General features: G+C 59.0%; 54 protein-coding genes and 2 riboswitches (1 of these 56 running past the window's edge). Of the genes, 30 read left to right on the top strand and 24 right to left on the bottom strand.

What is annotated here, in order from left to right; genetic code table 11:
* Together ID864_RS01330 and ID864_RS01335 are read left to right on the top strand one after the other, a co-directional pair.
* On the top strand, positions 1 to 902 hold the 3' portion of the coding sequence (locus tag ID864_RS01330; protein WP_048916376.1) for an NAD(P)/FAD-dependent oxidoreductase. Its footprint begins 403 nt before the window's first position; 902 of the gene's 1,305 nt are visible here — the last part of the coding sequence; its start codon lies off the left edge, out of view; the stop codon is at positions 900 to 902.
* A gap of 280 nt (positions 903 to 1,182) precedes the next feature.
* Entirely contained in the window at positions 1,183 to 1,722 is a 540-nt protein-coding gene (locus ID864_RS01335) for a glycine zipper 2TM domain-containing protein (protein WP_048916375.1), read from the top strand.
* 165 nt (positions 1,723 to 1,887) lie between these two features.
* On the opposite strand, the gene mfd is transcribed toward ID864_RS01335, so the two are convergent.
* The 4 genes from mfd to ID864_RS01355 form a co-directional block, all read right to left on the bottom strand.
* Positions 1,888 to 5,334, bottom strand: a complete 3,447-nt coding sequence (gene mfd / locus ID864_RS01340; RefSeq protein WP_048916374.1) for a transcription-repair coupling factor — start codon at positions 5,332 to 5,334, stop codon at positions 1,888 to 1,890.
* A 117-nt stretch (positions 5,335 to 5,451) separates the two neighbouring features.
* Positions 5,452 to 5,661, bottom strand: a complete 210-nt coding sequence (locus tag ID864_RS01345) for a hypothetical protein (RefSeq protein WP_048916373.1) — start codon at positions 5,659 to 5,661, stop codon at positions 5,452 to 5,454.
* Positions 5,662 to 5,771: 110 nt separating this feature from the next.
* Positions 5,772 to 6,992, bottom strand: coding sequence for a glycosyltransferase family protein (locus ID864_RS01350; protein WP_048916372.1), 1,221 nt, complete (start codon positions 6,990 to 6,992; stop codon positions 5,772 to 5,774).
* Positions 6,993 to 7,170: 178 nt separating this feature from the next.
* The gene (locus tag ID864_RS01355) at positions 7,171 to 7,971 is read right to left on the bottom strand and encodes a mannosyl-3-phosphoglycerate phosphatase-related protein (RefSeq protein WP_191149472.1); all 801 of its coding nucleotides are present in this window, start codon (positions 7,969 to 7,971) and stop codon (positions 7,171 to 7,173) included.
* 668 nt (positions 7,972 to 8,639) lie between these two features.
* Between ID864_RS01355 and ID864_RS01360 the strand changes: the two genes are divergently transcribed.
* From ID864_RS01360 to ID864_RS01385, 6 genes are all read left to right on the top strand, one after another.
* The gene (locus ID864_RS01360) at positions 8,640 to 8,798 is read left to right on the top strand and encodes a YqaE/Pmp3 family membrane protein (protein ID WP_048916370.1); all 159 of its coding nucleotides are present in this window, start codon (positions 8,640 to 8,642) and stop codon (positions 8,796 to 8,798) included.
* Positions 8,799 to 8,864: 66 nt separating this feature from the next.
* Complete coding sequence (gene dsrB / locus ID864_RS01365; RefSeq protein ID WP_048916369.1) at positions 8,865 to 9,053, top strand: protein DsrB; 189 nt, start codon at positions 8,865 to 8,867, stop codon at positions 9,051 to 9,053.
* A 204-nt stretch (positions 9,054 to 9,257) separates the two neighbouring features.
* Complete coding sequence (locus ID864_RS01370; protein WP_099753407.1) at positions 9,258 to 9,728, top strand: GNAT family N-acetyltransferase; 471 nt, start codon at positions 9,258 to 9,260, stop codon at positions 9,726 to 9,728.
* Positions 9,725 to 11,785 (top strand): hydantoinase/oxoprolinase family protein, encoded by a 2,061-nt coding sequence (locus ID864_RS01375; protein ID WP_191149289.1) that lies wholly within the window; start codon positions 9,725 to 9,727, stop codon positions 11,783 to 11,785. Before ID864_RS01370 ends, ID864_RS01375 begins: the two co-directional genes overlap by 4 nt.
* A complete protein-coding gene (locus ID864_RS01380) occupies positions 11,775 to 13,763 on the top strand; it encodes a hydantoinase B/oxoprolinase family protein (RefSeq protein ID WP_191149290.1) in 1,989 nt (662 codons plus the stop codon). The genes ID864_RS01375 and ID864_RS01380 overlap by 11 nt, the downstream gene beginning before the upstream one ends.
* A 353-nt stretch (positions 13,764 to 14,116) precedes the next feature.
* Positions 14,117 to 14,449: a hypothetical protein gene (locus ID864_RS01385; protein ID WP_191149291.1), complete on the top strand. Its 333-nt coding sequence runs from the start codon at positions 14,117 to 14,119 to the stop codon at positions 14,447 to 14,449.
* A gap of 29 nt (positions 14,450 to 14,478) precedes the next feature.
* Here the strand turns inward: ID864_RS01385 and ID864_RS01390 are convergent, their stop codons facing one another.
* Positions 14,479 to 15,138, bottom strand: a complete 660-nt coding sequence (locus ID864_RS01390) for an O-methyltransferase (RefSeq protein ID WP_048918507.1) — start codon at positions 15,136 to 15,138, stop codon at positions 14,479 to 14,481.
* 222 nt (positions 15,139 to 15,360) lie between these two features.
* Positions 15,361 to 16,536 carry an MFS transporter gene (locus ID864_RS01395; RefSeq protein WP_191149292.1) on the bottom strand — a complete coding sequence of 392 codons (1,176 nt, stop codon included), beginning with the start codon at positions 16,534 to 16,536 and terminating at the stop codon, positions 15,361 to 15,363.
* Positions 16,537 to 16,758: 222 nt separating this feature from the next.
* Here ID864_RS01395 and phnF point away from each other — a divergent pair, with 222 nt between their 5' ends.
* The 9 genes from phnF (at position 16,759) to phnN (ending at position 23,678) form a co-directional block, all read left to right on the top strand.
* Entirely contained in the window at positions 16,759 to 17,478 is a 720-nt protein-coding gene (phnF, locus tag ID864_RS01400) for a phosphonate metabolism transcriptional regulator PhnF (RefSeq protein WP_048918505.1), read from the top strand.
* Positions 17,479 to 17,919: a phosphonate C-P lyase system protein PhnG gene (gene phnG / locus ID864_RS01405; protein ID WP_191149293.1), complete on the top strand. Its 441-nt coding sequence runs from the start codon at positions 17,479 to 17,481 to the stop codon at positions 17,917 to 17,919.
* Entirely contained in the window at positions 17,919 to 18,494 is a 576-nt protein-coding gene (gene phnH, locus ID864_RS01410) for a phosphonate C-P lyase system protein PhnH (protein ID WP_048918503.1), read from the top strand. The genes phnG and phnH overlap by 1 nt, the downstream gene beginning before the upstream one ends.
* Positions 18,494 to 19,570: a carbon-phosphorus lyase complex subunit PhnI gene (locus ID864_RS01415; RefSeq protein ID WP_191149294.1), complete on the top strand. Its 1,077-nt coding sequence runs from the start codon at positions 18,494 to 18,496 to the stop codon at positions 19,568 to 19,570. Before phnH ends, ID864_RS01415 begins: the two co-directional genes overlap by 1 nt.
* Positions 19,563 to 20,405: an alpha-D-ribose 1-methylphosphonate 5-phosphate C-P-lyase PhnJ gene (locus ID864_RS01420; protein ID WP_048918501.1), complete on the top strand. Its 843-nt coding sequence runs from the start codon at positions 19,563 to 19,565 to the stop codon at positions 20,403 to 20,405. Before ID864_RS01415 ends, ID864_RS01420 begins: the two co-directional genes overlap by 8 nt.
* Positions 20,402 to 21,160 carry a phosphonate C-P lyase system protein PhnK gene (gene phnK, locus ID864_RS01425; protein ID WP_048918500.1) on the top strand — a complete coding sequence of 253 codons (759 nt, stop codon included), beginning with the start codon at positions 20,402 to 20,404 and terminating at the stop codon, positions 21,158 to 21,160. The genes ID864_RS01420 and phnK overlap by 4 nt, the downstream gene beginning before the upstream one ends.
* A gap of 111 nt (positions 21,161 to 21,271) precedes the next feature.
* Positions 21,272 to 21,976, top strand: coding sequence for a phosphonate C-P lyase system protein PhnL (gene phnL, locus ID864_RS01430; protein ID WP_048918499.1), 705 nt, complete (start codon positions 21,272 to 21,274; stop codon positions 21,974 to 21,976).
* Positions 21,973 to 23,109 carry an alpha-D-ribose 1-methylphosphonate 5-triphosphate diphosphatase gene (phnM, locus tag ID864_RS01435; RefSeq protein WP_048918498.1) on the top strand — a complete coding sequence of 379 codons (1,137 nt, stop codon included), beginning with the start codon at positions 21,973 to 21,975 and terminating at the stop codon, positions 23,107 to 23,109. The genes phnL and phnM overlap by 4 nt, the downstream gene beginning before the upstream one ends.
* On the top strand, positions 23,109 to 23,678 hold the full coding sequence (phnN, locus tag ID864_RS01440; RefSeq protein ID WP_048918497.1) for a ribose 1,5-bisphosphokinase: 570 nt from the start codon (positions 23,109 to 23,111) through the stop codon (positions 23,676 to 23,678). The genes phnM and phnN overlap by 1 nt, the downstream gene beginning before the upstream one ends.
* Here the strand turns inward: phnN and ID864_RS01445 are convergent.
* From ID864_RS01445 to ID864_RS01455, 3 genes are read right to left on the bottom strand one after another with little or no spacing between them, the layout of a single operon-like run.
* Positions 23,651 to 25,138, bottom strand: coding sequence for an FAD-binding oxidoreductase (locus ID864_RS01445; protein WP_191149295.1), 1,488 nt, complete (start codon positions 25,136 to 25,138; stop codon positions 23,651 to 23,653). The two genes, phnN and ID864_RS01445, sit on opposite strands and share 28 nt — an antisense overlap.
* Positions 25,139 to 25,157: 19 nt before the next feature.
* Entirely contained in the window at positions 25,158 to 25,517 is a 360-nt protein-coding gene (locus ID864_RS01450) for a c-type cytochrome (RefSeq protein ID WP_053110492.1), read from the bottom strand.
* Between the two features lie 29 nt (positions 25,518 to 25,546).
* A complete protein-coding gene (locus ID864_RS01455) occupies positions 25,547 to 26,863 on the bottom strand; it encodes a cytochrome c (RefSeq protein ID WP_191149296.1) in 1,317 nt (438 codons plus the stop codon).
* Positions 26,864 to 27,100: 237 nt separating this feature from the next.
* Positions 27,101 to 27,215: riboswitch (TPP riboswitch) on the top strand.
* Positions 27,216 to 27,249: 34 nt separating this feature from the next.
* Between ID864_RS01455 and ID864_RS01460 the strand changes: the two genes are divergently transcribed.
* Positions 27,250 to 27,888, top strand: coding sequence for a TenA family protein (locus ID864_RS01460; protein ID WP_099755055.1), 639 nt, complete (start codon positions 27,250 to 27,252; stop codon positions 27,886 to 27,888).
* Here ID864_RS01460 and ID864_RS01465 read toward each other — a convergent pair.
* On the bottom strand, positions 27,885 to 29,207 hold the full coding sequence (locus tag ID864_RS01465) for a methyl-accepting chemotaxis protein (protein ID WP_048918494.1): 1,323 nt from the start codon (positions 29,205 to 29,207) through the stop codon (positions 27,885 to 27,887). The two genes, ID864_RS01460 and ID864_RS01465, sit on opposite strands and share 4 nt — an antisense overlap.
* A gap of 194 nt (positions 29,208 to 29,401) precedes the next feature.
* Between ID864_RS01465 and phnC the strand changes: the two genes are divergently transcribed.
* The 4 genes from phnC to phnE (ID864_RS01485) are packed head-to-tail and all read left to right on the top strand — an operon-like array spanning position 29,402 to position 32,995.
* A complete protein-coding gene (phnC, locus tag ID864_RS01470; RefSeq protein ID WP_048918493.1) occupies positions 29,402 to 30,235 on the top strand; it encodes a phosphonate ABC transporter ATP-binding protein in 834 nt (277 codons plus the stop codon).
* 28 nt (positions 30,236 to 30,263) lie between these two features.
* The gene (gene phnD, locus ID864_RS01475; protein ID WP_062818139.1) at positions 30,264 to 31,187 is read left to right on the top strand and encodes a phosphonate ABC transporter substrate-binding protein; all 924 of its coding nucleotides are present in this window, start codon (positions 30,264 to 30,266) and stop codon (positions 31,185 to 31,187) included.
* 60 nt (positions 31,188 to 31,247) lie between these two features.
* Positions 31,248 to 32,117, top strand: coding sequence for a phosphonate ABC transporter, permease protein PhnE (gene phnE / locus ID864_RS01480; protein WP_187498095.1), 870 nt, complete (start codon positions 31,248 to 31,250; stop codon positions 32,115 to 32,117).
* Positions 32,114 to 32,995, top strand: a complete 882-nt coding sequence (phnE, locus tag ID864_RS01485; RefSeq protein WP_191149297.1) for a phosphonate ABC transporter, permease protein PhnE — start codon at positions 32,114 to 32,116, stop codon at positions 32,993 to 32,995. The genes phnE (ID864_RS01480) and phnE (ID864_RS01485) overlap by 4 nt, the downstream gene beginning before the upstream one ends.
* Positions 32,996 to 33,152: 157 nt before the next feature.
* Here phnE (ID864_RS01485) and ID864_RS01490 read toward each other — a convergent pair whose 3' ends face one another.
* The 5 genes from ID864_RS01490 to ID864_RS01510 form a co-directional block, all read right to left on the bottom strand.
* A complete protein-coding gene (locus ID864_RS01490) occupies positions 33,153 to 33,974 on the bottom strand; it encodes a glycosyltransferase family 8 protein (RefSeq protein ID WP_191149298.1) in 822 nt (273 codons plus the stop codon).
* Positions 33,971 to 35,368, bottom strand: a complete 1,398-nt coding sequence (locus ID864_RS01495; RefSeq protein ID WP_048915667.1) for a D-arabinono-1,4-lactone oxidase — start codon at positions 35,366 to 35,368, stop codon at positions 33,971 to 33,973. The genes ID864_RS01490 and ID864_RS01495 overlap by 4 nt, the downstream gene beginning before the upstream one ends.
* A gap of 142 nt (positions 35,369 to 35,510) precedes the next feature.
* Entirely contained in the window at positions 35,511 to 36,149 is a 639-nt protein-coding gene (locus ID864_RS01500; protein ID WP_048915668.1) for a TetR family transcriptional regulator, read from the bottom strand.
* Positions 36,150 to 36,230: 81 nt separating this feature from the next.
* Entirely contained in the window at positions 36,231 to 36,995 is a 765-nt protein-coding gene (locus ID864_RS01505) for a hypothetical protein (RefSeq protein WP_048915669.1), read from the bottom strand.
* 76 nt (positions 36,996 to 37,071) lie between these two features.
* Positions 37,072 to 37,899 (bottom strand): AraC family transcriptional regulator, encoded by an 828-nt coding sequence (locus ID864_RS01510; protein ID WP_099754754.1) that lies wholly within the window; start codon positions 37,897 to 37,899, stop codon positions 37,072 to 37,074.
* A 244-nt stretch (positions 37,900 to 38,143) separates the two neighbouring features.
* Here ID864_RS01510 and melA point away from each other — a divergent pair, with 244 nt between their 5' ends.
* From melA to ID864_RS01540, 6 genes are all read left to right on the top strand, one after another.
* Positions 38,144 to 39,448 (top strand): alpha-glucosidase/alpha-galactosidase, encoded by a 1,305-nt coding sequence (gene melA / locus ID864_RS01515; RefSeq protein ID WP_191149299.1) that lies wholly within the window; start codon positions 38,144 to 38,146, stop codon positions 39,446 to 39,448.
* A gap of 62 nt (positions 39,449 to 39,510) precedes the next feature.
* The gene (melB, locus tag ID864_RS01520; protein ID WP_099754756.1) at positions 39,511 to 40,962 is read left to right on the top strand and encodes a melibiose:sodium transporter MelB; all 1,452 of its coding nucleotides are present in this window, start codon (positions 39,511 to 39,513) and stop codon (positions 40,960 to 40,962) included.
* Between the two features lie 134 nt (positions 40,963 to 41,096).
* Positions 41,097 to 42,611 (top strand): ABC transporter substrate-binding protein, encoded by a 1,515-nt coding sequence (locus ID864_RS01525; RefSeq protein WP_191149300.1) that lies wholly within the window; start codon positions 41,097 to 41,099, stop codon positions 42,609 to 42,611.
* The gene (locus ID864_RS01530) at positions 42,608 to 43,543 is read left to right on the top strand and encodes an ABC transporter permease (protein ID WP_048915674.1); all 936 of its coding nucleotides are present in this window, start codon (positions 42,608 to 42,610) and stop codon (positions 43,541 to 43,543) included. Before ID864_RS01525 ends, ID864_RS01530 begins: the two co-directional genes overlap by 4 nt.
* On the top strand, positions 43,540 to 44,340 hold the full coding sequence (locus ID864_RS01535; protein WP_048915675.1) for an ABC transporter permease: 801 nt from the start codon (positions 43,540 to 43,542) through the stop codon (positions 44,338 to 44,340). The genes ID864_RS01530 and ID864_RS01535 overlap by 4 nt, the downstream gene beginning before the upstream one ends.
* On the top strand, positions 44,337 to 45,722 hold the full coding sequence (locus ID864_RS01540; protein WP_191149301.1) for an ABC transporter ATP-binding protein: 1,386 nt from the start codon (positions 44,337 to 44,339) through the stop codon (positions 45,720 to 45,722). Before ID864_RS01535 ends, ID864_RS01540 begins: the two co-directional genes overlap by 4 nt.
* A 48-nt stretch (positions 45,723 to 45,770) precedes the next feature.
* Here the strand turns inward: ID864_RS01540 and ID864_RS01545 are convergent, their stop codons facing one another.
* On the bottom strand, positions 45,771 to 46,907 hold the full coding sequence (locus ID864_RS01545; RefSeq protein ID WP_191149302.1) for an ABC transporter substrate-binding protein: 1,137 nt from the start codon (positions 46,905 to 46,907) through the stop codon (positions 45,771 to 45,773).
* 463 nt (positions 46,908 to 47,370) lie between these two features.
* Between ID864_RS01545 and ID864_RS01550 the strand changes: the two genes are divergently transcribed.
* Entirely contained in the window at positions 47,371 to 47,841 is a 471-nt protein-coding gene (locus ID864_RS01550; RefSeq protein WP_143355026.1) for a helix-turn-helix domain-containing protein, read from the top strand.
* Here ID864_RS01550 and ID864_RS01555 read toward each other — a convergent pair.
* The 5 genes from ID864_RS01555 to tenA all read right to left on the bottom strand — a co-directional run bounded on the left by ID864_RS01555 (position 47,825) and on the right by tenA (position 52,233).
* Positions 47,825 to 49,039 (bottom strand): FAD-dependent oxidoreductase, encoded by a 1,215-nt coding sequence (locus tag ID864_RS01555; RefSeq protein WP_191149303.1) that lies wholly within the window; start codon positions 49,037 to 49,039, stop codon positions 47,825 to 47,827. The two genes, ID864_RS01550 and ID864_RS01555, sit on opposite strands and share 17 nt — an antisense overlap.
* Before the next feature lie 72 nt (positions 49,040 to 49,111).
* Positions 49,112 to 50,041: an ABC transporter substrate-binding protein gene (locus ID864_RS01560; protein ID WP_191149304.1), complete on the bottom strand. Its 930-nt coding sequence runs from the start codon at positions 50,039 to 50,041 to the stop codon at positions 49,112 to 49,114.
* 22 nt (positions 50,042 to 50,063) lie between these two features.
* On the bottom strand, positions 50,064 to 50,831 hold the full coding sequence (locus ID864_RS01565; RefSeq protein WP_191149305.1) for an ABC transporter permease: 768 nt from the start codon (positions 50,829 to 50,831) through the stop codon (positions 50,064 to 50,066).
* Complete coding sequence (locus ID864_RS01570) at positions 50,828 to 51,556, bottom strand: ABC transporter ATP-binding protein (RefSeq protein WP_191149306.1); 729 nt, start codon at positions 51,554 to 51,556, stop codon at positions 50,828 to 50,830. The genes ID864_RS01565 and ID864_RS01570 overlap by 4 nt, the downstream gene beginning before the upstream one ends.
* On the bottom strand, positions 51,553 to 52,233 hold the full coding sequence (tenA, locus tag ID864_RS01575; protein ID WP_048915688.1) for a thiaminase II: 681 nt from the start codon (positions 52,231 to 52,233) through the stop codon (positions 51,553 to 51,555). Before tenA ends, ID864_RS01570 begins: the two co-directional genes overlap by 4 nt.
* 76 nt (positions 52,234 to 52,309) lie before the next feature.
* A riboswitch (TPP riboswitch) is annotated at positions 52,310 to 52,412 on the bottom strand.
* Between the two features lie 101 nt (positions 52,413 to 52,513).
* On the opposite strand from tenA, the gene ID864_RS01580 reads away from it, so the two are divergent.
* Complete coding sequence (locus tag ID864_RS01580) at positions 52,514 to 53,539, top strand: LLM class flavin-dependent oxidoreductase (RefSeq protein WP_191149307.1); 1,026 nt, start codon at positions 52,514 to 52,516, stop codon at positions 53,537 to 53,539.
* 101 nt (positions 53,540 to 53,640) lie between these two features.
* Here the strand turns inward: ID864_RS01580 and ID864_RS01585 are convergent, their stop codons facing one another.
* The 3 genes from ID864_RS01585 to yajD all read right to left on the bottom strand — a co-directional run bounded on the left by ID864_RS01585 (position 53,641) and on the right by yajD (position 56,305).
* Positions 53,641 to 54,672, bottom strand: a complete 1,032-nt coding sequence (locus ID864_RS01585; RefSeq protein WP_048915684.1) for a methionine synthase — start codon at positions 54,670 to 54,672, stop codon at positions 53,641 to 53,643.
* Between the two features lie 25 nt (positions 54,673 to 54,697).
* Positions 54,698 to 55,675, bottom strand: coding sequence for a DUF1852 domain-containing protein (locus ID864_RS01590; protein WP_099754764.1), 978 nt, complete (start codon positions 55,673 to 55,675; stop codon positions 54,698 to 54,700).
* Between the two features lie 282 nt (positions 55,676 to 55,957).
* Positions 55,958 to 56,305 (bottom strand): HNH nuclease YajD, encoded by a 348-nt coding sequence (gene yajD / locus ID864_RS01595; RefSeq protein ID WP_048915689.1) that lies wholly within the window; start codon positions 56,303 to 56,305, stop codon positions 55,958 to 55,960.
* Positions 56,306 to 56,420 lie beyond the last annotated feature (115 nt).

The following is a 56,420-nucleotide window of genomic DNA, read 5'->3' on the forward strand; positions in this document are numbered from 1 at the left end:
AGGATAACTGTATCTTCCTCGATAACCCGCACCAGGCGCGCCGTTTCCACAACGAAATGCTGAACCTGTTCCTGAAGTTTTCTGCCAGCGAAGGCACGCAGGAGAAGGTCAATATCGCTATCGTTGGCGGCGGTGCCACCGGCGTAGAGCTGTCAGCCGAGCTGCACAACGCGGTTAAGCAGCTACACAGCTATGGTTATAAAGGTCTGGATAACCAGGCGCTGAACGTCACGCTGGTGGAAGCCGGTGAGCGCATTCTGCCTGCGCTGCCGCCGCGTATCTCCAGCGCCGCCCACCAGGAACTGAGCAAAATCGGCGTGCGCGTTCTGACGCAAACCATGGTGACCAGCGCAGACAAGAAAGGCCTGAACACCAAGTCCGGCGAATTTATCGAAGCTGACCTGATGGTCTGGGCAGCGGGCATCAAAGCACCGGACTTTATGAAAGATCTGGGCGGTCTGGAAACCAACCGCATCAACCAGCTGGTGGTTGAGCCAACGCTGCAAACCACGCGCGACCCGAATATCTACGCGATTGGCGACTGCGCTTCCTGCGCGCTGCCGTCCGGGGGTTTTGTGCCGCCGCGTGCGCAGTCCGCGCACCAGATGGCTTCCCGCGTGCTGGCCAACATTCTGGCAGAGATGAAAGGGCAGCCGCAGAAGCCCTACGTCTATAAAGATCATGGCTCGCTGGTCTCCCTGTCCCGTTTCAGCACCGTGGGTAGCCTGATGGGTAACCTGATGCGCGGTTCAATGATGGTCGAAGGGCGCATTGCGCGTTTCGTTTACATCTCACTGTATCGTATGCACCAGGTGGCGCTGCACGGCTACTTTAAAACCGGTCTGATGATGCTGGTGGGCAGTATTAACCGTGTGATCCGTCCACGAATGAAGCTGCATTAATCCCGCCGCTTTCTGTAAAATAAACGGCTTATAGTGCCACCAGCTATAAGCCGTTGTTCTGATACCGCCGTCTGAACCCCCCGTTAAGAACTCTCTTAAAAGCTTTCTCTTATCATGCGCTGGCCCTTTTTCTTCCAGTATTCTTATTGTCACATTCGCTCACACAACGCAAACTCAAGACTCATTACCACGGCGCGTCGCGCACGCCGGGAATGCCGTAGCTGTTACAGGACGTCTCAGCAGGCAATCATGCGCGGTAACAATTTCAGGAGGTTTTCCTGTGAATAAATCAATGTTAGCGGGTATTGGCATCGGTGTAGCAGCCGCCCTGGGTGTGGCCGCTGTGGCAAGTATGAACGTGTTCGATCGCGGACCGCAGTACGCGCAGGTGCTCTCTGCAACGCCAATCAAAGAGACGCTGAAGAACCCTCGTCAGGAGTGCCGCAACGTTACGCTGACGCATCGTCGCGCCGTGCAGGATGAAAATCGCATTGCCGGTTCAGTGCTGGGCGCGGTAGCGGGCGGGGTACTGGGTCACCAGTTTGGTGGCGGTCGTGGTCGCGATGTGGCAACGGTAGCGGGTGCGCTGGCCGGCGGCTACGGTGGTAATCAGGTGCAGGGCGCCCTGCAGGATCGCGATACTTACACCACTTCCGAGCAGCGCTGCAAAACCGTTTACGACAAGCAGGAAAAGATGCTGGGCTATGACGTCACCTATAAAATTGGTGACCAGCAGGGTAAAATCCGCATGGAAAACGACCCAGGCACGCGCATCCCGCTCGATAATAACGGCCAGCTGGTGCTGAGCGACAAAGCGTAATAGCATCCTGGCGCGCTGTTTTGTAGGGGCGGACCTTTGGTTAAGGTTCGCCCCTACTGTTTGGGCCAACCTGAAAAGCGGTCGGCCCCGACAATATTCAGGTTATCGGCATCCCCTGTAGGGCGGACCCTTTTTTCGGTCCGCCCTTATTGTTGGTAACATGAGTTACGCCGCCGCGTTTTCCAGCATCTTATCCATAAACTCCCGCACCCAAACCATACGCACTTTGCGCTCGCCAAGGTCGCGCATAAACTTAATGCGCGTCGGGCCGTCCAGCCGCCATTGCTGCGGATCTTTCTGCAACAGGCCAATCAGCCAGGCCGGGTCGACCTTATTTTTCTCGGCGAACTCAACGAAGCCGCCTTTCTCGCTGGCTTCAACCTTACGCACGCCCAGCTTCTTCGCCACCAGACGCAGCCCGGCGATATCCAGCAGGTTACGCGCTGCATCCGGCAGCAGGCCAAAGCGGTCGATCAGCTCAACCTTGAGGTCATCCAGCTCGCCGGACTCCTGCGCGCTGGCAATGCGCTTATAGAAGGAGAGGCGGGTATTAACATCCGGGATAAAATCATCCGGCAGCAGCGCAGGCATGCGCAGCTCGATCTCCGTCTGGCTGTTGGTGAGATCCTCCAGCGAGGGTTCACGGCCCTCCTTCAGCGCATCAACGGCATTTTCCAGCAGCTCCATATACAGCGAGAAGCCGATCGTCTCCATCTGGCCGCTCTGACCTTCTCCCAGCAGCTCACCGGCACCACGGATTTCCAGATCGTGCGTTGCCAGCGCGAAGCCCGCGCCCAAATCTTCCAGCGAAGCCAGAGCCTCCAGGCGTTTGTGCGCGTCGGTGGTCATCGCTTTCGGGTGTGGCGTCAACAGCCAGGCGTAGGCCTGGTGGTGAGAACGGCCCACGCGGCCACGCAGCTGGTGAAGCTGCGCCAGACCAAAGTGATCGGCACGTTCGATAATAATGGTATTCGCGGTCGGGATATCGATGCCGGTTTCGATGATGGTAGTACACACCAGCACGTTAAACCGCTGGTGGTGGAAATCGTTCATCACCCGTTCCAGCTCGCGCTCGCGCATCTGACCATGGCCGATAGCGACACGCGCTTCAGGCACCAGTGCGGAGAGACGCTGTGCGGCCTTCTCGATATTTTCGACGTCGTTGTAGAGGTAATAAACCTGGCCGCCGCGCAGCACTTCACGCAGGATCGCCTCGCGCACCACCAGCTCATCGTACTGGCGCACAAAGGTTTTTACCGCCAGGCGGCGGGCCGGTGGCGTGGCAATAATCGACAGATCGCGCATCCCACTCATCGCCATATTCAGCGTGCGTGGGATCGGCGTGGCGGTCAGCGTCAGAATATCCACATCGGCACGCATCGCTTTGATGCGCTCTTTATGCCGTACGCCGAAGCGGTGCTCTTCATCGACAATCAGCAGGCCGAGATCGCGCCATTTGATCTCACTCTGCAACAGCTTGTGTGTGCCGATCAGGATATCAACCTTGCCTTCCTGCGCCTCGCTCAGCACCTGCACCTGCTCTTTGGCGGTACGGAATCGGGACAGCATCTCAATGCGCACCGGCCAGTTGGCGAAGCGGTCGCGGAAGTTATCGTAATGCTGCTGGGCCAGCAGGGTGGTCGGCACCAGCACCGCCACCTGCTTGTGGTTTTCCACCGCGAGGAAGGCGGCACGCATTGCCACTTCGGTTTTACCAAAGCCCACGTCGCCACACACCAGGCGGTCCATCGCCAGCGGCTGGCACATATCGCTCAGCACGGCATTAATAGCAGCGGACTGGTCAGGGGTGGTTTCGAACGGGAAGCTCTCGCAAAACAGCTGATACTGTTCCCGGTCATGCTTAAAGGCAAAGCCGGTTTTGGCGGCACGCTGGGCATAGATATCCAGCAGTTCGGCGGCCACATCGCGCACTTTTTCTGCCGCTTTCTGGCGCGCGCGCGACCAGGCATCGCTGCCCAGCTTGTGCAGCGGCGCGTTCTCTTCGGCACCGCCCGCGTAGCGGCTGATCAGATGCAGAGACGACACCGGCACATACAGCTTGGCATCGCCGGCATACGCCAGCATCAGATACTCCGCCTGGATACCGCCGGTTTCCAGCGTGGTCAGGCCGATATAGCGCCCGACGCCGTGCTCGAGATGCACCACCGGCTGGCCCGGATGCAGTTCCGCGAGGTTGCGGATCAGCACGTCCGGGTTGATGGTGCGGCGGCTGTCCTGGCGACGACGGCTAACGCGCTCGCCCAGCAGATCGCTTTCGCAGATCAGCGCGCGGTTACGCAGGCCGTCGATAAAACCGTGTTCGCTGGCGCCGATCAGCAGATAGTGGCCTGGCGCCTGCGCATCCGGCAGCGAGTGGATCGCCGTCGGCTTCAGCTTGATGCGCGCCAGCAGCTCCTGCAATGCTTCGCGGCGGCCTTCGCTCTCTACCGAGAACACCACCGGGCCGCTGAAACTCTCCAGAAAACGGCGCAGGGCATCAAGCGGTGCTTTGGCCTGCGCCTGCACCGCCAGATCGGGCAGCGTTTCATAATGCAGATTGGTATTGGCGGCTTTATCGGCCAGCAGTTCGGTTTTCAGCTGCACGCGCGGCCACTGCTTCAGTTCGCCGAACAGTTCATCACTGCGCAGCCACAGGGTTGGCGGCGGCAGCAGCGGACGCATTGGGTCGACGCGGCGGTTCTCATAGCGGGCGTTAACATCCTGCCAGAAACGTTCGGCACTGGCTTCCAGGTCGCCGGAAATGATCAGCAGCGTATTGGCCGGCAGATAGCTGAATAACGGCTGCAGCGGCTGCTCGAAGAACAGCGGCTGCCAGTATTCAATCCCGGCGGGCAGGGTGCCTTTGCTCACCTGCTGATAGATATGCTCGGCTTCACGACGCACGTCAAAATGTTCGCGCCACTGGGTGCGGAACAGCTCAATCGCGGCTTTATCGGTCGGGAACTCGTGCGCGGGCAGCAGATTAATCGCTGCGACCTCTTCCTGAGTGCGCTGGCTGTCGACGTCAAACAGCCGCAGGCTGTCGATTTCATCATCGAAAAAGTCAATACGGTAAGGGCGGTCGCTGCCCATCGGGTAAAGGTCAAGCAGTGCGCCACGGGTGGCAAACTCACCGTGTTCCATCACCTGATCCACGCTGCGATAGCCCGCCTGTTCCAGCTGGGCGCGCAGCTTGTCGCGCGACAGCTTTTGCCCTTTTTGCATCACCAGCGCATGGCCGTGCAGGAAGCTGTGCGGGCAGACGCGCTGCATCAGCGTGTTAACCGGCAGGATCAGCACGCCGCGCTCAAGCGTCGGCAGTTGATACAGGGTGGAGAGTCGCGAGGAGATAATTTCCTGATGCGGCGAAAAACTGTCAAAAGGCAGCGTTTCCCAGTCCGCCAGCGCCATCACCGGCTGGTCGGTAAACTGTTTAATTTCATCCTGCAGGCGCAGTGCATTCTGCATATCCGGTGCAATCAATACCACCGGGCCTTGATGACGTTCAACCATTTCGGCACATTCAACGGCACAGGCTGCACCGGTTAATTGCCCCAGCTGGCGCTGGTCGCCTGCTCTGGTCGGCAGGTCGTAGCGGTAGAGTTCTGGCATAATCAGTTAGACGGTCTCTTGGCAAAGGGGAGATCGGAAAACCGCTGTGGTGCCGGGCGGTCCCGATTCAGCTACGCGGAGTATACCTTGATTTTAGCGGCAGTTGGGCATCCTGGCCTATTTTGGTGACTGCTGCGTATAGTGCATGCGCGGGCGGTCAATATTCGCCCAGATCAGCTCATTTTCACCATGATAGCTATGGTTGCCATCGTCCCACTTGACGTAGTAACCGGCGGGCTGGTCACCCTGTTCAAAAACATTCAGCACCACGCCTTTAATCTGTCCGGTTTTATGGCGCACGATACTGCCTTGTGGATATCTGGACATCGTTAACCCCCGCAGATACCGCCAGTAATGGATGCCACCATAGTCGCAGGGTTAACCATCGGTCATTGTCATTGAGATCAAAAAACCGACAATTAACCCCGTAATTTTGTTCAGACGTCACCGGTATTATCATCCTCAACGGCCTGATAGATACGCTGCAGGATATCCGGGAAGGCTGACTGTACGCGGCTCCAGCTGGGGATAAAGGGTTTCTCATTCGGGCGTTCAATAAACGACTGCCCGGCGTCGAGAATGGCCTGAGTAAACATCTCCACGGCGGCTTCCTCCGCATGCTGGTCGAACTTCAGGCCATTCATCGTCGCTTCATGGTTATAGATCTCCATCATATCCAGCGCGTTACGATAGTAGGTGGCTTTCAGCACGCGGAAGGAGTCGCTGGTAATATTAACGCCCATGGTGGCCATTTTACGCAGCAGCGACTGCACAATGTCGTTACTCATGCGCTTCAGTCCCCCGGTGCCGTCCTCTTCGGCCAGCGGCTGATGCTTATGGTCGTAGTTATCGGCAATCTCCACCTGGCAACTCTGCCGCGTGGTGTAGTTGCGATAGATCTCGGACAGCACGCCAATCTCCAACCCCCAGTCGCCGGGAATTTTAATGCCGTTCAGTACATGGGTGCGCATGGCGAACTCGCCGGAGAGCGGGTAGCGGAAGCTGGAGAGATAGTCGAGATACTCCGAATGGCCGTACACCTTTTGCAGCGAGCGCAGCAGTGGGCCAACCAGCAGGCGGCCAACGCGGCCATTCAGCTTGCCATCCGCGACGCGGGCATAGAATCCTTTGCAGAACTCATACTGGAAGCTGGGGTTCGCCAGCGGGTAGAGCAGGCGGGCCAGCATGCCGCGCTCATAGGTGACGATATCGCAATCGTGCAGCGCCACGCAGGCAGTTTTATCGGAAGCAAGGGTGTAGCCGGTGCAGAACCAGACGTTACGCCCTTTACCCGGCTGCGCAGGGGAAAGCCCCTCTTTATCCAGTTCGGCATCCAGCGCTTTCAGGCGCGGGCCGTCGTTCCACAAAATACGATGGCGCTGAGGCAGGCGCGAAAAGAACTCGCGGGCATGCAGAAACTGATCGCGGTCGGCGCGATCCAGCCCAATCACGATCTCGGCCAGGTAAGGGACTTTCGCCAGCTCATCGACGATATGGCTGAGGGCCGGACCTTCCAGTTCCGAATAAAGGGAAGGGAGGATCAGCCCCATTTTGCGCTTGCGTGAGAAGCGCGTAAGCTCTTTTTCCAGCTCCTCCACGCTGCGCCCCGTCAGGTTATGAAAGTTAGTAATGACGCCGTTCTGGTAAAAATCGCTCATCGCTTACCTCGTAATGGTGACCTCAGCTTACTGAGTGATATACCCGTCATACTTCAAGCTGCATGTGCGTTGGCTGCACCCGCTCACCCCAGTCACACAGTGATCTATGTTGCTGGGGACTCGCGGCCTTGCCGCCTTCCTGCACCAAAAGTAGGCCCCACGAGGGGACTCGAATTAATTAGGGTAAAAAATGCTCAAGCCCTTCGCACCAGCCTTCCGGGCCAAAATGTTCGGTGTGATAAATAGAGTGCTTATCCTGACGCTGCAAAATAACCGGATTTTTACTGTAGCCCTTAATCACCACCGCATAATCGACGGCATCCAGCATCTCCGCATCGTTAGGGCCGTCCCCCAGGCCAATGGTGAGCGGTGGCCCCGCCGGGTGAGGGTAGTGCTGGAGCAACCAGCGCAGCGCCGCGCCTTTACCACATCCACTGCGCACCACGGACCAGAAGCGCCCGCCCTGGATCAGGGTGAGATCCTGCTGCGCCAGATGCTGGCGGAACTCGGTGAAACGCTCCTCGCTGTCGCGCCAGATAAGGCTTTCCGAGGCCTCGCGCTGGCGTGCTAAAGCCGCCTGATGCGGGGCCAGCCCGGTCCAGTCGGAGACCTCCTTTTCACTGACTTCGGCAAAGCCGATGAACCTGAAGCCGTGCTGCTGTTTCAGGCGCTGCAGCGTGCGGCACAGCGTGGCGTAATCGGTGCCGCCCGACTCCCTGAAAGGGCCAGCGCCGCTGCCGTCATCCCACTGCACCAGCGCGCCATTTTCAGCTATAAACGGCGCGCCGGCGATCCCCAGCTGATCTTGCAGCGGGACGATCTCCGCTGCAGTCTTACTGGAGCAGATAACCAGCGGGATGTGCTGCGCATGCAGGCGTGCCAGCCAGGGTTCGGCGGGTTGCCAGCTATAGGTATGGTGGTCCAGTAGCGAACCGTCGAGATCGGTGATAATCATCACCGGGTCCTGCAACGTCGGCATTGGCAATACCTCATAAGTGACGGTGAGCATTGAGTATAGTCCAGAGTTTCACAGGCGCGGGGAGGGCGTAAAGCGCTCGATAGCGGTTCGGCAACTCCAGGAATTATCTTAAAAGCGAGTAAGAAAAGTGACGGGAGTGACAGTCGCGGGCGGTGCGAAAGATCAGCAGTGGCGCAGGCTGTAGCCGAGAAGCTTGTACAGGCTGTGGATTTTTGTACAAATTAAACGGAAGTTAGGAGTTGTCTTAGCCAGACAATGCGTTACTCTATTGACGTCAATGAATTACCCAAGTAACGAATTCATTTCCTGTGAGAATACTTTATCCCGGCCAGTCACTGGCTGGGATTTTTTTTGCTCAGGCAGAAATCGCAGGCAAAAAAAAAGCCCGCGCTGCGCGGGCAAAATCCTTGTTACTTTTGGTAGGCGGTCTCCACCCACGCTAACATCCAGGGGTGGAGACAGCCTTTCTGCGCCTTTGGGGTTGGTGCAGTGAGAAGATTCTAAGATTAAACCCTGTCAGGAGTCTCACCGCGAAACGTAAAGAAAGCGAAAAAGTGAGACAACAGAAGACTTTACGCAGCTTTACGCGCTTACGACGCGATGATTTTTTTGGCTAGCTATAATGATCAACGGGTTAACCCCTGACAAAAACAGAAAACGGAGAGTGTATGGACTTTTTACGCATTGTGATTGCGATTCTTTTACCCCCACTGGGCGTGTTTATGCAGGTTGGTTTTGGCGGAGCATTCTGGCTGAATATCCTGCTGACGCTGTGCGGCTACATCCCCGGTATCATCCACGCGGTGTGGGTGATTGCACGTCGCTAACTGACCAGACTGCTGCGCGCCATAAAATACTCGGTTAAACTGAAGCAAATCAGGCTTGGAGAGACCATGAAAGTTAATGAGCGCGTAACGGTAAAAACTGACGGCGGACCACGCCGTCAGGGGACGGTTCTGGCAGTGGAGGAGTTTAGCGAAGGCACCATGTTCCTGGTGGCGCTGGAGGATTATCCACTGGGGATCTGGTTCTTTAATGAATCCGGCCACGAAGACGGCATTTTCGTCGAACCGCACCCGTAACCAAAGAGGTGACAGTCATCGCTGTCACGTCGTGGCGAGGCACGCCTCGCCCGCTTCAGGCCAGCCCTGAATGTGCCGGCACAAAATTTCCTCGCCCGCCCGCAATTCCCCACAAAACGCCGTACCGACCCTTATCAACCCAAAAACTCTCGCCAGCATTGGCCTTACACTGTTTTAAACCGCCAAAAACAGTCAGGGATCCCTATGCTAATGCCGCTTGTGCCTGCCGTTGCCGAATGGCAGCGCGATGACTACCTGTTAAGCAGCGACCCGCAAAAAATCGATATCGCCTGGGTCCACCACCACATCTCCGAACACAGCTACTGGGCGCAGGGGCAAACGCTGGAAATGACCGAGCGCTCCCTCGCGGCCTCAATGCCTTTCGGCATCTATTACCAGCAGCAGCAGGTAGGTTTTGGCCGCCTGATCACCGACTACAGCCGCTTTGCCTATCTCAGCGACGTGATGATCGACGAAGCGCACCGTGGTAAAGGCTTAGGGCGCTGGTTTGCCGCCGCAATTGTCCATCACCCTGAACTGAAAACCATCAAACGCTGGATGCTGGCGACCGATGACGCGCACGACGTATACCGTCGGGCGGGCTGGAAGCCGGTGGCACAGCCGCAGCGCTTGATGGAATTTATTCCTACCCCACCAGAGGATCGCACTCCATGACCTACCGCGTTGGCGTCGATATCGGCGGCTCGTTTACTGACTTTGCGCTGCTTGACGAGCGTGATAACAGCATCCGCACCCTGAAAGTCTTGTCGCGGCCCGACAGCCCCGGCAGTGAAATTACCACCGGGCTGGCGGCGTTTCAGCAGCGCGATGGCATCAATCCGGCTGATATCCACTACTTCACCCACGGCACCACCGTTGGCGTGAATGCGGTGATCCAGCGCAAAGGCGTCAAGCTGGCGCTGTTCGCCACCGAGGGCTTCTGCGACGTGCTGGAGCTGGCCCGCCTGAAAATCCCTCATATCCACGACCTGTTCTCACGCCGCCCGGCCCCGCTGATCGCCCGCGACCGCGTCTTCGCCATCAAAGAGCGCAGCGACCGCGACGGCAACGTGCTGCAGCCGGTCGAGCGCCAGAGCGTGGTAGACGCGGTAGACAGGGCGCGCGCTGCGGGGTGCCAGGGGATAGTCGTCTCGCTGCTGCATAGCTATCGCAACGGCAGTAACGAAGCGCAGGTGCGCGCGATCGTCGCCGAAATTGCTCCCGATCTGCTGACCTCCTGCTCGGCCGAGATCTGGCCGATTATCCGTGAATACGAACGCACCATCACTGCGGTGATCAACGCCTATGTACAGCCAAAAGTGATCTACTACCTTGACTCGTTCGAACGCGCCCTGAAAGAGATGGGCGTGCCGGTGCCGCCGCGCATCACCAAATCCAACGGTGGAGTGATGGCGCTGGCGCAGGCCAAAGCCGAGTGCGTACAGATGGTGCTATCCGGCACCGCTTCCGGCGTGATGGGCGCCAGCTATATTGCCGAAAGCTGCGGCTTTGACCGCCTGCTTAGCCTCGATATCGGCGGCACCAGCGCCGATGTGGCGGTGATTATCGATGGCCGCCCGGAGTACGGCAGTGGCGAAATTATCGGGGATTTCCCAATCTACATTCCGTCAGTGTCGGTCACCTCGGTGGGTCAGGGCGGCGGGTCGATCGCCTGGATCGACAGTCTCGGCGTCCTGCAGGTCGGGCCGGACAGCGCCGGTTCGCTGCCGGGGCCAGTCTGCTTCCGGCGCGGCGGTAGCGAAGCCACCGCGACCGATGCCTTTGCCGCCTGCGGGCTCATTGGTCACGGCGACCTCGGCTATAACGCGGTGCAGGTCGACGTGGCCGGGGCGCGCGCGGCGGTGGAAAAACTGGCGGCACCGCTCGGTATCAGTATTGAGGAGACGGCGGAAAATATTATCGCGCTGGCGATCTCCAGCATGTACAGCGACACCAGTGGGCTGATTTCACGCTTCGGCCTCGATCCCCGTGAGTTCTACTTCCTCGCTTTCGGCGGCGCCGGGCCGATGATGGGCTGCTTCCTGGCGCGTGAGCTGAAGCTGAAAGGCGTCGTGGTTCCCCCTACGCCTGGGGTGCTGTCGGCGCTTGGCGGGCTGGTGGCCGACATAAAAAATGACTTTATCCGCACGCTGTACTGCGAGCTGACGCTGGCGGTCATGGACGATTTGCAGGTCAACGCGAGCGAACTCCGTCGCGAAGCCGAAGGCTGGCTGGCGCGGGAATACGGTGCCGATCTGCCGTATCAGCTGAGCTTCTCCGCCGATATGCGCTACCGCGGTCAGTCGTTTGAAATTGACGTGGCGCTGCAGGAAGCCTGGCTACTGGCGGGCGATCTCGCCGCCGTGCGTGCGGCATTTGATGCCCATCACACGCGCCTGTTCGGTCACCACGACCAGCACGCGGCGGTACAGCTGATCAACCTGCGGCTGGTGCTCTCCTCACCGACGCCGAAACCGCGCCTCAGCACGCTGGCGCAGGCCACTGTTCCGGTGGACGTAGTGCGTGAAGTGGACGCGTGGATCGACGGCCAGTGGTGGCAGGTTGGCGTGGTCGCCCGCAGCGCGCTATTGGCCGGGCACCAGCTGGATGGCCCGGTGATTATCACCCAGGACGACTGTACCACCTGTGTTCCACCGCAGATGCAGGTCGACGTCGACCGCTTTGGCAACCTGATTATTACCCCGCAAACCGGAGCGCATCATGGCAATTGATGGTCGTAACCTGCAAATCCTCGCTAACTACTGCGCGGCCGCCGCCGATGCGATGGCGTTTACCCTGATGCGCACCGCCCACTCGACCTTTGTTAAAGAGACGGAGGACTTCTCCTGCCAGATCGTCAGCCGCAGCGGAATGGCGTTTGCCTCACCGCGCAGCTTCGGCGCGCCGTGGTACAGCGGTATCGACTACGGCCCGGTACTGGAACTGATCGACGGCTACCGGGAAGGGGACATCTGCATCACTAACGACGCCTACGCGGGCAATGTGGCCACCCATTCGCCGGATATCCATATCTGGAAGCCGGTGTTTTATCAAGGTGAGATCGCGTGCTTTGTGGTCGGGCATATCCACAATACCGACGTCGGCGGCGCTGTTCCGGCCTCGCTGTCGCGCTCGCTGAGTGAAATTGTGCAGGAGGGGATCCGCATTCCGCCGCTAAAAATCATCAGCGCTGGGGTGCTGAACGAAGAGGTGGCGCGCATAATGCGCCTCAATGTCCGTGCGCCGGATCAGAACTGGGGCGACTTCAACGCGCAGATCGCCTCGGTCAACATCGGCGAACGCAAGGTGCAGGAGATTATCGCCCGCTTCGGCATTGACGATTTCCTCAGCGGTATTGAGGGGATTCTCGACTATGCCGAGCAGCAGGCACGCAGCATAATCAGCACTATTCCCGACGGCGACTATTTTTACGCCGACTATGCCGATGAAGACGGTGAGGGCGGCTATCCGTGCCGCATCGCCGTCACGCTGCGGGTAACGGGCGAGCGGCTGGAGCTGGATTATACCGGCAGCGATCCGCAGCTGATGTCGTCGCTGAATATGCCCACCGGCGGGCGCGAGCGTCATCCGCTGGCGCTGGTCGGCGTCACCTATGTGCTCTCTACCCTTGACCGTTCGCTGCTGCTCAATGCCGGAACGCTGCGCCCGACGCGGGCTATTCTGCCGCCTGGCAGCATTATGAACTGCGAAGCGCCAGCGGCGGTGGGAATGCGCTCACTGACCTGCGCGATGTCGCAGATCGCCACCGTGGGGGCTTTCTCGCTGGCGATGCCGGAGCGCCTGCCGGCCAATTCGCCGGGCGGCAATTCCATTATCAATATTCGCACCGTTGACGGGCAGAACCGCAGCGTGGTGGCCTCGCTCGGCCCGGTAGGCGGCGGCGCGGGTGGCACGCCAAGGCACGATGGCCCGGACGGTTCGGGCGGCCTCTCGGCGTTCCTGAAAAATACCCCCATCGAGATTAACGAAGCGGAGGTGCCGGTACGCTTTCATCGCTACGGTTTGGCCGCCGACAGCGCCGGGGCCGGGGAGTTTCGCGGCGGGCTGGCAACGGAGATGGCGTTTGAGGTGTTCGCACCCAATACCACCATTACGGCGCGAAACCGTAACCGCTCGGTGTTCTCTTCGGCGGGCGCCGCCGGTGGCCGGGCGGGCAGCACTTCGTGGTTCCGCACCGAACACGCCGACGGGCGCGTCACTGAACACGGCAATACTGATGTGATCCACTGCGGGCCGGGGGATGTGGTGGCGATCAAAGGGCCGGGCGCGGGCGGCTACGGGCTGGCGAAGAACCGCAGCCTGCAGGCGGTATTGCAAGATGTGCAGTGCGGTTTTGTCAGCGAACAGGCGGCGCGCGAGCAGTACGGCGTGGCGCTGCAGTACGGAGAGATTGACGAGGTCGGCAGCGCCCGTCTGCGCAGCGCGATGGCGGATGCCAGCGGGGAACACTTTGACGTGGGCAGCGCCCGACGCGAGTTTGAAAGCCTGTGGACGCCGCAGCGCTATCAGCTGCTCACCAACTTCCTCGCGCAGCGCCCGGTCGTGTGGCGTCACTTCCTCAAGCACCAGGTGTTTGCGGCAGTGCAGGCAGGTGAAGGCCGTGAATTAGCGCTCGATCAGCAAATGTCTCAGCTGTTTGCGCGCTTATTACAACGCTTCCCGGCGCTGAACGTCCCGCAATCAATGTAACGCTGATGTAGGGCCCTGCTGAATTTTGCGATCCGTGCCGGAAAACAAAATTTGCCGGGGTTTTTTTATCGGCTTCATTAATGTTTTTCTATTTTTAACCGGGTAGGATTATCGGGTAGATAATAAACAGTGGGTTTATTAGTGGAATAAGTAAGAGAGGTTAAGATGGATTTCAACCTGAAGGATTTTGTCAGTGCGATAGGGGGTGGGCTTGGTTTGGGGTTTGGCCTTTCAAGCCTGGTTCCCGTGCTTGTTCCTTCCGTAGTCTACAGCGATTACATCTGGAAGTGTGGCGCTATTTCTGGAGCAGTGGTACTGAGTGCTCTTTATCTCTACTCGGCATGGAGAGCTAAATGATGGAGTCAGCCTGGTATTTCCCGCACAACGGTCAGCAGTTGGGAGTATTCTATTTAACGATTTGCGTTATCTATTTATTAATTCACTTAATATGGGAGAGATATAGTGTGCGCGGACCACTTTTTTCCCTGAAAAATATGCATCTTAAGGCGGCCCTGGTTTTCTCCAGCACGACAATGGCATCCAGCCTGCTTTTTGTGGTGATCGTCTTCGATCTGGAAAATCCGCTGCGCTATTCGGATGCCTTTGTCCTGCCGCTGGTTATTTCAGCGCTGTGCGGGATATTTGTCTCGCTCTCCTCGCTTGATCCGGAAGCGGGGGTGAGATAATTAAAGGTCGGGCATGCCCGACCCCAACATTATTTGACCAGCGCCAGCGAAAAGCCATCCCAGCCTTTGGCGCCCACGGTTTGAATCGCGGTGGCGTCAAGGCGCGGATGGCTGCCCATCATCGACAAAAAATCACGCACGCCCTGCAGGTTCCAGTCGCTGGTGTCGCCGTCGGCCACGCGTCCGTTGCGGATCACGTTATCGCCAATAATTAACGTTCCGGAACGGGAATAGGTAATCGCCCATTCAAGGTAAGCCGGGTTATTACGCTTGTCGGCATCGATGAAAATCATATCGAACGGCGCGGACCCGGCGAGAGTGGGCAGGGTATCCAGCGCTGCGCCGACGCGGATAGTTACCTTACTCTCCAGCCCGGCATGACGGATGTTTTTCGCCGCAATTTCGGCATGATGCGCTTCATATTCCAGGGTGATCACTTTGCCATCCTCCGGCAGCGCACGAGCCAGCCAGATGGTGCTGTAGCCGCCCAGCGTGCCAATCTCCAGAATGCGTTTTGCCCCGACCATTCTGGCGAACAGCTGCAGCAGCTTGCCCTGATTGGGTGCGACATCAATTGCCGGTAAACCCGCCGCCTGGTTCGCCTCCAGCGCCGCAAGCAGTGCCTCATCCTGCACCACCAGCTGCTCCACCAGATAGTCGTCGACCTGCGCCCAGCGTTGTTGATTCATCGTTTGTCCCTGCTGAATGGTAAATCGCTAATTATAGATGGGTTGAGGCGGGCGAGATGCCACAGCAGGGGGATATTTTTGATGTATGCAGGTCTACTGTAGTGGCCGACCTTCTTTTCCGGTCGGCCTTCAGCAAAATAGTGCGGGTTGACCGAAAAAGAGGGTCAACCCCTACGCCGTCACCCTGGCAACAAATTGCGGGTCGGCCTTCAGTTAGCGATATCAGTTGCGGCAGGTTTCCTGCTGCGGCGATCGCGCATCGGGGATAAGGGTTAACAGCCCGCAGAACGCCATGCCAACGCCAATCCACAGCGGGGCGCTCAGGCCAAAGCCGTACTCAATGCCCAGCCCGCCGAGCAGCGACCCCAGCATCAGGCCGAGGGTGATCATCGAAGCGTGCAGCGTATTCACCAGCTGACGGTTGCCGGCCGCGCCCATCACCCGCGTCACCATCGCCGGGTTCATCGTTACCCCGGTCAAGCCAACGCCGACCACCGCCGCCACGGCAATCACCGGCTGCGCAATGTAAAGCGCAAACAGCGTCATAAACAGCATCAGGCACAGCAGGCCAAAGATAATCACCGGCAGCGCAAAGCGCTGTGCCAGCCTGCCGACCACCGCATTACCCAGTACCGTAGCGGCGCCGTAAATCACCAGTAGCCAGGTAATGCTCCCGGCGCTAAAGCCAGTCTCGTTGCTCAGGATCGGCGTGAAGTAGCTGAAGCCGGCAAAGGTCGCGCCGATGATCATCATGCTGGTACTGTAAGTGCGCCACAGCAGCGGGTTTTTCAGCGCCCGCAGCTCGTCGCCCAGACTGATATCTTCCGCATGCAACGATTTTGGCAACGTCAGCCGCGTCAGCCACAGCGCCAGCAGCGTAATCCCCACCACCGACCAGAAGCTGACGCGCCAGCCCGCGAGGTTCCCAATAAAGCTCGCCAGCGGCAGACCGATAACGGTGCCGATCATCAGCCCACCCAGCACCACGGTGATCGCACGTGAGATCAGCTCTGGCTTAACCAGCCTGACGCCAGTACTCACCGCGCAGCCAATGAATGCCCCGGCAACCGCCCCGGTCATAATGCGCGCCGCCATCAGCAGCGGGTAGTTGCTGGCAATGGCACCGAGCGCCTGGCTGGTAATAAACAGCCCGAGGAGAATAAACAGCCCGCGGCGCGGCGGCTGCTTCAGCAGCAGCAGGGTTAGCAGCGGGCCGCCGAGCGCCATCGCCAGCGCATACACAGTGATCAAATAGCCCGCCATCGGCAGGCTGATGTGCAGGTCGGCCGTCATGATATTCATCATCGCCGCCACCTGGAATTCGCTGGTTACCATGGCAAAAACGCCGAATCCCAGCGTATACACGGCCGCAGGCAGAGAAGTGGAAGTTGCAGACATAACGTTTCCCGGAGAAGAAGAAGCAAAGAGGCAAAGTGTAGACGTTGTTCTGTGTTTGCTAGTTAGCGCACCATGCTCACCACTCGCGGCGCTTTTTAAAAACCTTCATCACTCCTTAACCGCACTGTCACACAACCTGGCCATCTTGGTGTGCAACCCGGTGGGGAGCTTAAGGCACATTGCCTCCCCCGCTGAACGGACGGTTTCGCGGAGATTTTTTACATGCTCAACTTATCCAGACATCCGACCACTTTGTATCAGGCCATCGCCGCCCAGCTGGAGGAGGAGCTGCGCAACCGCTATCGCTGCGGGGAGTACCTGCCCTCCGAAAAACAGCTGGCCGCAAACTATGCCGTCAATCGCCACACCCTGCGCCGTGCGGTGGATGAGCTGGTGGATAAAGGGCTGGTTCAGCGCCGCCAGGGCGTGGGTATTCTGGTGCTGATGCGCCCGTATAACTACCCGCTGCATGCCCAGGCGCGCTTCAGCCAGAACCTGCTGGAGCAGGGTAGCCACCCGACCAGCGAGCGTCTGCTGGCGGTACTGCGCCCGTGCAATGCGGAAGTCGCCAGCGCACTGGCGTGCAAAGAGGGCGACACGGTTGTCCACCTGCGCACGCTGCGCCGGGTCAACGGCGTGCCGGTCTGCGTGATTAACCACTACCTGCCCGATCTCAGCTGGTGGCCGCAGCTACAGCAGTTTAACAGCGGCTCACTGCACGATTTCATTCAGCAGCACCTCACCGCCGGGCTGACGCGCAAGCAGACGCGCATCACCGCCCGCCGCGCCCAGGCAAAAGAGAGTGGCCTGCTGGAAGTGGCCCTGCACGCGCCGCTGCTGTGCGTGCGCACCCTGAATACCTGTACCGACAGCGGCAGCATGGCGGAATACTCCGTCAGCCTGACGCGTGCCGATATGATCGAACTGACGCTGGAGCACTAAATGGAAGCAAACAAGGCACGTCAGCACTGGCTCTCCGTGCTGGCCCACAGCCAGCCTGCAGAGTTGCTGGCGCACTGGCCGCAGGATCTGAAGGCGGATTATCAGCTGCTGCGCCCGGCAGAAACCGGCCTGACTCGCCTGCAGGCGCGCATGGGCGGCACCGGTAAACGCTTTATTCTGGGCGATACCACCGTGACCCGTGCCGTGGTGCGGCTGCCAAACGGGCTGTGCGGATACAGCTACATTCTTGGCCGCGATAAAGATCATGCCGAACGCTGTGCGCTGCTGGATGCCCTGCTGCAAAGCGACGGTATGCCGCATCTGCATCAGCACATTATTGCGCCGCTGGCGGCCCTGCGTCAGGAGCAGCAGACGCTGCGCTCACGCGAAGTGGCCAGCAGCCGCGTTGACTTCTTTACCCTTGTCCGGGGAGATAACTGATGACCTTACTTGCCAGCTTTAGCCATCCTGTCGCTGATGCCCAGCGCGCCTTTCGCCGCATTCTGAAAGCGATGAGCGAGCCGGGCGTAATGGTGTCGTTGCCCGCGCTGCCGGCCTGGGGGCGTGCTTCTCCGGCCGCCACGGCGGTATTAATGACGCTGGTCGACCGCGAAACGCCGCTGTGGATCGACCAGGCGCTGAACGATGATGCGCTGCTCAGCAACTTGCGTTTCCATACCGGGGCGCCGGTCACCGCGCGCACCGACGCCCCCTTTGCCCTGCTGCACGCCGCTGACGGCACGGAGATAAGCCAGTTCTCTGCGGGGGATAACGTCGCGCCGGAGAAAAGCACCACGCTGATTATCGACGTGCCTGCCCTGAGCGGCGGACTGACGTTACGCCTGCGCGGGCCGGGCCTGATGGAGCGCCGCGCCATTGCGCCGCAGCTGCCGGAAAGCGTGCTCAGCTACCTGCGTAACCGCGCGCATCACTTCCCGCAGGGCATCGACCTGATCTTTACCTGCGGTGAAAACATGATGGCGCTGCCGCGCAGCACCGTTGTGGAGGTGTGCTGATGTACGTTGCCGTTAAAGGGGGCGAGAAGGCGATAGCCGCCGCCCATCAGCTGCAGGAGAGCCTGCGCCGTGGCGATGCGAACCGGGCTGAAATCCGCTGTGAACAGATTGATCAGCAGCTGGGTCTGGCCGTGGATCGCGTGATGACCGAAGGCGGCATTCACGACCGCCAACTGGCGGCGCTGGCGATCAAACAGGCGAGCGGCGATCTGGTGGAAGCCATCTTCCTGCTGCGTGCCTACCGCACCACGCTGCCGCGCCTGGCGGACAGCCTGCCGCTCGACAGCGCGGCGATGCGCGTCGAGCGACGCATCTCGGCGGTGTATAAGGATCTGCCTGGGGGGCAGCTGCTCGGGCCGACCTACGACTACACCCATCGCCTGCTCGATTTCACCCTGCTGGCAGAGGGCAAAACGCCGCACACGCCGCGTGCCGAACAGCCGCTGCAGGCAGAGTGCCCGCATATGTTTGACCTGATGACGCGCGAAGGGCTGGCGCTGCGTGAGGAAGATGACGGCAGTGAACCTGTCGATATCACCCAGGATGCGCCATCCTACCCGATGCCGCGCTCGGCGCGCCTGCAGCAGCTGGTGCGCGGTGACGAAGGTTTCCTGCTGGCGCTCGGCTACTCCACCCAGCGCGGCTACGGGCGTACCCACCCGTTTGCCGGGGAGATCCGTACCGGCTATGTCACGGTGGAGATCTGCCCGGAAGAGTTGGGCTTTCCGCTGGAGATCGGCGAAGTGCTGCTGACCGAGTGCGAGATGGTCAACGGCTTTACCACCCCGGCAGATCGGGCGCCGCACTTTACCCGTGGTTACGGGCTGGTGTTTGGCCGCGCCGAGCGCAAGGCGATGGCGATGGCGCTGGTGGACCGTGCGCTGCAAACCGATGAGCACGGCGAGCGCATTACCAGCCCGGCGCAGGACGAAGAGTTTGTGCTGTCGCACGCCGATAACGTCGAGGCAGCGGGCTTTGTCTCGCACCTGAAACTTCCCCACTACGTTGATTTCCAGGCCGAGCTTGAACTGCTCAAGCGCCTGCGTGCTGAATACCAGGAGAAACACCGTGACTGAACTCAGCGGTTACAACCCCGGCTACCTTGATGAGCAGAGCAAGCGCACCATCCGCCGCGCAATCCTCAAGGCGGTGGCGATCCCCGGCTATCAGGTGCCGTTTGGCGGGCGTGAAATGCCGATGCCTTACGGCTGGGGCACCGGCGGGATCCAGCTGACCGCCAGCGTGATTGGCGAAAATGACGTGCTGAAGGTGATCGACCAGGGCGCGGACGATACCACCAACGCGGTGTCAATCCGCCGCTTTTTCCAGCGCGTCAGCGGGGCAGCAACTACGGAACGCACCGTGGATGCCACGCTGATCCAGACGCGTCACCGCATCCCGGAAACGCCGCTGGTCGAGGATCAGATCCTGATTTATCAGGTGCCGATCCCGGAACCGCTGCGCTTTATTGAACCGCGTGAGACGGAAACCCGCACCATGCACGCACTGGAGGAGTACGGCATCATGCAGGTGAAGCTGTATGAAGATATCGCCCGCTACGGCCATATCGCCACCACCTACGCCTACCCGGTGAAGGTCAACGATCGCTACGTGATGGACCCGTCGCCAATCCCGAAATTCGACAACCCGAAAATGGATATGATGCCCGCGCTCCAGCTGTTCGGCGCCGGGCGCGAGAAGCGTATCTACGCGCTGCCGCCGTATACCAAAGTGGAGAGCCTGGATTTCGACGACCACCCGTTTAGCGTGCAGCAGTGGTCTGAACCCTGCGCGCTGTGCGGCTCGCGCGACAGCTATCTGGACGAAGTGGTGATGGATGATGCCGGCACGCGCATGTTTGTCTGCTCGGATACCGATTACTGCCATCAGCAACAAGAGAATCAGCCATGAACCGTGAATCCCCGCTGCTGGCGGTCAATCAGTTAACCCATCTTTATGCGCCGGGCAAAGGCTTCAGCGATGTGTCGTTTGAGCTCTATCCGGGGGAAGTATTAGGCATCGTCGGCGAGTCCGGCTCCGGTAAAACTACGTTGCTGAAGGCCATCTCGGCGCGGCTGGCGCCGCAGCAGGGCGAGATTATCTATCAGGGGCAGGATCTGTATGCGATGAGCGAAAGCGAGCGCCGCCGTCTGCTGCGCACCGAGTGGGGCGTGGTGCATCAATACCCGATGGATGGCCTGCGCGCGCAGGTCTCTGCCGGGGGCAATATCGGCGAGCGCCTGATGGCGGTGGGGCAGCGCCACTATGGTGAGATCCGCCACACCGCAGGCAAATGGCTGCAGGACGTGGAGATCCCGCTGGCGCGGATTGATGACCTGCCGGGCACCTTCTCCGGCGGTATGCAGCAGCGTTTGCAGATTGCGCGCAACCTGGTGACCCATCCTAAACTGGTGTTTATGGACGAGCCAACCGGTGGGCTGGATGTTTCGGTGCAGGCGCGCCTGCTCGATTTGCTGCGCAGCCTGGTGCGTGATTTGAATCTCGCGGTGGTGATTGTCACGCACGACCTCGGCGTGGCCCGCCTGCTGGCGCATCGCCTGCTGGTGATGAAGCAGGGCGCGGTGGTCGAGAGCGGCCTGACCGACCGGGTGCTGGACGATCCGCATCATCCGTATACCCAGCTTTTAGTCTCGTCGATTGTATAAACCGGGCGGACCGAAAAAGCGGGTCCGCTCCTACGGTTCGTGGCCGCCCGGGTCATCCAGGGGACGCCCCTTTTTCCCGGTCGTCCCGTGTTGAAAATGATGGAAATAATCATGAAGCTGAAACTGCGCGTCGAAAATCTGTCGAAAACATTTGTGATGCATAACCAGCACGGCGCGGAACTGCCGGTGTTACGCAACGCCTCACTGCAGGTGGCGGCGGGGGAGTGCGTGGTGCTGCACGGCCATTCCGGCAGCGGCAAATCAACCCTGCTGCGCTCGCTGTATGCCAACTACCTGCCGGATAGCGGCCATATCTGGGTGGATCATCAGCAGCAGTGGGTTGATCTGGTCAGCGCCCCGGCGCGCCAGATCCTCAGCATCCGCCGCGATACGCTGGGCTGGGTCAGCCAGTTTCTGCGCGTCATCCCGCGTATCTCCACGCTGGAAGTGGTGATGCAGCCGCTGCTGGAGCGCGGCGTGGATCGTGCCGAGAGCGCCGCGCGCGCGAGCGATCTGCTGGGGCGCCTCAACGTACCGCAACGCCTGTGGGCGCTGGCGCCGTCAACCTTCTCCGGCGGTGAGCAGCAGCGCGTTAACATTGCGCGCGGCTTTATTGCCGAGTCGCCGATCCTGCTGCTGGATGAGCCGACCGCCTCGCTCGACAGCGTTAACAGCGCGGCGGTGGTCGGGCTGATTGAACAGGCGCGCCAGCGCGGTGCCGCCATCGTCGGAATTTTTCATGATAACGCGGTGCGCGATCGCATCGCTGACCGTCTGCATGTGATGCAACCCGCTGCTGTGGAGCACGCCGTATGATTATCAACAACGTTAAGCTAATTCTGGAAAATGAAGTCGTGGCAGGATCGCTGGCCTGCGAGAACGGCATCATCTCCGCCTTCTCCGATACGCCAAGCCAGCTGCCCTGCGCGATTGACGGCGAGGGCGGCTGGCTGATGCCGGGCATGGTCGAGCTGCATACGGATAATCTCGACAAGTTTTTTACCCCGCGCCCCAAGGTTGACTGGCCGGCGCACTCGGCGATGAGCGGCCACGACGCGCTGATTATTGCCAGCGGCATTACCACGGTGCTGGATGCGATTGGCGTGGGCGACGTGCGCGACGGCGGCCACCGTATGGAAAATCTTAACAAGATGATCGATGCGATACGGCACAGCCAGAAGCATGGCCTGAACCGCGCCGAGCACCGCCTGCACCTGCGCTGCGAGCTGCCTCACGACTCCACGCTGCCGCTGTTCGAGCAGCTGATGTGTAACCCGGCGCTGTCGCTGGTGTCGCTGATGGACCATTCGCCGGGCCAGCGTCAGTATGTGTCACTCGACGCCTGGCGCACCTACTTTGGCGGCAAGTACCAGCTCAGCGATGCGCAGCTGGATCAGTATCAGGCCGATCAGCTGCGCCTGGCCGCCCGCTGGTCGCAGCCGAACCGTGAAGCGATCGCCGCATGGTGCCGCCAGTACCATATTCCGCTGGCCAGCCACGACGACGCGACTGACCAACACGTGGTGGAGTCGAAAGGGGTGGGCAGTACCATCGCCGAATTCCCGACCACGGTCGAAGCGGCACGCGCTTCCCATGAGATGGGTTTGCAGGTGCTGATGGGCGCGCCGAACATCGTGCGCGGCGGCTCGCACTCCGGCAACGTCTCGGCGGCGGAACTGGCTTCCCTCGGGCTGCTGGATATTCTCTCCTCCGACTATTACCCCGGCAGCCTGCTGGATGCCGCGTTCCGCATTGCCCGCGATGAGCAGAACGGCATTGCGCTGCCTGCGGCCGTCGCGCTGGTCACGCGTAATCCGGCCCAGGCCATTGGCCTGCACGATCGCGGAGTCATCGCCGAAGGCAAGCGTGCGGATATGGTGCTGGTGCGCCAGCATCGCGAGCAGGTGTATGTGAAAAGCGTTTGGGCGCAGGGGCGGACGGTGTTCTGATGGGGCGGCTGATCTGGCTGATGGGGCCATCCGGCTCCGGCAAGGACAGCCTGCTGCTGGCGCTGCGCGAGTGTGCGCCGCCGCAGGTGGTCGTGGCGCATCGCTATATTACCCGCAGCGCGACGGCAGGGGGCGAGAATCATGTCGCCCTCAGCGAGCATGAGTTTATGCGGCGGCGCGAGTATGGTCTGTTTGCCCTCGACTGGCAGGCGCACCAGTTTTACTACGCGCTGGGTATCGAGATCGACCAGTGGCTGGCAAGCGGGCTGGACGTGGTGGTTAACGGTTCGCGGCTGCATCTGGCCGCCGCGCAGCAGCGCTACGGCGAGCGGCTGCTGGCGGTCTGTTTGCAGGTGTCGCCCAACGTGCTGGCGGCGCGGCTGCGCCTGCGCGGGCGCGAAGATGAAGCGGAGATCGCGCAGCGCCTGCGCCGGGCCGCGGAGCCGGTTGGCGCAGGCTGCCTGACGCTGAACAACGACGGTGAGCCGGGCAGGACATTGCAGGGGCTGTTATGCCTGCTGGATGGTGATAACCCTGGCCATCAGCGCTCTGGATCATCGCTGACGTAGCCGAAAAACAGATTATGCGGATCCCAGGCGGCTCTCAGTTCATTGAGCCGCTGCCACTTTTGATCGGAAAAGCAGAGCTGTGCCAGTTCCGGTGCCAGCGAGAGGTCTATTTCGTTGATGTAGTAGCCGCTGACCCAGGGCTTAACCGCGGCATTCATTTTTTTCATCAGCCGCTGGTTGGCGGCGATCGCCTGCTGGTTTTCACCAATCAGATACCATGAAACGTAGTGGGGAGCCCACCAGGTAAAACTGCAGGGTTCTGGCACGGTAGGGTTGGTATCAATGACTGAAAATCCGAACGAGCGCGAGTCGGGCGCCTCCTGTTCCAGCAGCTGCGCGATAACCGGCAGCACTTCCTCAGGATGCTCAGTAAAAAATGCGCTTTCACTGGTGCGGCTGGTGCTGTAAGCGTCAGTGGCACCCAGCGCGTCGAATAGCTCCAGGTAGTTAAGCGTGCGGTTGTGAGTACTCTGTAATGAGCAGATCTGGGGCAATCTGCTGTGGTTAAAAATTTCAGCCACCTCAGTGGCGGAACTGAGGTTCTCGCCAAAGGAGACAACGTTCAGAACATAGTGCCAGCGCTGTTCTGCCGGGGGAGTACCAGCAGGAGAAAACTTGCCCAGAGCACCAAGAATTTCTGAACGCTGGTTATTTGCGGGTAACAGCCTCAGGATCTCTTCCAGCGCCGGACGCAACTTTTCCAGTGGAAAATAGAAGGTGTTCATCACGGCGGCCGGTGCCGGGTGTAGCTGCAGCTTATAGCGCAGCACCACGGCAAAAAAACCGGGCCCAACGCCGCGCATCGCCCAGTATAAATCGGGATTTTCTGTCGCAGAGGTGGTGACGATACGGCCGTCTGCCAGCATCAGCTCTGCCGCCAGCACGGAGGCACAGCCCATACCATAAGCCGGCATGTTCCAGCCCATTCCGCCCCCCAACAGGAAGCCACCCAGCGCGACAAAACCCGTGTGCGCGCCGGGGAAAACCAGCCCGTACTGAAAGGTAGCCTGATTAAGCTGCTGGCTGAACACGCCCGGACCTGCCCAGGCCGTTTTTGCCACGGCATCAATGGCGATAGCGCTGAATAATGATAAATCGACGGTGACGGAATTATGGCGTAACGGTGCCAGAGTGATGTTGTGGCCGGAACTGCGCAGTGCAACCTGATGCCCGGACTGAGCTGCCCAGCCCAGCAGCAGCTTAAGATCGTCACTGTCCTGCGGCTGGGCGATAAGCGCGGGGAAACGCTGCGGCTTTTTACTGTACCAGGTCATTGCCCAGAACCAGCGTAACCACTCTGGATCGGTCTGCCATACCAACACGCCTTTGAATGACTGCAGCAGCAGCGTTTTGCTCTCTCTGGCAAAGCCCGCTGCGGGGCGGATCCATCCCGGCAATATCACGCTCAATGCCGTTAACGCTTTAATCAGGCGGCGGCGCAAAAGTGAATGATTGTTCATACCATCCTCAGCTTAACCATCAGTGATTATTAACAGGCAACTTGCTGAAATAGTTCGCCAGCCGTTTCATATCTTCCGCAGTCAGATTTTGGCTAATGTTTTCCATCATTCCATTTTTACGGCGGCCGGCGCGAAATGCCTGGAGTTGACTCTCCAGATAAGGTGCCTTTTGGCCGGCCAGATTTGGCCATTGCGGCGACTGACTGATACCGCCGGGTCCATGGCAGCTCATGCAACCACTGGCTTTGGCCAGCTGTTCAATCGTCCCGGCGGGGTAAGTCATATCACTGTCAGTCAGGTGGGCTTCTGCGGATAAAGTGGCGGCGGTAAGGGCGGCAAACAGCAGGCAGTTAAGCTGGCGGGTTATTCTGACTCTCATAAAAGTTCCTTTTTCGCGATTATCCTGATTCAGGGTTGCGCAGCGGGGAGTGGTTTACGCAATACGGATACGGCCGTTTCTGGGACCGCTGCCGACTGATTACCCCAGGATGAACGAATAAAGCTCAGTACGTCGGCAATCTGTCGGTCGTTTAATCTGCCGGCAAAACCCGGCATTGAATAATAAGGGCCGGGCGATGCGCTTGCAGGCTGAGTCGCGCCGTTCAGAACAATGCTGATTAACCCTGCCGGATCTGCCGAGTTAACCGCAGAATTAACAGCCAGTGCGGGGAATTTTTTACGGTAGCCAAGGCCGTTAGTTAAATGACACCCTGAGCAGTTTTTTAAATAGACTTCAGCACCCGCTTTTGACAGATCCCCACGGCTAAATGCCGTAAAAGTGCGGGTACTATAGAAAAGTTGAGGTTGTTGAACCGCGGGGGACAATGAGCGCAGATAGTCAGCCATCGCCTGAAGATCCGGCTGAGTCATATATTGGGTTGAGTGGCTCACCACATCAGACATCGGGCCAAAGGTTGCCGCGTTGTTCGTAACGCCGGTCTTTAACAGCTCAACCAGTTCATCCCGCTGCCAGTTTCCCAGCCCGCTGCGCAGCTCTGCACGTAAAGAAGGGGCCGCATAGCCGTCAATAACCTGCGCACCGGACAGGTAATGGCGATCGCTGTCGTCATAAGCGACTTCCTGTAAGGTGGCTGCCCGTGGTGTATGGCAGGCTCCGCAATGTCCTAATCCCTCAACATAATAGGCACCCAGTTTTACCGGATCTTCTGGCGCATTCTGTGTGACTGGCCCCGTTTTTGGTGCAAACAGCCAGCGCCACCATGTCACTGGCCAGCGCAACGATAACGGCCAGGGGATGCTATTTTTCGCGCTGGCGCAAGGCACAGCGTCAATGCCGTGGATGAAATAAGCGTAGAGCGCCTGCATATCGTGGTGGGAAATACGACGGTAAGAAGGCCAGGGCATCGCCGGGTAGAGTGTGGTGCCATCCTTGCGAATACCCTGTCTGACGGCGTTGTCAAAATCAGCATAGCTCAGGGTGCCGATGCCAAACTGTTTATCCGGGGTGATATTTGGCGGCACCATGCCGCCAATCGGTGAGGGGATAGGCGCACCACCGCTGAAAGGGGGCTTACCTGGCTGGCTATGGCAGGCTACACAGTCACCCACGCGAGCCAGATAAGCACCGCGCTGGATTAGTTCAGGCGTTGCGCTGATGGACTGCTTTACTGCAGCAGTTTGGGGGGGCGGGATGACAAGGGTGATACCCCAGGCAATAACGATCAGCGTCAATGGCAGCGCAATCGCGATCTCTTTCCAACCCATTTTATACGAGCGGCCCTGACTGACTAATTCTCGGCGACCGGCAGTCAACATCCTGTTTTTTCTGCACATAATCTTCCTTAATAATGACAAGCCTGGCTACCCGGTGAGGCGGAGTAGGCCGCTGTTTTTTGCCCGTAAAGATTATTCGCTGTTGCGCCGTCGGGTTAGCCACAACGTGCCTGGAAAATGTACGATTGTGCTATTTTCGTGACTCGCTGGAAGAATTGTTGTATTAGTTCAGACTCCAGGGGGAGCCCGGCAACGGGCTGAGAAATCGCAAGCGCAAGCGGCGCGATGACCCTTAACACCTGATCCGGATAATGCCGGCGAAGGGATGGGGCAATTTACCTGACTTTTGCCGGTAGTCTTTCCTCAAGGACTACCCGATGACCGAACGTTTTACCGAAACACTGCGCAGTTTAAGCCAGCCACGCTGGTCACAGGCCGTCTCGCATCGCTTTGTGCACGAGCTGTATCATGGCACCGTCGACCGCCAGGTGATGATCACCTACCTGGTTCAGGATCACCGTTTTCTCGACAGCTTTCTCACCTTAGTCGGTGCCGCCATTGCCAGCGCCGACAGCATTGACGCGCGGCTGCGCTTTGGCCGCTGCGCTGGAATGGTCTCCTCCGAGGAGAATACCTATTTCCTGCGCGCTTTCGACGCGCTGGACGTCAGCGCGGCGCAGCGTCACAACACGCCCGATAGCGCACCCACCGCCGGGTTTAAGGCACTGATGCTGGAAGCGGCGGAAACCCGCAGCTATGCGGCGATCCTCACCGTACTTAATGTCGCCGAATGGCTCTACCTTGACTGGGCAGCGCAGGCACCACAGCCGCTGCCAACGAGTTTTGTTCATGCCGAGTGGATTACGCTGCACGATAACCCCGACTTCCGCGAATTCGTGGCTTTCCTGCGGCGTGAACTCGATCGCGTCGGGCCAGCCCAGCATGCGCAGTGCGAGGCGTTTTTCCAGCGCGCAGTCACGCTGGAGCTGGCATTTTTCGACGCGGCTTACGCCTAATCGCTTTTTAACGCTTCGGTGACGTGGCCAATGGCGCGAACGACGTCGTCGGAGCTGTCGCGGATATCGGCAATCACGCCGCCGGCTTCCTGCACCAGCGCCAGGCCGCGGTCGGCACGCTGCAGATTTGAGGTGATGCCTTTCTGCGCCTTGCTCGCCAGCAGGTGATTCTGCTGCACCCTCTGTTCGATTTCGCTGGTGGCGCGATTGATGTTTTGCGCCAGCGTGCGCACTTCATTGGCGACCACGGCAAAGCTGCGGCCGTGCGTGCCTGCGCGCGCGGCCTCTACCGCCGCATTGAGTGCCAACAGGTTGGTCTGGTCGGCGATGCGGCGAATGCTGCTGACAATCTGCCCGATACTGTCTGAGGAGTCGCCCAGACCGGTGATATCAGCGGAAATGCCGTGCAGTTCACCCGCCAGCTCGTTCATGGTCTGCACGCTGTTGGCAATGACGCTGGCGCCGCGCATGCTGCTCTCGCTGGTTTGCAGGGCGGTTTGATAAGCCTGCTGGGCGGCATCGCGCTCCAGCTGGTTTTTCTCCACCTGGGCGGTGACGTCGGTGGCGAATTTCACCACTTTATACAGCTCACCGCTGTCATCGAACACCGGGTTATAGGTGGCGCGCAGCCAGATAGTGGCACCCTGCTTATTCACACGCTGGAACTGGCCGGAAATAAACTCACCGCGGTTAAGCTTCTGCCAGAACAGTGTGTAATCCGGGCTGCTGCGCAGCTCGGCAGAGCAGAACTGGCTGTGGTGCGTGCCGATAACTTCGCTGGCGCGATATCCCATGGTTTTGAGAAAGTTGTCGTTGGCTTTCAGCACTTCACCCTTCAGGTTAAAGGCAATCACCGCCATCGAGCGTTCAATCGCATTGGTCATTGCCCGCTGCTCCTGGGCGTCGATAATGCGTGAGGTAATGTCGGTAGCGAGCTTGACGATTTTGAACACGCGACCGTGACGATCCCGCACCGGTACATAGTTGGCTTCGAGCCACACCGGTCGATTGTCTTTCGCCACGCGCAGAAACTTATCGCTAAAACTTTCCCCCCGATTCAGGCGCATCCAGAACTGCTGATACTGGCGCGACTGCAGTAGATCCGGCGTACAGAACATGCTGTGATGCTGGCCAACTATCTCATCTGATTTATAACCCATCTTCTCCAGAAACAGGGCATTAGCGGTGATAATGGTGCCATCGGCCATGAATTCAATCATGGCGATAGAGTCGTTTAACGAGTCGAGCGTGGCAGAAGAGTGTGAGCGTTTCTGCCACGCAAGGCGTGACGTGATTCCTGATGCAATAGTAGAAAACATGGTGAACCTTATTATTAGATTGGGTCTCGTCAGGATTATCGGCGCGACGCGTTAAAGATTCAGTCAATGCGTGCGCTTTGCAGGCCTTTTTTGGCCCTGTCATGTTTTCATCACTCCCGCGTCATTAAACCTTCATCCGCCACATGGTTAATAGGGCGCACAAGCAAAAGCGCTAACCCGATACGGTAAAAAATATGGCACAGGCACTGTTAAAAATTGCCCCCACGCAGCATACGGTTCCGCAAACGGCGCTCCGCCCGAAAGTGCTGGCGGTGAGTGGCCTTGGCAAGTCCTACGGCACGCAGAATCCTGTCCTGCACGATATCAATTTCGACCTGTATGGCGGTGAGCTGGTGGCGGTAATTGGGCGTTCCGGTGCCGGGAAGTCCACGCTGCTACACGTGCTGAACGGCACTATTCCGGCCAGCGAAGGGGAGATCATTAACTTCCGCGATAATGGACAGCAGCAGAACATCGTTGAGCTGAACTCCCGTCAGATGCGCCAGTGGCGCAGCGACTGCGGCATGATCTTCCAGGACTTCTGCCTGGTGCCGCGCCTGGATGTGCTGACCAATGTCCTGCTGGGCCGCCTGAGCCAGACCTCGACGCTGAAATCATTCTTTAAGGTGTTTCCCGATGCCGATCGCGCTCGTGCGATTGGCCTGCTGGAGTGGCTGAATATGCTGCCGCAGGCGCTGCAGCGCGCCGAAAATCTTTCCGGTGGGCAGATGCAGCGCGTGGCGATCTGCCGGGCGCTGATGCAGAACCCTAAAATTCTGCTGGCCGATGAGCCGGTTGCCTCGCTCGACCCGAAAAATACCCGCCGCATTATGGACGTGCTGCGCCAGGTGAGCGACAACGGCATCAGCGTGATGGTCAACCTGCACTCGGTTGAGCTGGTGAAAGAGTACTGTACGCGCGCCATTGGCATTGCTAAGGGGCGCATTGTGTTTGACGGGCATCCGGGCGATTTGACCGACGATCTGCTCTATACCCTGTATGGCGACGACAACCAGCAACGTAATTAACCTTCACTTTGGGATACGGAACTCAGCAATGAAAAAAATCATTCTTACCGCAGCGATTGCGACAGTTTTTGCCGCTAATGTTTCAGCTGCCGATGCACCAAAGGAACTGAATTTAGGCATCCTCGGCGGCCAGAACGCCACGCAGCAGATTGGTGATAACCAGTGCGTGAAGGCGTTCTTCGATAAAGAGCTGAACGTGGATACCAAACTGCGCAACTCTTCAGACTACTCTGGGGTGATTCAGGGGCTGCTGGGTGGCAAAGTGGATATGGTGTTGAGCATGTCACCTTCGTCTTATGCCTCGGTGTACATCAACGATCCGAAAGCGGTCGACGTGGTGGGCATCGTGGTTGACGACGCCGACAAATCACGCGGTTACCATTCGGTGGTGGTGGTGAAAGCGGACAGCCCGTACAAAACGCTGGCCGATCTGAAAGGGAAATCTTTTGGCATGGCAGACCCGGACTCGACCTCCGGCTTCCTGATCCCCAACCAGAGCTTTAAGAAAGATTTTGGCGGCTCGGTGGATGACAAATATAACGGCCACTTCTCCAGCGTCACCTTCTCCGGCGGCCACGAGCAGGATGTTCTCGGCGTGCTGAACGGCCAGTTTGACGGCGCGGTAACCTGGGCTTCGATGATCGGCGACTACAACACCGGCTACACCAGCGGCGCATTCACCCGCATGATCCGTGCCGGTCAGCCTGACCTGATGAAGAAAATTCGCATTATCTGGCAATCGCCGCTGATCCCGAACGGCCCGATTCTGGTCAGCAACAAGCTGCCGGCTGATTTTAAAGCGAAGCTGATTACCGCCATCAAAAAACTGGATAAAGAGCAGCACAGCTGCTTCGTGAAGGCCGTGGGCGGCGCACAGCACATTGGTCCGGCGACCGTGGCTGACTACCAGGCGATTATCGATATGAAACGCGAGCTGACCAAAGCCCGCTAATTGCCCGCCATTTTCCGCATCTGAGGGCCGGTTTCGCCGGCCCTTCACTCAGGTATCCGCATGACCAATCCCGACTTTGAACGTTACTATCAGCAGATCCGCGGCAGGCAAAAGCGCGACACCCTGCTGTGGTCGCTGACGCTGGCCGCGCTCTATCTGGCCTCCGGCAATATGGCGGAATTTAATCTGCACACCGTATGGGTGTCGATGCCGCACTTCTTTGATTACCTCGGCGAAACTGTACCGGTGCTGCACCCGGACAAGCTGTTTGCCGACAGCCATACCGAAGGGTCGTTCGCTTACTGGGGTTACCGTCTGCACATCCAGCTGCCGCTGATTTGGGAAACCCTGCAGCTGGCGCTGGCGGCGACGCTGGTCTCGGTGCTTATCGCCGGGATGCTGGCCTTCCTTGCCGCCAGCAATACCCAGACTCCGCGCGGATTGAGCTTTGCCATCCGCAGCAGCGTGGCTTTTCTGCGCACCATGCCCGAGCTGGCGTGGGCGGTGATGTTTGTGATGGCGTTTGGTATTGGGGTAATCCCCGGCTTCCTGGCGCTGGCGCTGCACACCATTGGCAGCCTGACCAAGCTGTTCTATGAGGCGATAGAAAGCGCTTCCGATAAGCCGGTACGCGGGCTGGCTGCCTGCGGTGCCTCGTCGCTGCAGCGCATGCGTTTTGCCCTGTGGCCGCAGGTGAAACCGGTATTTCTCTCCTACGGATTTATGCGCCTGGAGGTCAACTTCCGTCAGTCAACCATTCTCGGGCTGGTGGGCGCGGGGGGGATCGGCCAGGAGCTGATGACCAATATTAAACTCGACCGCTACGACCAGGTGAGCATGACGCTGCTGCTGATTATCGTGGTGGTGTCGCTGCTGGATACTTTCTCCGGCAAGATCCGCCAGCGCGTGGTAGAGGGGAAAAACGCATGATTGGACTGATTGGTAATGAACAGCTGGACGGCATGAAGCAGCAGCATCAGGCGCTGTTTGCCGTACAGAAGCGCTACCTGCGCAAAACCGCACTGATTGCCGCCGCCATTTTGCTCTATTACGTTTTCTTTTTTGCTGCGTTCGGTATCAGCTGGCAGCAGCTGACTGTTGGCATGGGGCAGCTGGGGCACTATTTCCTGCGCATGTTTGTCTGGCATGACGTGGCAAACTGGCCGTTTGCCTACTACTTCGGCCAGATCTTTATCACCATTGCCATTGTGTTTGCCGGCACCATCACCGCGACGGTGATTGCGCTTCCGCTGTCGTTCCTGGCGGCGCGTAACGTGATGCATTCGCCCGTGCTGCGCCCGGTGGCGCTGCTGATGCGGCGGCTGCTGGATATTCTGCGCGGGATTGATATGGCGATCTGGGGGTTGATTTTCGTGCGGGCAGTGGGCATGGGGCCGCTGGCCGGGGTACTGGCAATTATCATGCAGGACGTGGGCCTGCTGGGGAAGCTGTACGCGGAGGGGCACGAAGCGGTGGAGCGCTCACCGGGACGCGGGCTGACGGCGGTGGGCGCCAACAGCCTGCAAAAACACCGTTACGGTATCTTTACCCAGTCGTTTCCGGCGTTTCTGGCGCTCAGCCTGTATCAGATTGAGTCAAACACCCGCTCAGCGGCAGTGCTCGGCTTTGTCGGCGCGGGTGGAGTGGGGCTGGTGTATGCCGAGAATATGCGACTGTGGAACTGGGATGTGGTGATGTTTATCACCCTGATTATGGTGGTGATTGTGATGGCGATGGACCACCTGTCCGCGAAGCTGCGCAAGCGCTATATCAGCGGCCAGGCAGTACCGTTGTTTGGTCAGCAATAAATAAGGTACTGACGGGTCGAGCGAAAAAAGAGGTCGACCCCTACGTTTGAGGCATTCTGGGTTGTGCAGGAGCGGACCCTCTTTTTCGGCTAGACCCCCGCGTTTAAGACATCCTGGGTTTTGTAGGGGCGGACCCTCTTTTTCGGTCCGCCCGGCATCAATCGCGCACCCGGTCCCACCATAGCTGATGCAGCTCGTAATAGCGGTCGCCCGGCTCGGGCTGTTTTTCCCAGGGTTTATCGATGATGTAATGGATATTCTTCACCCGCGCCAGATCCCAGATTTTCGGGTGCTGGTGCGGCAACGTTTTCAGCGCGTTGTAGAGGTAAGGCAGCGGCTGCCAGCGGCCGTGATAAAACTGATTGAGGAAGTCCTGCTCGGCAAACAGAAAACCGGACAGGTCGTCCAATGCCGCCAGCTGGGCCAGCATCTCGTCAAATACCGTGCGGTCCGGCTTCAGCAGCAGGAAACCGCCATTCAGGTAGTTATCCACCTTGTCCAGCTGCTCAACATGGTCCACGCCTTCACACCAGCTGTAGAAGCAGTTTTCCGGTACCCAGTCGGCCGGATAGCTGGCAATGCGGTTGGGATTGCAGCGGCAGGCGTGGCACGCCGCGATAGTGCCGGGCGCCAGCGGCTGGGTGAACAGCTCGTCCATGTTCTGCGTCACCAGCATATCCGCATCAAGAAACGCCACGCGCTCAAACTCCGTCAGCGTCCACGCCGCCAGCTTGGTCCACACCTCGGCGAAACGCGCGTTGGCATAGCTATTGGCGAGTGAGGGGTTAGGGCTCAGCGGGGCAACATCACGCAGCAGGCAGCCTTGCTGTTCCAGCACCTGGCGCGCGGCGGCATCAATGTTTTCCGTCACCATCACCACCAGCGAATAGCGGCTCTCCACGGCGCGCAACGATTTCTGCAGCGCTTCTACGCCAACCACATAGCCCGGCTGCGTCAGCAGGGTAACCCATGCCATCATAGTGAATCTCCCTGATCCAGCAGCTGCTGGGTGAATGCATTACTGAATTTGTGCTGCGGGTCCAGCGCTTCACGCACTTCGCGGAATGCGGCCATCTGCGGGTAAATCTCATCCCAGCGATACAGCGAGGCATCGAAGTATTTGCCCCAGTGCGGCCTGCCGCCTTCTTCCGCCAGCAGTTTTTCAACTTCACGCAGGAAAGCCACGCCATCGGCAGAGAGCGAGCCATCTTCCGCGTAATAGACCACAAAGCCAAAGTAGCAGCTGGGCTGCTGCCAGGCGGGGCTGAGCCAGCTCTGCGAGGCGCCGGTACAGCGCAGGATCACCGGGTAGTGCATATGGGGATTGGTGTCGCTGTGCCACTGCTTGATGCGGGCAATTACAGCCGCCGTGCGCGCCAGCGGGATGGCGATCTCCACGTTGATCTGCGGCGTGGCGATGCCGCGACAGAACACCTGATAAACATCGCCGGTCACGTCGGAGAAGTCCTTGAAGCGCGTGACGGTGCGGAACGGTTTGCCGTTATCATCAACGATCTGCGTGTCGTTGCGCATATGTTCCAGGGTCTGGTCGATGGTCTGATTCATCGCGTCGCTGGTCTCTTCCTGCTTCACCAGGTCGCCATGATTCTCACGGTACTGCGCACGCTCTTCATTGGTGGCGCTGCGGGCGGCCCAGACATGAACCTGATTCTCACCGGGGAACCACCAGGCTTTACTCAGCGCGTAGTCGTTGTTCCACGTCAGCAGGTCTTGTTCCAGCGTGTCGGCGCTGACGGCATTTTTAAAACAGGTGTAAATCTCGCTGGGGCAGGTACGCAGCGTGACCGCCGTGACCACGCCCAGGCTGCCCAGACCCAGCTGCACCGCCGGGAACCACGGGTGCTGACGATCAAAAGTCTGCACGCTGCCGTCGGCCAGCACCATGCGAATACTCAGCGCTTCATCGCCAATGGAGCTCTGCTGTAGCCCCTGGCCGTGGGTGCCGGTAGCCAGCGCACCGGCCAGGGTCTGCGCAGCGATCACGCCGGGGGAGGCGGGCAGCATACGGCCCATCGCAGACAGCAGTTCATAGACCTCATGCAGCGGCGTACCGCCGGCAAAGGTGGCGCTGTCGGCATCGCTGCTAATCAGCCCGCGCAGGGCGGAGGTATCAATCAGGCGGTCGCCGCGCTGCTGCAGCTCCAGCATGCGCCCGGGCGACATTCGGCTGCCCATTACGCGTACTTTGCCGGTAGATTTGGCCAGCATCGCCTGCAGCTCACTTTCACTGGCGGGGGTGGCCACGCTGCTGGTGTCGGCAAGGGTGGCATTTTGCGCCCAGTTCCACAGTTTACTTTCCTGCGGCGATATCTGCGGCTGCCGGCGTGGGTAACCAGCGGATTCACGTGTCATTGACGGCTCCTGTTCAGGACAATCACGGTGTGGTGATAAAATGGCGAGGATACTTACTGAGATTAAGCGTAGACGAAAAGCCCCGTTATTGCTGCATAGTGGGGCGAAAAAAATTGTACGTTAAGTTTATTGTTGTACAGATTTAGCTGGCGGGACGCAGGTAGCGCAGCGTGGCATCAACCACCAGCTTGCGGTTGCGGGTGAGGCTCTGCTCCTCACTTTCGTTACCGCCGAACAGGGTTTTAAACGTGTAGTGGTTGGCAACGTTGTGAAAGCTGATGCTGCTAATCAGGCGGTGAACGTCCACCGTGGTGACGTGCGGGTCAAACTCGCCGCTCTGCTTGCCGCGCTGCAGCACGCTGTCCAGTACCGCCAGCGCGCTCTGGTTCAGCGTAATGATGGTGGCCGACTGGCTAATATAGCGGCCGCGCATCAGGTTTTCGCTGCAGATTAAGCGCATAAAATCCGGGTGGCTGATGTGGTAGTCGAAGCTGGCTTCCGCCAGGCGCGCTATCGCCAGCGAGGGCGTCATCTCGGCCAGATTAAGCCCGGTTTCATGCAGGCGAATTTCCCGGTAGACATGGTGCAGGACATCAACGTACAGCTGCTCTTTATTGCTGAAGTGATACACCACCATGCGCTTAGTGGTTTGCGCGTTTTCGGCGATCTGCTCCATACGTGCCCCCTGCAGGCCAAATTCGGCAAAGGTGGCCAGCGCGCTGGCGAGGATACGTTTTTTTAACCCTTCGGGATCGTTCTTGCGTTTGGCGGGGGCTGGCATAACGGCTAAATATCCATTTAATTTCAGTGGAAACCACCGCCAGATTAACGTCAGCGCGCGCGATTTACAAATCGCGCCGGGTTACATCGCAGAAAACCACGGGTGAGTACGCTCAATCACGCTGGTCTGATGCTGCCTGATGCGTTTCGCCAGCTTGGCGCTGTCGGGCAGATCGTGGCCGCGCAGCACGGTTTCCGCCGTGGCGCCAAAGGTGATAATGCCGCGGGTGGCAATATCAGCCGCCGCGATATAATCGGTGAGCCGATCCGGATTATCGCGGCTGGCTGCCGCTTTTTCCCGACAGTTGGCCAGCAGTTCCTGCAGCACGCAGTAAAGTTCATGCGTCTCTCCCAGCAGCGCCACGCGGCCGCTGGATTTCTTCAACACCTGCTTCACGCGGGTAAACGCCAGCTGAGTATCCTGGGCGCTGAACAAGGCTTCCAGCGTTTGCTGCCAGCGCTGATAGGTGCGCAGGAACAGGGCGTTTTTCACCAGCGCCGGGCTGGCGTGCTGCCAGTCAAAGCGCTTACTCAGCTTTGCCACCTTGTGCTGAAGCTTGTCGAACTGGCCTTCATCGATCGGCTTTTCTGGCATCAGCGGCGTGAGCTGGTCAATGAACGCCTCGATCTCCGCCTGTGCGTCCGGCGACAGCTTGGGTAGCGTTTTGCGCTGCTGCAACAGCTTCAGCAGGGTGAGATCGTAAAAGGCGGCGCTCACCATTTCACCCGCCAGCAGCGCGCGGTTTACGGCGTGGATCACCTGTTCCGACTGCACGCTGGAGCGCTGTGCCAGCAGGGAGGCGTGCAGTTGACTATAAGCCGGAGAGGGGCTGAGCACTGTATTCATGGTGAGCCTCGCGCTGTCAGGTAGCCCGGCCGATGCCGGAGAGTGCCACAGAGTATGGCAGATTATCACCCGCAGTTCAGTTTGCATGCGCATTGTCGCGGCGCCACTCGGTGGGCGAGCAGTGAAAGTGCTGCTGGAACACTTTGGCAAACTGCATCTGGCTGGCATAACCCAATGAATAAGCGATGATTTTAATCGGCAGGCTGCGATCCATCAGCAGCGAGGTTGCCGCATTCATGCGCAGTAGCAGCAGATACTGTTTCGGACCATAGCCAAACTGTTGCTGAAACAGGCGGCTGAGATAGCTGCGGTCAATATTACAGTAATCAGCTACCGCGCCAATGGTGAAGTGATGATGGTGGTGGCGCTCAATAAACTGGATGGCGTTATCCAGATGACGGTTGCCGCTGCTGACCTCTTCGCTGGCCGTAATATGTGCATTGGCGATGAGCGCATCGAGAAACAGGCAGGTCATCCCGGCAATACGCAGCGAGTGTACCGGATCGAGCGCCACCAGCTGCTGCAAATACTGCCCCTCCACGCTGGGAAAACGTGTCTCTTTCGGCCGCCAGAGCGGCATGTCCCGCCGTAATCCGCATTTCTCCAGGCTACGTTGGGCGATCAACCCGTCAAGCTCAATCCACATATACTCCCACGGCTGCTTTTTGTCGGCGGTGTAGGTAGTGATTTCATGCGGATGAATCAGAAACGCTTCTCCTTTTCCGACCGGCCAGCTCTGTTCGCCGCTGTACAACGTGCCACTGCCTGCTATCACATAATGTAAAAGGTAGTGCTGGCGTACCGCCGGGCCATAGCTGTGCTGACGTGCGCAGACTTCGTGACCGTACTGATAGATATTCAGGCCGAACTGGGCGATATCATCGGGGTGGATATCTTTTTGCATCTTTTTTTCTCATTGAATTTCAGCTGAGTACAGCATGTTTCCGTTCTCATCGTTTCGCCGCGTATCAGTTATTGTGACCACCTGTCTGTTTTACCTGGCCGTATAACGCTAATTAGCGAGCCAGATCACAGTTCAATTTCGCGGTCATTTTTCACCATATCAATGTCAAAAAATGACATATCAAGCTTTGCCGTACCTGCCTAAAGTGGGTTCACTTCACCTCACAACTGACAGGAATACAGCAATGAAAATTACGTTTCTCGGTGCGGGCAGTACGGTGTTTGCCAAGAATGTGCTTGGCGATATTCTGGCGACCCCGGCGCTACAGCAGGTTGATATTGCGCTGTACGACATTGATGCCGGGCGGCTGGAGGATTCGTGGCAGATGCTGAATAACCTCAACGCCAATCTCTGCCAGGGGAAAGCGCGCATTGAAAAATTTGTCGGTGCTGAGCAACGGCGCCGGGCGCTGGACGGGGCATGCTATGTGATCAATGCCATTCAGGTGGGCGGCTACGATCCTTGTACCATCACTGATTTTGAAGTAGCGAAGAAATATGGGCTGCGTCAGACCATCGCCGATACGCTGGGCATTGGCGGCATTTTCCGCGCGCTGCGCACCATTCCGGTGATGCTGGAGTTTGCCCGTGAAATGGAGGAGGTGTGCCCTGACGCCTGGCTGTTCAACTACACCAACCCGATGGCATCGCTGACCGGTGCCATGCTGCAACATACCGGCATTAAGACCGTCGGGCTGTGCCACAGCGTGCAGGTCTGTGCGGAGACGCTGCTGAAGTCGGTGGATATCAGCACCGAGGGCGTGCAGTGGCAAATTGCCGGGATCAACCATATGGCCTGGCTGCTGAATATTACCCGCGATGGCGAAGACCTCTACCCGGAAATTAAGCGCCGCGCCGCCGCGCTCACCCACAAGCACGACGATATGGTACGCCATGAAATTATGCGGGTGTTCGGCTATTACGTTACCGAATCCTCCGAGCACAATGCGGAATATATGCCGTACTGGATCAAGCGTCATTACCCCGAACTGATCGAACGTTTTAACATTCCTCTCGACGAATACCCGCGCCGCTGCATTGAGCAGATCGACCGCTGGCATCAGCAGCGCGACAGGCTGACGCAAAATGAAAATCTCAGCCACGCGCGCAGCCATGAATATGCCTCATGGATGATTGAAGCGATGGAAACCAACGCGCCGTATAAAATCGGTGGCAACGTGATGAACCACGGGCTAATTACTAACCTGCCGCGTGAAGCCTGCGTGGAGGTGCCTTGCCTGGTGGACGGGCAGGGGATTACTCCGTGCTACATCGGCGACCTGCCGCCGCAGCTGGCGGCGCTAAACCGCACCAACATCAACACCCAGCTGTTAACCATTGAAGCGGCGATTAGCGGCAAAAAAGAGCATATCTATCACGCCGCGCTGCTTGACCCGCACACCTCTGCCGAGCTGTCGATTGATGACACGGTGCGCCTGTGCGACGAGCTGATCGCTGCCCATGGCGCCTGGCTGCCAGCCTACCGTTAATCGCCGGAGCGGCCCGGTAAGGGGGCTGCTCTTAACTGCACTATTGATACGGGCCGCAAACGATGAGTGTTTCGCTTAAAACCAAAGTCAGTTACGGACTGGGTGCCTTCGGAAAAGACTTTGCCATCGGCATTATCTATATGTACCTGATGTACTACTACACCGACGTGGTGGGTGTCTCGGTCAGCATGGTGGCTTCGCTGTTTCTGGTGGCGCGCATCCTCGATGCTTTTTTTGACCCGGTCATGGGCTGGATTGTCGAGCGCACCCGCACGCGCTGGGGCAAGTTCAAACCGTGGATTTTGATTGGTACGCTGAGTAACTCGGTGGTGCTGGTATCGGTATTCTGCGCGCACCATTTTGAGGGCGGGGCGCTGATTGCCTGGATCTGGGCCACCTATCTGCTGTGGGGCTTTACTTACACCCTGATGGACGTACCGTTCTGGTCGCTGGTGCCCTGCATTACCCTCGACAAGCGCGAGCGCGAGGCGCTGATCCCGTGGCCGCGCTTTTTTGCCAGCCTCGCCGGGTACACCACCGGGGTGATTGGTCTGCCGCTGGTGAACTATCTGGGGAACGGCAATAAAGGTGAGGGGTTTATGCTGTTCTCGCTGATCCTCGTGGTGTTCTTTATCCTCTCGGCCATCATTACGCTGCGCAATATCGAAGAGAAATACTCCTCCTCGGCGCTGCCAAATGCGCCGGAGCAGACCACCATCAAAGCGGTGCTTGGCATGATTTTCCGCAACCGCCCGCTGTTTGCCCTGCTGCTGATGGCGCTGGCGTGGAATCTCGCGCACAACATCATCACCGCGTTTGCCATCTATTACTTTACCTATGTGGTGGGCAAGGCCGAGCTGTTCCCGTGGTACATGATGTACGCCGGGATAGCTAACCTGATCACCATTCTCTGCTTCCCGAAGCTGGTGGCACGCTTCTCACGGCGGGCTATCTGGATCAGCGCGTCAGTGCTGCCGGTAATCAGCTGCGTGCTGCTGCTGTTTGTCGGGCTGTACGCGCCGCAGAGCGCCACGCTGATCTCGCTATCGGGGATCCTGGTGAATATTGGCAGTGGCTTCTTCTGGGTGATGCTGGTGATCATGGTGGCGGACACCGTGGATTATGGCGATTACGCGCTCGGCGTGCGCATTGAGAGTATCGCCTTCTCGGTGCAGACCATGGTGGTGAAAGCCGGGGCGGCCTTTGCCGGGCTGCTGATTGGCGTGATGCTGGGCCTGGTGGGCTATGTGCCCGGCGTGCAGCAGTCCGCCAGCACCATTATGGGCATGCAGGGCATTATGGTTGGCCTGCCGCTGCTGTTCTTCGTTCTCACCCTGTGGATCTACCTGCGTCACTACAAGCTGGACGGTGAGATCCTTCATCAGATGCAGCGCGCGCTGCAGCTGAAATATCATCCTCAAGCGGGGGAGAGGAGCAAGGTCGCGCCGATGCCGCTGCCGGAAAGCGAACCGCAGTTCAGCGTACGTCAGGCCGCCGACCCGCGCGGCTCCTGAAGCGGTATCCGCATTAAATAAGCGGAAATGTAAGCGCTGATTGCTAATTGTAATGTTATAAAGTAACAGCTATCATCCGCAGCGCGGGCGCAAGCCTGCGCTGTTCCATTTTCTGGATAAAGGACTGATACCTGATGCGCATTTCTGTTTTCTCCCCGCTGCTGGCGCTAATGCTGAGTGCCGCCGCCATCGCCGCACCTGAGCGCGTGGCCTCGCTGGTCGCACCGTTCGAAATCAAAGGCACTGACCCGACGCTCTCCGGCGATATCTTCTTAAAAATGTCGATTGTTGAAACCCTGGTCAATGCTGACTCTGCCGGGCAGCCACTGTCCGGCCTGGCAACCCGCTGGACGGTTGCCGACGATGGCCTGCTGTGGCGCTTTACCCTACGGCCGGGGGTGAAGTTTCACGACGGCAGCCCGCTGACCGCCGCCAGCGTGGTGAATGCGCTGGAGGTGGCGCGCAGCAAGCCGGGTCTGCTGGACAAAGCGCCGATTACGGCGATCCGCGCCGAGGGCGAGCAGGTTGTGATTGCCCTGAGCCAGCCATTTACCCCGCTGCTGAGCATGCTGGCGGAAAACCGCGCGCAGATCCTCGCGCCGGCTTCCTATGATGCACAGCACAAAGTGGTGCAGGTGATTGGCAGCGGGCCGTACCGCCTGACCTCTCTGCAGGCGCCGCAGAAACTCAGCGTGGCGCGCTTTAGCGGCTACTGGGGAGCGCAGCCTGCCATTGCGGAAGCCAGCTATATGGCGGTGGGGCGGGCAGAAACGCGCGCGCTGCTGGCGGAGAGCGGCAGTGCCGATATGGTGCTGAATCTCGATCCGGCCAGCCGCAGCCGCCTGAAAAACAGTGCCAAAATTCAGCTGCTGGCGGTGTCGATCCCCCGCAGCGTGCTGCTGAAGGTGAATGCCGGCAACCCGCTGCTGAGCGAGGTGCGCGTGCGGCAGGCGCTGAGCCTCGCCATTGACCGTGCCGCGATTGCCCGTGCCATCCTGCGCTACCCGGCCGCCGCCGGGCAGCTGTTCCCGCCGTCTGTCACGCAGTGGCACAACGCCAGCCTGACGCCGCTGGCGAGCGATCCCGCGCGGGCCCAGGCGCTGTTGCGCGAGCTGGGCTGGCAGCCGGGAGCCGATGGCGTGCTGCAGCGCGACGGCAAACCGTTCACGCTGACGCTCACTACCTATCCCGACCGCCCGGAGCTGCCGCTGATTGCCGCCGCGATTCAGCAGCAGCTGCGAGAAATCGGTGTACAGGTGGCGATCAACGCCACCAACTCCGGGGAGATCGCGGCGAAGCACCATGACGGCTCGCTGGAACTGGCGCTGGTGGCGCGTAACTTTGCGCTGACCCCCGATCCGCTCGGCACGCTGCTGCAGGACTACCCGCCGCAGGGCGGCGACTGGGGCGCGATGAACTGGAGCAACGCCACCTTTAATCAGACGCTGGCCGATCTGGTACAGGGCCGTGACCCGGCACAGGCTGCGGCCGAACGCCAGCAGCTGACGCGCATTCTGCACAGCGAGCTGCCGACCATTCCGGTGGCGTGGTATCAGCAGACCGCCGCGGTCTCCACCCGCCTGAGCGGCGCGGCGTTGGATCCGTTCGAGCGCAGCTTCGGGCTGGAGAAAATGAGGTGGGCTGAATGATGCGTATGCTGGGCTATCGCCTGTTACAGGCCGGCTTTGTTGCCCTGCTGGTGGGCGGCCTGACGTTTGTGCTGATGCGCTCGCTGCCGGGTGATATGGCTTACCGCATCGCCGCAGGGCGCTACGGCTACGACCGCGTTGATGCCGCCGCTGCCCGCGCGGTGCAGCAGGAGCTGGGGCTGGATCGCCCTGCCTGGCAGGCACTGGCTGACTGGTTTATCCAGCTGCTGCATTTTAATCCCGGTAATTCGCTGGTCTCCGGCGAGCCGGTGATGGCCGAGATTGGTCATCAGCTGGGACAGACCCTGCTGCTAGCGGCCGTGGCGCTGGTGATGTCGCTGCTGCTCGGGCCGCCGCTTGGTATCTTTGCCGCACTCAATCCGGGGGGCAGGCTGGATCGTCTGCTGCTGGCGCTCTCCACCGTCCTGCGCGCGCTGCCGCACTTCGTGCTGGGGCTGATTCTGGTGCTGATTTTTGCCCTGACGCTCGGGCTGCTGCCCGCTGCCGGATACGGTGACGTGCAGCATGTGCTGCTGCCCGCTTTAACGCTGGCGCTTGGGCTGGCGGCGGTGTCGAGCCGCGTGGCGCGCAACGCCATGCGTCAGGTCGCTGGCTCGGCCTGGTACAGCTTTGGCCGCACCAAAGGGTTGAAAGAGGGCACGCTGTTCTGGCGTCACGGCCTGCGTAACGTCAGCGTGCCGCTGGTGACTTATCTCAGCGTGCAGTTTATCTATCTGATTGAGGGCGTGATTGTGGTGGAAACCCTGTTTGCCTGGCCGGGAATAGGGCATGCGCTGGTGCATGCCATTTTTGCCCGCGATGTGCCAATGATCCAGGGCAGCGCGCTGGTGATGGGGCTGCTGTTTGTCCTGCTTAACGCGGCCAGCGACGCGCTGTGCTGGTGGCTCGACCCACGGAGGAAAACCGCATGATGAAGCTGTTACGCCGCACTTCGGGCGCACAGCGCACCGGGGCCGGACTGCTGGCACTGCTGCTTATTTTCGCCTTTGTGCTGCCGCTGCTCTGGCCGCAGGACCCGCTACGCCAGAAGCTGACGCTGGCCCTGCAGTGGCCGACTTTTGACGCACCGCTCGGTTATGACCATCTGGGCCGTTCGCTGTTTGCCCGCCTGACGGCGGCGATCCGCCTGTCGCTCGGGCTGGCGCTGGTGAGCGTGCTGAGTGCGATGCTCCCCGGCGTGCTGCTGGGAGTGCTGGCCGCCTGGCGCGGCGGCATCGTCGAGCGCAGCGTGTCGCTGCTGGCCGATGCCTTTCTGGCGCTGCCGGGGCTGCTGCTGGTGCTGCTGCTGACGGCCGTGGTGCCGGACTCCGCGGTGATGCTGTACGTCGGCATTTCGCTGCTGCTGTGGGTGGAGTATTTCCGCATCAGCCGCGCCATTGCTCGCCCGCTGCTGAGCTCTCCGGCGGTGCAGGCCTCCCGCCTGCTGGGTTTTGGTCCCTGGCTGATTTTCCGTCGTCACCTGTGGCCGGAGATGGCCCCGGTGGTGCTGACCGTCGCCGCTTTTGGCGCGGCCAGCGCGGTGATGGCTATTGCCGCGCTGGGTTTTGTCAGCGTCGGCGTGCGTCCTCCCACGCCTGAACTCGGGCTGATGATGACCGAACTGTTGCCATATTACCAGGAAGCCCCCTATGCGCTGCTGCAGCCGGTAATGGTGGTGTTCCTGCTGGTGTTAAGCCTGCTGCTGCTGGCAGGGAAGGAGAAAGCATGATGCTGATGGAAGTAAAACAGGCCGCGGTCAGCGGCGGCGATCTCGCCGTGCTGCCTGTCTCGTTCAGCCTGGCCGCCGGGCGGCCGTTCACGCTGCTGGGGGAGACCGGGTCGGGCAAGAGCCTGCTGGCGCAGGCGGTGACCGGCCTGCTGCCGCGCGAGTTAACCGCCAGCGGAACGCTGCATTTTGAGGGTCAGCAGCTGCCGCTCGCCAGCCGCCCGGCGCGCGCGCTGTGGGGGCATACGCTCGGCATTCTGCCGCAGGAGCCGTGGCTGGCGCTCGACCCGACAATGCGCGCCGGTGAGCAGGTGGCGGAGAGCTATCGCCTGGTGCGCGCCATGAGCAAAACACGGGCGCGCCAGGCGGCACAGGCGGATTTGGCGGCGCTGGGTGTGGCGCATGCGGCCGACCGCCTGCCGCAGGCGCTGTCCGGCGGGATGGCCCAGCGGGTGGCCTTTGCCGCTGCCCGTGCCGGGGGCGCAAAGATTATCGTCGCCGATGAGCCGACCAAAGGGCTCGACGTGGCGCGGCGCGATGAGGTGATTGCGCTGCTGCTGGCGGAGGTTAACGCGGGCGGCGCCCTGTTGACGGTGACGCACGATATCGAACTGGCGCGGCAAATCGGTGGCGACGTGGCGGTGATGCTTAAAGGCGAGATCGTCGAGCGCGGCAGCGCACAGCAGGTGCTGAGCGCGCCACAGCACCCTTATACGCAGGCACTGCTGGCGGCGGACCCGTCACGCTGGGCGCCACGCCAGAGCGCTGAACATCTGGGCAAAGTGGTGCTGGAGGCGCGTAATCTCAGCAAAAGCCGCGCCGGGCGTCAGCTGTTCAGCGGCCTGTCGCTGTGCATCCACGCCGGAGAGGTTATCGGCATCACCGGGCCCAGCGGCTGCGGCAAAAGCAGCTTCGGCGATATCCTGCTTGACCTGCTGAGCGCCGACAGTGGAGAGGTGCTGCGCGATGCCACGCTGGCTGCGGTGAAGTATCAGAAAATCTTTCAGGATCCGCCATCCGCTTTTGCGCCACGCGTGACGCTGCGCCAGGCGCTGATGGATGTGGTGAAACTCCACGGGCTGGATGAAGGGCGTATTGCGCCGCTGATGCAGCGGCTAAAGCTGCGCCCGGCGCTGCTGCACCGCTATCCCGGGGAGATCTCAGGCGGGGAGCTGCAGCGTTTTGCCCTGCTGCGCGCGCTGCTGCCTGAACCGGTATTTTTGTTCGCCGATGAGCCGACTTCACGCCTCGATCTGCTCACCCAGCAGCAGACCATTGAACTGCTGGTGGAGGTCGCAACGGAACAGAACTGCGCGCTGCTGGTGGTCAGCCACGACGAGGCGCTGATTGAGCATATCAGCCACCGCCGCATACGGCTGGGGTAGAGAGGAGGTCACCATCAAAAGGGCCAGGTATTTACCTGGCCCGTCCGTTTACAGCTCAGGGTGATATTCGAGATTGATCGGCTCATCCGGCAGTTTGGTGAAGTTGCGGATTATGGTGTGATAATCCGCCGTGGGATTGACGTCCTTAAACTGCTGCGGATAGAAGTCCTTCGCCAGCATTTCCATGCCGATAATATTGTACGGATGGTTGTAGAAGTGGTGATAGACCGCCGCGACCTTGCCCGCTTTCACCGCCGGAATATCCTTCACGCCGGTGCGATTGCGCAGGTGATCAAAGCTGGCTTTGATCTCGCTGACGTCGGTGTTGTAGCCCAGTGGGATCACCGCGTTACCTTTGCCGCCGCGCTTTGAGCCGCTCATCACGTAGTAATCGGGGTTCATGCTGATCACCTTCTCAACGGCTACCGTGCCGCTGGTGCCGGGCAGCAGCTCAGAACCGATGTTTTTCGCGCCGGTTGCCTCAATCAGGCCGCCCCAGCCGTTGTGACCGTGAGTAAAGCAGCAGGACTCGCCGCCGCCGCCCACGCCAGCGATGGGCTCAACGAACACGGTCGGCTTAGGGGTGACATCTTTCACCGCGGCCTGCATGGTGCTCAGCTTGTGCTGATACCAGTCGGTGTAGGCTTTGGCGTTGGCTTCCTTGTTCAGCACCTGGCCGAGCAGGGTGACGCTGGCGGCAGTGTGCTCAACCGGGTGCAGTTCATCATCCACGAACAGCACCGGGATGTTCAGGGCGCTGAGCTGGGCCAGCACGCCGGTCTGCTTGAGGGCGGGTTTGGCGCGCAGCTGGGCAATCATCAGGTCCGGCTGCTTAGCGATCACCGTTTCAAGATTCACTTCGCCCTGGTCGGAGAAGCCCATGTCGAGGATCTCCTGCGCCTGCGGCCACTTCTGCTTCAGCATATTCCAGCTGCCGGTATCCTGCTTTTTCATCAGGTTGTTCCACGCCACCACGCGCTGGAACGGATTATCACGGTCCAGCAGCGCCAGGCTGAGGATCTCACGGCCATCCTGCAAAATGACGCGCTTTGGCTCCTGCTTAATCACCACTTTCTGCCCGTCCATATCGGTGACGGTCAGCGGGTAAGTCGTAGCAAAAGCCAGCGAGGGCAGGGTGCAGAGTAGCAGGGCAGGTACAGCGCCTATCGTGGAGCGGATTTTCATGATGATACGGTCCCGTATGAAATGAGATGATAATCGTTATCATTTTTATTCAGCGCATCTTAAACCAAAGTTCAAGGCGTTTCGAGGTATCAACAATATTCTGTTACCGGGTTTCACAATTGGTTTCTGAGTTGCGTGCCGCTTTCCAAAATCGCCCCAACAATCTGATTTTAAAATCCAGCTCAATTACCCTTATCCGCATCTCAGGCAATCAGGCCTGGAACGTGGGTTTAGCAACGCGTGCTTAACGAAATTTCAGGGATTGTGAATATCGCAATTTGCGATAATATCAGGAGGCAGCAATGAGAGTGATCACGGCACGAGCCATAGTTGAGGCGATGAAAAAGCATGGGCAGTGGAAGGCAGGTCTGAAGCTCTGGCTGGATGTGTTCAACACCCCTCCCTTACGCTTCGAGTCTTTACTTCAGCTGCGCGCGACCAGACCCGCTCAAAGAGGTAAATCATGAGAACAATGACGTTAAACGCCAGCCAGCTTGATAGCCTGATCGCTAGCCTGCCGCTGCTGCTGCAAACCGCTGCCGCACAGCTGGAGCCGCTGTCGGTACTCGTACGCGCCTGCACGCTGCCGGTTGAGAACCAAGCGGATTTACAGGGGCGGATGGCGCTGATTGATGAACTGTACTCGCACGCCAGTGACGTAGAGCACTTTGCCGCTCAGTGCGCCGAACGGGTCAGCGACCGGGTGTACGAGTATGAGATGAGGCAGCTGCAGGTTCCCAATGTTACGCCCGGCGAAGCGCTCTCAATGCTGATGAAAGCACGCAAAATCCGCCAGGCTGACCTGCGCCAGATTGCCACGCAGAGCGTTATTTCAGAGGTGATCCACGGCAAACGATCTCTCACCGTTGAGCAGATTAAAGCACTGGCAAGATTCTTCCGCGTGCCGCTGGAAACCTTTATGGGGCAGCCCTGAAGCGGCGCGGTTTTTCACGGCGGAACCCCAGCCCTATGATCCAGCCAAACACGTAGGGCAGAAACGGGTAGCGTCTAATGATGCGCGGCAGCGGACTGGTTTGCCCCGCCGGGCGCTGCTTGCCGCTCATTTTTATCTGGATAAACTGCGTGGCGCTGGTTGGGAACTGACGGCGTTTTTGCACCTTATTGAGCTGGCGCAGGCTGACGCTGCCTTTCAGCAGGCTGGCGGTAAGCAGCCTGGCGCTGGCGACCGCGTCCTGAATCGCCAGGTTGACGCCGACCCCACCGATTGGCGACATCGCATGGGCGGCGTCGCCGATGCACAGCAGGCCCGGTTTGGCCCAGCTGTCCAGCCGGTCAATGCGAATGTCGAGCAGCCTGAACTGCTGCCAGTCGGTCAGAGCGGACATTCGCGTGATGGGGAAGGGCGCGACGTCGGCAATCTGCTGCTTAAACGGCTCCAGACCGTTCTCCCGGATGGCAGCAAATTGCCCTTTGGTAATCGAGTAGCCGCACTGCCAGAAGCTGCCGCGATCGAGCATGATAAAGTTCTGTCGCGGCCCCTTGTGGCCGGTATTCCACTCCGGATCGTCCTCACGTTTATCAAGCTGGAACCACAGCACGTCGCGCGGTGAGCCGAACGATCGTCCGCTCAGGCCAGCCTGCTGCCGCACCGCAGAGTGCCGCCCGTCACAGCCCACCACCAGCTGAGCGCGAATTTCCAGCTTGCCGTCAGGTCCGCTGGCCGTGACGCCGCGCACGACGCCGTCCTCAGTGATTAATTCCTCAAGGGCGGTCGACTGGCGCAGCTGGAAGCCGGGCAGGGCAGAAGCTTTGCCGGCAAGAAAATTCAGAAAGTCCCACTGCGGCATAAACGCCATAAAACGGCACTTCACCGGCAGGCGGGTGAAATTCGCCAGCGTGACCTCTTCGCCGCCCAGCTCCGCCTGCAGGCGCGGAACGCGCTGGTGCGGCAGGCTCAGCAGCTCGTCCAGCAGGCCAAGGTGGTGCATGATTTGCAGCGTGGAGGGGTGGATAGTGTCACCGCGAAAATCACGCAAAAAATCCGCGTGCTTCTCAATCACTACCACCTGCACACCGGCACGCGCCAGCAGATAGCCGAGCATCAACCCGGCCGGGCCGCCGCCGACGATGCAGCAGTCGGTGGTTAATCGTTCAGGTGCCAAAGAGTGCATGAAAACCTCGCGCCAAAAAAACAGATGATAATAATTATCATTATCTGACCGTTTGCGCCAGCGCGGGAGGAATTAATGCACCTCGACCGCGTACTTTTCCACCGGGGTGATCTTCTTGATTAGCTGGTTATCAAACAGGAACTGCTCGTAGGCCTGATAGCGCTGGTCGTCGAGCTGCGCCGGATTTTTGGCAAACAGCGGCAGCGTTTTCTGCCATGCAACGTGGTTCAGCTCGGTGTTCAGTTCGGGATGCGCTTTGGCAAACGCCTGCCAGCTCTCTTCCGGATGCGCCAGCAGGTAGTCGGTGCCTTTCTGCAGCGCGGCGAGGAATTTCTTCACCTTCGGCGCATTCACCGCGTCGCGATTGGCAACAATCACCAGCTCGTCATAGGCCGGAACGCCATAATCCTCAACGTTAAACACCAGCGGATTTTTCCCCTGTAGCCTCAGTTCCTGCGCTTCAATATTGCGGTAGCCGCCAATCACCGCATCCACCTGGCCTGCCAGCAGCGCGCTGGTCAGCTGGAAGTTGACATTAATCAGCTTAATGTCCTGCGGATTAACGTTTTCATGCTTCAGCATAGTACCGAGCGTTGCCTGCTCTATGCCGCTGACCGAGTAGCCGATCTTCTTGCCTTTCAGCCCGGCGGGCGAGGTGATGCTTTTATCCAGCGTCATCACCGTGTTCAGCGGTGAGTCGATCAGCGTGCCGACGCGCACCAGCGGCAGGCCTTCATCGGCAAAGAAGTGTAATTGCGGCTGATAGGTGATGGCGAGATCGGCCTGTTTAGCCGCCACCAGGCGCGGCGGCAGTGACGGATCCGAAGGCGGGACGATCTTCACGTCCAGCCCCTCCGCTTTAAATGCGCCAATCTGTTCGGCCACCATAATCGGCGCGTGATCGGGGTTAATGTACCAGTCGAGGATCAGCGTCAGCTTTTCAGTAGCCTGGGCACTGCACGCGGCGCCCAGCAGCAGTGCGCAGAGGGTTTTTTTGAACATGGTTATGACCTTTTATAATGTGTTAGTGGTTTTCAGGTGCCCAGTTAATCAGGCGCTGCAGCAGCGCATCGACCGCCAGCCACAGCAGAACCGTCATCAGGACCAGGATAAACAGCGCGGCAAAGCACTGAGCGGTCTGCATGCGGGCATTGGCATTCAGCATCACGTAGCCCAGTCCTTCGGCGGAACCGACCCACTCACCGATAATGGCACCGATAGGGGCTACCGCCGCGGCCATGCGCAGGCCGGAAGCGAACGCGGGCAGCGCGGCCATCAGGCGGATGTGGCGCAGCTGCGCCCAGCGTGAAGCGCCCATGGTGCGGGCCAGGTCGAGCCAGTCACGGTTAACGCGCCGCAGCCCGTCATAAAATGCAGAGGTGACCGGGAAGAAGATCACCAGTACCGCCATCGCCACCTTGGCGCTGATGCCGAAGCCGAACCACAGCACCAGCAGCGGAGCAAGCGCAAAGACCGGGATTGCCTGGCTGGTCAGCACCAGCGGCATCATCCAGCGCTGTAAACGCGGCGAGAAGGTCATCGCCAGCGCCAGCAGTGAACCGAGTAGTACGCCGATAGCCAGCCCGCTGAGCACCTCCGACGCGGTGATCAGGCTGTGCCAGGCCAGAAACGCCCGGTCGTTCCACAGCGCGCTTGCCACCGCAACCGGCGACGGCAGCAGAAAGGCAGGGATGTCCGTCAGCGTCGCCAGCCACCACAGCAGCATCAGCCCGGCGAAGATCGTCAGCCCGCGCAGGCTGCGGGCGCGTTTTCCTGCGCTGCGCGCCCTCATACCGCCGCCCTCAGCAGCTGTTGCAGCAGCTCACCCTGGCTTTTCAGCAGATCGGGATCGTCCGGCGCGCGCGGTGGCTGCCCGCCGATAGCGTGGCCGTCATCAATTCCCGCCGGGAAGCCGGAGAGGACCAGCAGCTGGTGACTGAGGCGACAGGCTTCCATCGGATCGTGAGTGATCAGCAGCACGGTATGGTCGCTGAGCAGGTCGGCGGCCAGCGTCTGGATCCTGGCACGCGTCAGGGTGTCCAGCGCTGAAAACGGTTCATCCATCAGCACTACCGGGCGCCGCTCGTACAGCGTGCGGGCAATCGCCGCGCGCTGGCGCATGCCGCCGGAGAGCGCTGCCGGACGCTCGGTTGCCTGCTCAGCCAGCCCGACCCGCTCCAGCAGATGCTGCGCCCAGGGCAGGTCGGCTTTTTCGCCGCGCAGGCGCGCGCCGAGCGTGATGTTGTCTATCACCGACAGCCACGGAAGCAGCAGATCCTTCTGACCCATATACGCAATGCGCCCCGCCAGCGGCAGGCCATCGCTGCCGCACACCTGGCCCGCATCGGCGGTAGCCAGACCGGCGATGATCTTCAGCAGGCTGGTTTTGCCACAGCCGCTGGCGCCCAGCAGCGCCGCAAAGCTGCCGCCTTTGATGTCAAAATTGAGGTGTTGAAAGATAGTGCGCCCGCCAAAACTCAGGCTGAGGTCGCGCACGGCAATACCAGGGGGCATCATGGTGCGGGCACCGCATTTAGCCCCATCTGCCAGAAGGCCGCTTCCAGCCGGGTGGCGGTGGTGAAGATCTCGCTGAGGCTGGCGATGCGGCTCTCCGCTGCGCGCTGCTGACCCACCGTTTCCAGCAGCCCAATCGCCGCCTGCACGCCGCGAAGATAATCGGCATCGCCGTAGTTACGGATCCACGAGGCATACGGGCTGCCGTCGAGCCGGGTTTGCGGGTCGTTGAGCAGGCGCAGGCCGATTTCGGCATAGCCCGCCACGCACGGTAGCAGAGCGGCCAGCAGCTCCAGCGCATCGCCGGAGTGGCCGATATCCAGCACGTAGCGAGTGTAGTTCATGGTCTCCGCCGCTTCCGGCTCGGCTGCCATCTGTGCTTCACTCAGCCCCCAGCTTGCGCAGTAGCCAACGTGCAGCGGCAGTTCATTGACGATGGCGTTGAGTGAGGCGGTGGCGGCGCGCATTTCCGGCAGGGTACGCAGCTTGGAGACCAGCAGGGCATAGGCGCGGGCGAAGTGGATCAGGAACAGATAGTCCTGGGTCAGGTAGCGGCGAAACGCACTGTCTGGCAGGGTACCGTCGGCCAGCTGCTGCAAAAAAGGGTGCCCGACGTAGTGCTGCCATTCAAGGCCCGCCTGCTGGCGTAAACGGCCGTACAAACCCTGGCTGAAATCGATGTGGGAAACGGGATGAGACACGGGACCTCCATAAATTCAGTGGAGATCCGGGCACGCAGAGGTATGAACAGGCATATGATCGATGCCAACCCGTCCCTTCGCTGGCATGACCCAGATCAGGTTCAAAGGGTTCGGCTTACGCCATCTCAGCCCATTACAGGACACCCCTCGGAGCAGCCTGTTATACGATATTTCATTTTTGATTACAATCCTTGCTTAGTCAGGCACGGCGAGTTAGGAATAGTATTATCCCCACGCAATTTCCACTCAGGAAAACCCTATGAAAAGTATTGGATTTCTGTCGTTTGGTCACTGGACACCTTCGCCGCAGTCCGGCACGCGTTCTGCTGCCGACGCGCTGTTACAATCCATCGATCTGGCGGTAGCTGCCGAAGAGCTTGGCGCAGACGGCGCTTACTTTCGCGTGCATCACTTCGCCCGCCAGCTCAGCTCTCCGTTCCCGCTGCTGGCCGCCGTTGGCGCGAAAACCCGCCGTATTGAGATCGGCACTGGCGTCATCGATATGCGCTATGAGAACCCGCTGTACATGGCTGAAGATGCCGGTTCCGCCGATCTGATCTCCGGCGGGCGCCTGCAGCTTGGCATCAGCCGCGGTTCGCCGGAGCAGGTTATCGACGGCTGGCGCTACTTTGGCTATCAGCCCGCCGAAGGTGAGAACGAGTCGGATATGGCGCGCCATCACACCGAGGTGCTGCTTGACGTGCTGCGCGGCGAAGGCTTCGCTAAACCGAACCCGCAGCCGATGTTCCCTAATCCCCCCGGCATGCTGCGCGTGGAGCCTTACTCGGAGGGGCTGCGCGAGCGCATCTGGTGGGGCGCAGGCTCCAATGCCACAGCGGTGTGGGCAGCGAAGCTGGGAATGAATCTGCAAAGCTCAACGCTGAAGGATGATGAAACCGGTGAGCCGTTCCATATTCAACAGGCGAAGCAGATCCGCGCCTACCGTGAAGCCTGGAAAGCGGCTGGGCATACCCGTACGCCGCGGGTTTCCGTTAGCCGCAGTATTTTTGCGCTGGTAAACCAGCAGGACCGCATGTACTTCGGCAATAGCGGTAAGGAAGCGGATCAGGTCGGCTACCTCGACGAGAAAACCCGCGCCATCTTTGGCCGCAGCTACGCCGCCGAGCCGGATGTGCTAATCAAACAGCTGGCAGAAGATGAAGCCATCGCCGAAGCCGACACGCTGCTGCTGACCGTTCCGAATCAGCTGGGCGTGGATTACTGCGCGCACACCATCGAGGCGATACTGAAGCACGTTGCTCCAGGGCTGGGCTGGCGGGAGTAAGCGTTAAAAAAGCCCGCCTGGGAGAAACAGGCGGGCTCAGGCGGAGGCTGAAATTGTGCAAGCGGTGCCTGCACAATTGTCGGTTATGACATACGGCAGCGTTATTTAGCCAGTAGCTCTTTACGGATGATCTCGGCACCCGCGCTCAAGGCATCGAGCTTGCCTCTTGCCACGCCACGCGGCAGCGGAATCATGCCGCAGTTGGTGCAAGGGTAAAGCTTGTCAGCGTCAACAAACTGCAGCGCTTTGCGCAGCGTCGCGGCGACCTCTTCAGGGGTTTCAATGTTATTGGTTGCCACATCAATGGCACCGACCATCACTTTCTTACCGCGGATCAGCTCCAGCAGCTCCATAGGAACATGCGAGTTCTGACATTCGAGTGAGATAATGTCGATATTCGATTTTTGCAGCTTCGGGAAAATCTCTTCGTACTGGCGCCACTCGGAGCCCAGCGTCTTTTTCCAGTCGGTATTCGCTTTGATGCCATAGCCGTAGCAAATATGCACAGCCGTTTCGCACTTCAGCCCTTCGATGGCCCTTTCCAGAGTGGCGATACCCCAGTCATTCACCTCATCAAAGAAGACGTTAAACGCTGGCTCATCGAACTGGATAATATCCACACCCACCGCTTCCAGCTCTTTCGCTTCTTCATTCAGGATCTTAGCGAATTCCCACGCCAGTTTTTCACGGCTTTTATAGTGATTATCATACAGGGTATCGATCATCGTCATCGGACCCGGCAGGGCCCACTTAATTGGCTTGTCAGTCTGCTGACGCAGGAACTTAGCGTCCTCGACAAAGACCGACTTTTTGCGGCTTACCGGACCCACGACGGTCGGCACGCTGGCGTCGTAACGATCGCGAATCTTAACGATTTCACGCTGCGCGAAATCCACGCCTTCGAGATGCTCAATAAAGGTGGTGACGAAATGTTGGCGGGTCTGTTCGCCATCGCTGACAATATCAATGCCCGCCTGCTGCTGGTCTTCCAGGCAGAGACGCAGAGCGTCTTTCTTGCCGTCAATCAGTTCCTGATCCTGCAATTTCCACGGCGACCATAAAACTTCAGGCTGTGCCAGCCAGGAGGGTTTAGGCAAGCTGCCAGCAGATGAAGTGGGTAATAACTTTTTCATAATAGGTGACCTTGTAATTTCTGAATCAAAGAACGGTATCTGCAGACCATTGCTTAAGAACATTCTGGTAAGGCTTGATGAATTTCTCTTCAGTCAATTTGCCCTGCTCAACGGCCAGCTGGCTGCGTTCTTCGCGATCGTAAACAATTTTAGTTAATGCATAATCCTGACTGTTCAGGCTTGGCTGATACTCTTGTCCCGCGACTGAATTCGCGTTGTAAATTTCAGGACGGTAAATTCTCTGGAACGTTTCCATCGTACTGATGGTGCTGATCAGCTCAAGATCCGTATAGTCGTTAATTAAGTCACCGGAGAAATAGAAGGCCAGAGGCGCGACCGCATTTGGCGGCATAAAGTAGCGCGCCTCTAAACCCATTTTCTTGAAATAGTGATCGGTCATGGACAGCGCATTCTGCCGATATTCCACGCCCAGTACCGGATGCTGATAGTCGGTGCGGTGATAGGTATTTTTGCTGGACACGCTCAGGCAGATAACCGGCTGCTTCTTGAAGTTTTCTTTGTAGGTGCTTGAGTTAACGAAAGATTTAAACAGATTCCCGTGCAGCGCACCAAAATTATCCGGCGTGCTGAAGCTGGACCGGTTTTTGTTATGCTCTAACAGCACCACGCTGAAGTCATAATCACGCACGTAAGAAGAGAAATTATTGCCGACAATCCCCTCAATGCGCTGATTGTTTTTACGATCGACGATATGGGTTTTCAATATTTCAATCACCGGGAAGGGAACGCCTTTGCCTTCCACATCCATCTCAACAGAGACGATCTCAAGCTCCACGGCGTAACGATCGCCGTTGGGATTATCCTCGCGCGCCAGGCTATTAAAACGATCGTCAATCATCGTCAGGGCATTACGCAAGTTTTCCTGACGCATCTCACCGCGCGCTAAATTAGCGAAGTTGGTGGTAATACGAGTATTCTCAGAGGGGTTATAATTCTCATCGAAAGTGAGGCTTTTAAGCGTAAATTTTAATTTATTATTCATGGCGATGAAGTATCCTGATTTCTGATATAAAACCTGAATTATTTATTCAGTGCTTTCAAATTTTCTTTTCTGGTTTTATTATTCAGATGGTCTAAATAAAATAGCAGTAGGTACTTTATGCCAGAGTCACTGATTGAGGAAAAGTGATTTAATTTCATTGCTGCATGAGCCATCTTCATGATCGCACCAAGGGCAGGTGGGGCATGAGGTAACTGTATGAATTTATTGTTATTATGATAACATCTGGCACAGGATCTGCGCCAGAAGCGGGTATCGCAGCGATTACTTCTTCTTATCCAGCCGCGACTTTAAATCGGCAAACGGATTATAGGTGGCTGCGCCTACATCATTCTGCGCATCTTCCCCGGCGACCACGCGGGTGCCGTACTGGTCGGCTTCCGTATATTTCTCATGTTCGTGGTCGTGGCAATAGAGGCACAGCAACTCCCAGTTACTGCCGTCTTCCGGATTATTGGTATGATCGTGGTCGATATGGTGAACCGTTAACTCACGCAGATTTGAATACACAAACTCGCGCGCGCAGCGTCCACAAACCCAGGGATAGATTTTCAGGGCTTTTTCACGATAGCCGGGTTCCAGCCGCGCATAGTTTTTGGGGATCAGAGCCATTGCTGAGGTTACCTGCATCTAATGTTCATTTACGATAGTGCTGCCAATATATCCCACAATGGTGCAGAACCAGAAACAGGAAGTGACTTTTGCAAAATTAATGCCGCAAAGTGCG

The sequence above is a fragment of the Erwinia aphidicola genome (assembly GCF_014773485.1).
GTDB lineage: Bacteria > Pseudomonadota > Gammaproteobacteria > Enterobacterales > Enterobacteriaceae > Erwinia > Erwinia aphidicola.

Coding starts and splice junctions, on each gene's coding strand:
- ID864_RS01375 (WP_191149289.1), top strand. CDS start 9,725: ATGACCTACCGCGTTGGCGTCGATATCGGCGGCTCGTTTACTGACTTT.
- ID864_RS01395 (WP_191149292.1), bottom strand. CDS start 16,536: ATGTCTGCAACTTCCACTTCTCTGCCTGCGGCCGTGTATACGCTGGGA.
- phnN (WP_048918497.1), top strand. CDS start 23,109: ATGGGGCGGCTGATCTGGCTGATGGGGCCATCCGGCTCCGGCAAGGAC.
- ID864_RS01390 (WP_048918507.1), bottom strand. CDS start 15,138: ATGAATCAACAACGCTGGGCGCAGGTCGACGACTATCTGGTGGAGCAG.
- ID864_RS01560 (WP_191149304.1), bottom strand. CDS start 50,041: ATGTTCAAAAAAACCCTCTGCGCACTGCTGCTGGGCGCCGCGTGCAGT.
- ID864_RS01385 (WP_191149291.1), top strand. CDS start 14,117: ATGATGGAGTCAGCCTGGTATTTCCCGCACAACGGTCAGCAGTTGGGA.
- ID864_RS01540 (WP_191149301.1), top strand. CDS start 44,337: ATGATGCTGATGGAAGTAAAACAGGCCGCGGTCAGCGGCGGCGATCTC.
- phnD (WP_062818139.1), top strand. CDS start 30,264: ATGAAAAAAATCATTCTTACCGCAGCGATTGCGACAGTTTTTGCCGCT.
- dsrB (WP_048916369.1), top strand. CDS start 8,865: ATGAAAGTTAATGAGCGCGTAACGGTAAAAACTGACGGCGGACCACGC.
- mfd (WP_048916374.1), bottom strand. CDS start 5,334: ATGCCAGAACTCTACCGCTACGACCTGCCGACCAGAGCAGGCGACCAG.
- ID864_RS01415 (WP_191149294.1), top strand. CDS start 18,494: ATGTACGTTGCCGTTAAAGGGGGCGAGAAGGCGATAGCCGCCGCCCAT.
- ID864_RS01450 (WP_053110492.1), bottom strand. CDS start 25,517: ATGAGAGTCAGAATAACCCGCCAGCTTAACTGCCTGCTGTTTGCCGCC.
- ID864_RS01465 (WP_048918494.1), bottom strand. CDS start 29,207: ATGTTTTCTACTATTGCATCAGGAATCACGTCACGCCTTGCGTGGCAG.
- ID864_RS01510 (WP_099754754.1), bottom strand. CDS start 37,899: ATGCAAAAAGATATCCACCCCGATGATATCGCCCAGTTCGGCCTGAAT.
- ID864_RS01565 (WP_191149305.1), bottom strand. CDS start 50,831: ATGAGGGCGCGCAGCGCAGGAAAACGCGCCCGCAGCCTGCGCGGGCTG.
- ID864_RS01545 (WP_191149302.1), bottom strand. CDS start 46,907: ATGAAAATCCGCTCCACGATAGGCGCTGTACCTGCCCTGCTACTCTGC.
- ID864_RS01530 (WP_048915674.1), top strand. CDS start 42,608: ATGATGCGTATGCTGGGCTATCGCCTGTTACAGGCCGGCTTTGTTGCC.
- ID864_RS01550 (WP_143355026.1), top strand. CDS start 47,371: ATGAGAACAATGACGTTAAACGCCAGCCAGCTTGATAGCCTGATCGCT.
- phnC (WP_048918493.1), top strand. CDS start 29,402: ATGGCACAGGCACTGTTAAAAATTGCCCCCACGCAGCATACGGTTCCG.
- ID864_RS01445 (WP_191149295.1), bottom strand. CDS start 25,138: ATGAACAATCATTCACTTTTGCGCCGCCGCCTGATTAAAGCGTTAACG.
- ID864_RS01350 (WP_048916372.1), bottom strand. CDS start 6,992: ATGAGCGATTTTTACCAGAACGGCGTCATTACTAACTTTCATAACCTG.
- phnE (WP_191149297.1), top strand. CDS start 32,114: ATGATTGGACTGATTGGTAATGAACAGCTGGACGGCATGAAGCAGCAG.
- phnG (WP_191149293.1), top strand. CDS start 17,479: ATGGAAGCAAACAAGGCACGTCAGCACTGGCTCTCCGTGCTGGCCCAC.
- ID864_RS01525 (WP_191149300.1), top strand. CDS start 41,097: ATGCGCATTTCTGTTTTCTCCCCGCTGCTGGCGCTAATGCTGAGTGCC.
- phnF (WP_048918505.1), top strand. CDS start 16,759: ATGCTCAACTTATCCAGACATCCGACCACTTTGTATCAGGCCATCGCC.
- ID864_RS01495 (WP_048915667.1), bottom strand. CDS start 35,368: ATGACACGTGAATCCGCTGGTTACCCACGCCGGCAGCCGCAGATATCG.
- ID864_RS01455 (WP_191149296.1), bottom strand. CDS start 26,863: ATGGGTTGGAAAGAGATCGCGATTGCGCTGCCATTGACGCTGATCGTT.
- ID864_RS01580 (WP_191149307.1), top strand. CDS start 52,514: ATGAAAAGTATTGGATTTCTGTCGTTTGGTCACTGGACACCTTCGCCG.
- ID864_RS01360 (WP_048916370.1), top strand. CDS start 8,640: ATGGACTTTTTACGCATTGTGATTGCGATTCTTTTACCCCCACTGGGC.
- phnK (WP_048918500.1), top strand. CDS start 20,402: ATGAACCGTGAATCCCCGCTGCTGGCGGTCAATCAGTTAACCCATCTT.
- ID864_RS01460 (WP_099755055.1), top strand. CDS start 27,250: ATGACCGAACGTTTTACCGAAACACTGCGCAGTTTAAGCCAGCCACGC.
- ID864_RS01500 (WP_048915668.1), bottom strand. CDS start 36,149: ATGCCAGCCCCCGCCAAACGCAAGAACGATCCCGAAGGGTTAAAAAAA.
- ID864_RS01345 (WP_048916373.1), bottom strand. CDS start 5,661: ATGTCCAGATATCCACAAGGCAGTATCGTGCGCCATAAAACCGGACAG.
- phnL (WP_048918499.1), top strand. CDS start 21,272: ATGAAGCTGAAACTGCGCGTCGAAAATCTGTCGAAAACATTTGTGATG.
- ID864_RS01535 (WP_048915675.1), top strand. CDS start 43,540: ATGATGAAGCTGTTACGCCGCACTTCGGGCGCACAGCGCACCGGGGCC.
- phnM (WP_048918498.1), top strand. CDS start 21,973: ATGATTATCAACAACGTTAAGCTAATTCTGGAAAATGAAGTCGTGGCA.
- yajD (WP_048915689.1), bottom strand. CDS start 56,305: ATGGCTCTGATCCCCAAAAACTATGCGCGGCTGGAACCCGGCTATCGT.
- ID864_RS01570 (WP_191149306.1), bottom strand. CDS start 51,556: ATGATGCCCCCTGGTATTGCCGTGCGCGACCTCAGCCTGAGTTTTGGC.
- melB (WP_099754756.1), top strand. CDS start 39,511: ATGAGTGTTTCGCTTAAAACCAAAGTCAGTTACGGACTGGGTGCCTTC.
- ID864_RS01590 (WP_099754764.1), bottom strand. CDS start 55,675: ATGAATAATAAATTAAAATTTACGCTTAAAAGCCTCACTTTCGATGAG.
- ID864_RS01585 (WP_048915684.1), bottom strand. CDS start 54,672: ATGAAAAAGTTATTACCCACTTCATCTGCTGGCAGCTTGCCTAAACCC.
- ID864_RS01555 (WP_191149303.1), bottom strand. CDS start 49,039: ATGCACTCTTTGGCACCTGAACGATTAACCACCGACTGCTGCATCGTC.
- ID864_RS01370 (WP_099753407.1), top strand. CDS start 9,258: ATGCTAATGCCGCTTGTGCCTGCCGTTGCCGAATGGCAGCGCGATGAC.
- ID864_RS01355 (WP_191149472.1), bottom strand. CDS start 7,971: ATGCCGACGTTGCAGGACCCGGTGATGATTATCACCGATCTCGACGGT.
- melA (WP_191149299.1), top strand. CDS start 38,144: ATGAAAATTACGTTTCTCGGTGCGGGCAGTACGGTGTTTGCCAAGAAT.
- phnE (WP_187498095.1), top strand. CDS start 31,248: ATGACCAATCCCGACTTTGAACGTTACTATCAGCAGATCCGCGGCAGG.
- ID864_RS01380 (WP_191149290.1), top strand. CDS start 11,775: ATGGCAATTGATGGTCGTAACCTGCAAATCCTCGCTAACTACTGCGCG.
- phnH (WP_048918503.1), top strand. CDS start 17,919: ATGACCTTACTTGCCAGCTTTAGCCATCCTGTCGCTGATGCCCAGCGC.
- ID864_RS01490 (WP_191149298.1), bottom strand. CDS start 33,974: ATGATGGCATGGGTTACCCTGCTGACGCAGCCGGGCTATGTGGTTGGC.
- ID864_RS01505 (WP_048915669.1), bottom strand. CDS start 36,995: ATGAATACAGTGCTCAGCCCCTCTCCGGCTTATAGTCAACTGCACGCC.